We start from the raw sequence: 57,671 nt of genomic DNA, 5'->3' as shown, positions 1-57,671 counted from the left end.
GGGTTAATAGACGATTTATAGTCTTGAAATACAGCACTGATCGCCCCTCTTCTCACCCTTCTATCATTTACATCCTTTCCGTGAAATAAGACAGTTCCACGGTCAGGCTTTTCAATTCCAACTAATAAACGCCCTAATGTCGACTTACCACTACCACTTTCGCCAATGATTCCTAAACACTCTCCATCCATACATTCAAAGCTAATCCCCTTTAGCACATGTTGCTTTCCCTTTGAAAACAAGCCGCCATTTTTATAGAATTTCTCAACATGGTCAACTTTCAGCAACTTTAGCCTCTCCTCCCATAATTTGCTCGAAGTGTTTGCTTAATGCTAATCTAGTTCCTATTAAATGTTTCGTATAATCATGCTGCGGCTCAGAGAAGATCGCTTCTGTTTTCCCTTTTTCAATAACTCTTCCATCCTTCATAACGAGAACATCATCCGCTATTTTTCGAACAATACCTAAATCATGAGAGACAAAGATCATAGACGTACGCATTCTCTTCCGTAATTGAATGAGTTGCTCTACCACTTCAAATTGTGAGATCGTATCTAATGCTGTCGTCGGTTCATCAGCAATAATGATGTCCGGTTCTAACACAATAGCAAGAGCAATCATGATTCGCTGTAGCATCCCTCCTGATAATTGATGAGGATATTTGTTCAAGATTTCAATTGGATGCTTCAATCTCACACTTTCCATTGCCTTCTGCATCTTGCCTATCATCTCATCGTTAGACATATTAAAGTGCTCAGTCAATGTTTCCTTTATATGAACACCAATCGTACACGTTGGGTCAAAAGCACTCATCCCATTTTGTAAAATCATGCAAATGCTTTTACCTCTTATCTTTCTCATGTCTCTTTCAGCAAGGTCGTTTAGTTGCCTTCCTTTATACTTAATCTGACCTGAATGAAATAGCGAAGCTTTATTCAATTTCATTATCGCTCTACAAGTGACTGACTTTCCACTTCCACTTTCACCGACAATAGCTAGACATTTCCCTTCCTTTAAATGAAAGGAACTATTATGCACAATGACCTTTCCCGTATGGGCATCCCATACCTTAAGGTTCGAAACATCTAATAGATTACCCATTTAGTTAGCCACCCCTTTCCCTTGAACATTTATTTCTGAGAGTGCTTCCTTCTTGTGCTGATGATCGTTTGATTTCATCAGCTTAGGATCTAATGCAACTTGCAGAGCATCGGACAAGAAATTGAAAGCTGATACAACAAGCATGATCGCCAGCCCAGGTGCTATCATTAACTCTGGCCTTGTGAACATGACGTCCCTTGCCTCATTTAACATCATGCCCCATTCAGCGTTCGGCGCTTGTATCCCTAATCCTAAAAAAGAAAAACCTGATATTTGTAAGATCATCGAGCCAATCGCACCACTAGAAATAACCGCAATGTCTGCAAAGCTAACCGGTAGTGTATGCTTATACATAATTCTGATAGGACTCATCCCGACTGCCTTCGAGTATTTTACATAGTCTAAATCAACATATTGCATAACCGATGTACGGATAATTCGCGCAAACCACGCCCACTTAATGAGTACAAAGGCAATTAATATGTTCTCTAGACCGACTCCTAGAATTCCGATAATCGCTAGAGCCATAACATATCCAGGAAATGAAAGCATCGTGTCACACAATCTCATAATAATTGCATCGACTTTCCCTTTAAAATAGCCTGCTATAAAGCCTAACACCATGCCTATCAAGACAGAAATCACTAATGCAGCTAAGACTGCTAACACACTCGGACGTATCCCATAAATCAACCTAGATAACACGCACCTACCTAAATGGTCATTTCCTAATAAGTACGTCCATGACATTGGAGCGTATCGAAGGCTCATATTGACTTCATTCGGGTCATGCGGCGCAACAATTGGCGCCAATATTCCTGCACCAATCACACCTACAAGTAAAATAAGAGATATTGTCGCTATCCTATCTTTACTAATATTCTTCAGCACATTCATTTAAAGATCATTCCTTAGCTTCGGATTCATTGCGGCATTAATAATGTCAGACAACGTATTAAACAAAACAAAAGCAACCGCTAATATAAGGACATATGCTTGAATAATAGGAAGATCTCTACTCAAAATCGAACGAACACTAAGACTCCCTAATCCAGGCCAAGCAAAAACATTTTCAATTACGACCGTGCTCCCTAAAATAATGGGGATCGCCATACAGAAAATAGAGACTGCAACTTGTAATGAATTTCGTACGATATGCTTAATGACCTTCCTCTCCGTCCATCCGCATGCCCTACCGTATAACACGTAATCTTCATTTAAGTTAGCGAGCATCGAGCTTCGTACTACGCGAAAATAAATACCCGCATAGCTAATCACGATAATGACAACAGGTAGAATATAGCTTTTGAACGATTCCATTCCGTAGGTCGGCAATAAATCTAGCTTTACGGAGAAATACCATATCATCAGTGAAGCCAACCAATAAGAAGGCATCGCCGTTAGAAGAAAGGAAAGCCCTCGTACTGATTTATCTACTGCTTTCCCTTCCTGTAAGGCACATATCACACCTACTACAATCGAAATGAAGATAATTGCAACTGAGGAGACAAGGGTGAGCTTGAATGTATTAAGAAACGCCGGACCAATTAAAGGCCAAACAGACTGGCCTGTTACATAGGAATAACCAAAATCAAGCTTTAAACAAGCGATGACCCAATCGATATAACGTATAAAAAATGGTTGATCCATCCCTAATTCTTCCTTTGTCTGGGCAATTAACTCCTCGGTTATCTTCGGAACCCCTTGAGCCTGTAACACTACTTCAGCTGGATCTAAGGGTGAGAGGTTAATTAAAATAAACGTTAAAAATGAAATAACGAGCAGTAACGGAATCGTCATCACAATTTTCTTAATGATGTAGCTCCCCATTTAAATTCTCCTTTTCATCAATCACTCAAACCTCATTTGCTCAAACGGCAGTTCAAATTGTGTTTGTCTAAATGAAATATCTACCAGTTCGTTCGGCGCAACTACTGTCATACTTCCATTTGAAATCGGGATAAAGACTGCTTCTTCATGAACAATTGTTAAAATGTCTGCATATAAGGCACTTCTCTCATCCTCATCCATCGTAACCATTACTTCGTCAATCTTCTCGTATAGCTCATCTACTTGCTCAATTCCACTTGTCGTGTGCATATACGCGTTTTCGGATTTAAAAGCAGATATTGTACTTTGCGGATCATAGGCTAATCCCCATGTTTGGTTGAATAATAAGTCATAATCACCCGTTGTTCGTCTGTTTGCAATAGACGTTGATTCCTCACCTAAGATGTCTAATTGAATGCCTACGTCCTTTAACGTACTCTGAATAAATTCAGCTTGTGTTTTTTGCGACGGCGAATTGACATCATAATACAACAGCATCTCTAATTCCTGTCCATCCTTCGTTCTAACGTCAGCGTTACCATCCAATAACCAACCTGCGTCCTCTAGAATTTCCTTTGCTCTTTCAACATCGTAGCCTCGCTCTTTCAATTCAACATCTGCGTAATGAATATTAGAAGAAAACAATGTATGAGCTACCGTTTCCGTATCGCTAAAAATATCCTTAGCAATGGTTTCGCGATCAATCGCATACCAAATCGCTTCCCGAACGGCCGATTCGCTAACAGGATTATCAACTCTACTACTATTAGCGACAATCATTTTCGTATTCATCGGTTTACTTCTAGTAAGCTGATAATCTCCTGCTGCCACTAATTGCTCCATTGCTTCTACATCAATACTGTCTGCACCACGATCATCTGTAAAAACGAAATTAACCTCTCCTTTTTGTAATGCTAAAAAGGTTGTCTCACCGGCAGGTAGAACTTGTGAGGTAATCGTCTGAATATGCGGTGCACCTCCCCAATAATTCTCATTCGCCTCAAAAATGGCATACTCATCCGTTTTATGCCCTGAAAGCATATAAGGCCCTGTCCCATTGTAGCCATCTACACCATCCTTCGTTCCACCATTAATAAAGTCATTAGGTGACGTAAAGACATAAGGTCTTGTCATCGATAATTCAACGAGAGTCGGATAATACGCTTCTGATAATGTTATTTCAATCGTATATTCGTCTATCACTTCACATTGTTCGATCTTTGTCGATAATTGAATCCAAGAATGGGTCTCGGCATTTTCCTGTATCGCTTCAATGTTCTGTTTAACAGCCTCAGCATTAAATGGCTCGCCATCGTGGAACGTCACATCCTCTCTTAAATGGAACGTATACACCGTTCCATCATCAGAAATATGCCATGACTCAGCAAGCAATGGTTTAATCCCCTCTTCCGTATTTTCAACTAATGACTCAAAGATTTTCCCTTGGGCAGGCATAGAACCTGCATATAAATGAGGATTCAAGTCATTAATATCATTAGCTGCTGCATAAACTAATTCCTGTTCCTGTTCCGTTTCCTCTCCACTCGTGTTTTCTGATGCCTCTGAGCAAGCAACAAGCACCGAAACAATCATGACCATAAACAAAGCTACCTTTAATCTTTTTACTAACACGTACAATCTCCCCTTTTCATTTTAACGATCATATTATTAATCATAATGATTACGATTTAATTTACGTACTGTTCTATTTCTTGACAAATCATTTGCACATCATCACGAAATTCTTGGATAACAAATGCATTCGACAACTTTTGCTCACTATCAGCATTCGTTACTTCTTTTAGCTTAGTCTCATACGTTTCAACAAACTTATCGATGGTTGGACTACTTAACCCTAAGTATTGCGCAATGCCTTGTATGATCTTAATTCGATAGTAATCTTCCTTTGGCATTCTTGGAATATCTAGTTCCCCTTCTCGATTAACAAACATTTGGCGAATTGGAACAGCGGAAAAATCAAAATACTTTCCCTCCTTACTTGGTTTGGAAAACGGATCGATTAATAACGCCGTATACCGAATGTACAATAAATATTCCTGATGAATGACTTGTAGTTGTGGGAAGCTCTCAATATCATGTCTTGATATACTTTCTAATCTTACTGGGTAGTTATCATCAATCATAAATTTAAGGAGGTTTATTTCTTCTATTCCAATTTTGTTTAAGATATTCATAATTTCTTGCCAATGCGTGCGTAAATCGCTAATTAACTTTTGTGTGATCGGACCTTCAGGAAACAGTTTATACACATATTTCGTTACATCACTCTCTCCAAAAATAGCCTTTAGCGAAAATGGATTCATAAACAATGGTGGGTGAACGTACAAAGAAATATTTCGTGTTTCCGCCTCAATGGGTGACCCCATCTTCTCTAACGTAATCCCTACCTGCTGACATAACCGATCTAATCTATCAATCGTTTTCGTCGAGTTAGACGTTGAACCGATAAATACCTTCTTTTTTATTGCTGTTGTTAATACATGATTAGATGGATTGTCCGTCATCCAGCGGGTATCGCCAATATATGTAGAAAAACTAATCACTTCTACATTTAATTGCAAACGATGAAAAAAGCTCTTCACTAAAAAGTTCGATCCAAAGGTTGGAGAAATTAAGACGATGCATTTAACGTTCCTTACTATTTCAGTACTTATCTGCTGCAACACGTCCATATATGCATCTGTCGTGACAGCAAGAATAAGTGTATCCCATGTACCTTTAATCGTTTCATACCCACAAAATACTTGATCAATCGAACATTCACCTTGCATGTTCTCGTCTTTTTGATTTTGTATATGAGCCTGAATACGATTTTCGTTCCTTTCAAGAGCTGAAAAAAAACCTTCAGAACGGACAGAAGCTCTCCCGACAATTCCAACTTCGTCACAATAAGCATATTTTTTTAATATAACAGCTAGTTGAACCGAGGTAGGACCTGTTCCTAATAGTAAAACTCGCTCCATAATGGCCTCCTTCCTTATAAATCAAACGATTGATTACCTTTTTGATATAAGGCAATATCGAATACTTGTGTCGGTTGCAAAATTTGTTCAACCATTCTCCACTTGTTCGTGTTGACCTTTTGTAAAGGATAATTAAAAATTGACTTCAATTGATTACCAAATCTCATAGCAACAACGACATGTTCTTCCGTTAAATCATACAATTGCTCCAATATATCGTATTTGCTTGCTACAGTTGAACTGAAAATGATATGAGTTAACTCTTTTGTACAATCAAGGTTCTCAACGAACGTATTTTCCAAACGAATGCTTAAGTCAGGACCAAGCTTACTTATCACTTTTCTACCGAGATCAATCGCCTCTTCATCGATATCAATTCCAACAACCTCTGCCCCCGTCTTTTTTGCAATGAGAAGTGGAGTCATAGGAAACGCACCTGACCCAACTAACAATACTTTTGAATCAGCTGTCACTTGAAAATGACCAAATTCTTTTTCAATACAAGATTCAATATTTTTAAAGTAGTCAGCTATATCAATCTCTCCATTTTCTAATAGTCTTAATGCTCGGTATTTTTCTAGTACAGCCACACAGCGAGCTGATTGCTCCCTCAATTCATCAACAAGGGGATCTAACTCACTCCATTCTCGCTGTTCTAGCTGTTCCCATCTTTTCTTGTTGTCTTCATCGATGATAAACGAAGAATAAGTATCCAGTAAAAGCTCTAATTCTGAACTATTAAGTAACGTACGGTCATACAGACTTGCAAATTCACCAAATTTCTCTCTAAATGGTTTCAAATCATCTTGAATTTGTCCAATGGCATTCATGATTCTCACCCCTAATAAATTATGATGTTACAAATCAATAAAGGCTTTACCTTCTGCTACTATTCCAACTGAACCTTTAATGCTAAGTCCCGTGATCTTATCGTTATCAGCCGTTGCCCACACTTCCATAACCCCTCCTGGCTGCTTAACCTTCGCTTGAACTTCATCCTTTGCTTTCCACGCAAGATAAGCACCTATTGAGGCTGTCCCAGAACCACACCCCCTTTCCCATATCATGCTATCTATTTGAGGAACATAAATAAGCGGATACATTTCTTTAGTCGATGCTTGATAGAATAAAATGCCAATAACCTTTGCCCCTCCTGCTATTGCTAGCAATCTTGCAAATGATTCCGCCTTCTTTTTCATAGATTCATTGTATTCATGCAGCTCCATAACAATATGTATAAATTCGTGGTACCTCACTATCACTATCTCGCGTTGCTCTCCATCATACTCAATCGTTTTTTGTTCTATCTTTTGAGGGAGTGGCATTGTCACTTGGCAATCGTATTGATCGGCTTTTTTACGAACATGACACTTTATTAATTCCTTCGTACCGGATGCGTTTAGTACGATATCTGTCAAACCTTGTTCGTCTATGGTTTGGGTTGATGCCACGAGCGCTGCCAATGCCATACATGCATTCCCACAAAATTCACCTCCGGCCATGCTTAATGTGGCAACCGCTTCATTACTAGCTGCTTGTTCAATAAACCCTACTTGTTCAGCGTATACGCTATCGTATGCCATCATTTTTGCAGCAATAAGAGGGTGTAATTCTTTTGGATGACTCGTTTTCACTAAAATCGTCATATTTTGTGTTGGATTACATTTAAAAAATTCAACTTCCCGTCTCATCACATCCCTCTTTCCATTAATTAAATAATAATGATTACGATTATCATTAAAATTATAGCATAAAATTTGGTAGTGTCAATATATGGTGATTGGTCTTTACAACAGAGAACGACGAAACGCAAACTTTGACTCTAATGAAAATGGATGCTACACATTGCACATTTGACTCATTAACGAGCTTTTAAAATAATCAAAAAAGGCGCCCCAGACTTTATATCCTGAGACACCCTTTTCTGTGACAGATCTCTTATTATTTCTCTAAGAAATCGATGTACCGTTTTTAACAGCTTCATCTGGACGAAGAAGAACGACATCTCCTTCCTCGGGAACACCTCCAACAACTAGTACCTCCGATTTATACCCAGCAATCCGCATAGGAGGAAAGTTAACGACTGCTACTACTTGTCGTCCAACTAGTTGTTCTGGTTCGTACCTTCTTGTAATCTGAGCCGATGACTGTTTAATGCCTAGCTCTCCAAAATCAATTTCTAATTTAATCGCAGGCTTACGCGCCTCCGGGAATGGCTCAGCTCTTACAACTGTTCCAATTCTCATATCAAGCTTGTTAAAATCTTCAATTGTAATCATCTTATTCCTCCATTTTCTTTTTAAAAAAATAATTAATTTAACTAACTAAACAGTCATTAATTGAAAAATACCACTAAGCAGTGCCAAAATTCCCAGTCCCAAACAAATTGCCCCTATTATTATCATTCGTCTGCTTTTTTTCTCTGACTTTCGTATAACTACGTACAAACCAAAAAGGGAAAGCAAAATCCCGACAATTACACTTCCTATATATAGCTGTGAACTTAAACTTTCAAGTACACGGTCGATGTTTTGTTCTACCCTTTTTTCCACACTACTCTACCTCCATATGTTCAATTTTATTCATAAGTAACACTGCTACAACTGCTCCAATAATGACTACTATCATTACAGATACAAGTACGAACGTTACACTTACTGAACTAGCAACAATATTACAGAATAGAGAGGATAGAATAATAGCCGAGATCATAGTCGTTGGTATTGATTTTTTAATAAATCCTATTCCTGCCGCTATAATACTTATTGATGTAGCTAATATAGCCATGGTAACAGTATCATCAATGCCTGAAATAAGTACTCTAATGTCAGCGTTTCTTCTACCAAAGGATGGATTAACTCGGTGACGCCGAAAATAGTAAATACGATAAGATTACAAAGAACCATTGATACAATGGTAAATAGTGAAACAACTAATAGTTTAACGATAACGATTTTTTTTCGGTTAATCGGATAAGAAAAAGTTAAAATTAAGCGTTTCCCCGTATATTCATCAATCATAAAACGTGAATACATAACGGAGGCTAATATACTAAAAGCTGTCATACACACCACCCCGTACAGTGCTACAATATTACGATAACCAGCAAAAATCATTAAATCAGGGTCATTTGGTTCAATGTGTGGTGCATATGCAAACAGATAAATAAAACCTAGCATTGCAATCGAAATTAAGATACTAGCAATGATAAAGGTACGAATTTTATTTTTTCTCACTTCTAATCTCATTAAATTGATCATACACGTATCCCCTTTTTCAAAACGTTAAAGAAATACTTCTCTAATCCATCAGGGTAATGCATTTTTATCGATTTAAGATCTACCTCTTCGATTAAATGCCCCTTTTCAATGACACCAATCGTATCGGCGATATGTTCTATTTCATTTAAAATATGGCTAGACAACAAAATGGTCATATCATATTTCTGTATAAGAGCCGGAAGCAACATTCTCATATCACGAATTCCCATAGGGTCTAATCCATTAATTGGCTCATCTAACACTAAAAGCTTCGGCTTGTGTACAATCGCTCTCGCAATTCCTAAACGTTGCCTCATTCCAAAGGAAAACTGTGAAACAGGTTGGTGATTTGTATCATACAACCCGACATCTTCAAGCGCTGAAGAAATATCACCATCTTGAATACCCATATAGGATAAATGAATGCGTAAATTTGATTCAGCTGATAAATGTTCATAAAATATAGGTGTTTCAATCATACTTCCTATGTTTCTTAGTATGTTCCCTCTCTGTTTGCTACCTTCCATCCCGCAAACTTCAATCTTGCCCGTCGTAGGTGAAAGCAACCCTGTTATCATTTTGAAAACAGTTGTTTTCCCCGCCCCATTTGCGCCTAAGAAGCCATAAATAGCATTTTTTTTAACGAACATATTGCAAGATTGGATGATCCCCTTACCATTAAACGTTTTAGTCAAATTTTCAATTTTAACAGCCGCTTGGTTACTCAAGCTTCCCCACCACCTGAATACAACTTCTTCAAAAACTTCTCAGTATCTTGGACAATTGAATCGCTCATAATATCTACTCCCATTCTTTTCATCAGTAATTGTAAGAATGTCAATCGGCGATGTAATTGCTCCTCATTGCAGTCAATAATTTGAGGATCACACCAAATATTTAATAATAAAAAGAACACTTCTGCACATTCATGTGGATAATCAGTTGTTATTGACCCATCTTTATTTCCTTCCTCTATAATTTTTGCGAAAATAGGCGCACTTTTACTCACAGAATCCTTCATCATCGAGACAATAAAATCACTACTTTTTATTTGTGTACTTAGAGCTTCATCAAGAGAATGTGCTTCTTGGTCTTTTATGTCCTTTTCTAAGATGCCTGTTAATTTTTCTTTTGCTGATTGTGCGTCGATTTCATTGATCCAATCATTTACTGTTTGTTCGACATTGCTATATTTATTTTCTTTAACAGCCTCAATAATTTCTGCCTTTGATTTAAAATGATGATAAATCGCCCCCTTAGACATTCCAATGGCTTCACATATATCTCTTATACTTGTTTTTTCAAAACCTTTTTCAATAAATAGCTTAGTCGAAATAGCAATAATCTTTTCCTTTGTTTCCTCAGATTTATACTTTTGCGTCATTTTACCCCTCCTACATACCGACTGTCCGGTATTTATACTATTTCATATTTAGCTAATTATGTCAATTTTTTCTTTCATTACTTCAATAAGTTTTTGTAGAAAGATATCGATAGAGCTCAAAACAAAATAAAATTTAAAAGGGCTTATTCCGACAAGTCAAACTTACTTGTAAGAAGAAGCCCTATTACTATTTATCTAAATTATTTTTTATGCGGTTATATCACGTTTATAAAATATACACCATGCTATACTTATAAAGATACAAAAATAAATGATAATCGTTATGATCGAAAATGTCATCGTTGTTCCTTCAATATAGGAAGCACCGCCAATATACTGGCGTAGATTTAAATGAGCAAACAGAATATATTTAGCCCAATCATACTGTTGGACAGCTAGTACAACATTCGGACCGGCAAACCGTACAAAAATGGTAAGTCCAATCGCTAATGCACTACTAGTAAAAACCGTAGCGATCATAAAAGCAATTGTAATCATCATGATCATATCAACATAGACAAATGCCACGCTCGTCAACAAATGCAGAACAACACTTTCTATTATGCTACCATCCATAGCTGAGATATTTGCTTGCATAGGTGACTCAAATCCAAAAAATAACCCGCCAACTAACAGCGCAAAACCAAATGTCACCACAAGCATACTTAGAGCAAATAAAAGGGAAGAGATATATTTTGACATTAATATTTTCGTCCGACCAACTGGACGAATAAGTAGCATCTTAATCGTCCCTTTAGAAAATTCCCCAGCAATAGCCCCCGCAGCAATGATAATGGCAAATAAAACCATAATAGAAATAAAGAACTCAACATTCATATATACAAACTCCCACATTGAGGTAGGTGCTATAGCTAAGAAATGTTGTATAGTTGCCGTAACGACTACTAGGACAAGCAACAACCCTATCATAACCCGAGAACCTATACGACTATAGATCTTCATGTTTTCATTTTGTATACAAGACAATAATTTAATCAATTTGTGGACCTCCTGTTACCTCGATAAATTTATCCTCAAGCGTTTTCGACTTAACGTCTACTCCATAGATACTGATTCCACTCTCAACAAAGGATTTTACCACTTGAGGAATTTGCTGATGATCCACGTTCATTTCAATCGTATGATCACCGATGTTTTGAACTTTCCCCGCAAATAACTCCTTCAGCATTTTGATTGCTTTAGAAATTGGATTGACTGTAAAAGTAACTTGAGTATCGCCTGTTGCTTCGACTAGCTCATGAACATCTTGAATCTTAATGAGCTTACCGTGCTGAATAATGCCAATACGATCACACATTAATTCCATTTCCGCAAGCAAATGACTGGATACGAGGATCGCCAGCCCTTCTTCTTTCGTTAATTTCTTTAAATAGTGACGAAATTCTCTAATCCCTGCTGGGTCTAATCCGTTTGTTGGTTCATCCAGAATGAGTACTGACGGAGCATGCATTAAGGCTTGAGCTAACCCTAACCGTTGACGCATCCCTAATGAGTATATTTTCACTTTGTCATAGATCGCATTTTCCAAACCAACTAATTCAATCATATCCATTATCCGTTCTTCCGTAATATTGCCACTCATACGAGCAAAGTGAATTAAATTTTGATAACCCGTTAAATAATCATAAAATTCTGGGTTTTCGACAATTGCACCAACTTGAGATATCGCTTGCTCAAAATGACTAGAAACATCCCTTCCTTTTATCAATACACAGCCTTCTGTCATCGACACTAGCCCTACAAGCATACGAATTGTAGTCGTTTTCCCCGCACCATTTGGACCCAAGAAACCAAAGATTTCACCTGGATAGATGTCCAAACTAATATCGTTAACGATCCTTTTATTTCCAATCTCTTTACACAGATTTTCAATTTGTACGACTGGTTTGTTCTTATTCAATTTACGCCCTCCTCTATTTCTCTGATTAAGATCTTAATTGCTTGACTCCTTGCATCACATTCCAAACAACAATACTTACAACAATCAGAATGATAGTAACGATACCACTAGTAACTATGAAAGAATGTGGCTCATTTACTCCTGCTATATAGGCGGTTAAAGAAAAGACACTCATCATAAGTACATAAGCAACCGCCGGAATCAATTGCGAGATGAGAGCTCTTTTTCCGTGCTTCTTTATGTCCTTAGAGCCCACAATCAAAGTAATGAGAGGAAAGATTAATGGAGCAAAGAACAAACTAAAATAATTCAAGGATGATAAGAGACTACGATTAGAAAACATCCCCGTCCCTCCCTTCACTTTAATGTTACGTTGATAGAACCTATCTCCCTTTATTAATTCATCAATACTTACTTCAAATAATTCACTCAACATAATTAAATTTTGAATATCGGGATATCCTTTTCCACTCTCCCACTTATAAATCGCTTGACGAGTCACATTTAACTTTTGTCCTAATTGATCCTGTGTTAAATTTTCACTTTTTCTTAGTGCTCTAATCTGTTCACCAATCTTCATCATCAATGACCTCCTTCACTTTTTAGTTTATACGACTAAATGAAATGGTTCTATAAACGCTTCATATACATCTGACAACTAGCGGTTTACATTGAGCTAAAACCCACTCGTATCAAGCTTTTCAAAATAGGCAACGGTTACGCACATTACTTAAAGGACACCGGAAAAGTTAAAAACCAAACTTTTTCAGTGCCCTTTCATATCAAGGCTTTCAAAATCGGGCAACGGCTACGCACATTACTTAAAGGCCACTAAAAAAGTGAAAATCGCACTTTTTCAGTGGCCTCATAAAATGAAGGGAGCTTCAGACAATACTATAACGAAAATAAAATCTTCTACTACTAAAATATGAACCTCATAGCATTTTTTTACTTTTTATTACGGTAAAAATACATGGTCAGTGGCGCAAAAATAACGATGATCATTCCCGAAGCGATCCATGCCCAAATGATTTGATTGAATGTCGCACTTCCTTCCATCAACGCGCGGACAGCGGTCACGACAATCGAAACAGGATTCACTTCTACAATGACTTGTAAGAACGAGGGCATAGACTCTGGATCAACAAAGATATTACTTATAAACGTTCCAGGGAACAAAATCATCATGCTAAAATTCATTAGAGCCTTTTCCGTTCTCATAATCAATCCGAGCGTCGTCCAAATCCAAGAAAGGCTAAATGCAAAGAAGAGCAGAACGAAAATGGCTAACACGACTCCTATTAAGCCCCCTTCTGGTCTAAAGCCAAGAATGAAGCCGAGAGTCATAATGACAATCGATGCGACACTATAACGAAGAATATCGATGACTAACGCTCCTGTTAGAACAGATGGGTTCCATATTGGCAATGCGCGAAATCGATCAAATATTCCTTTTGAGACATCTTTATTTAAATCGACCCCTGTATACATCGTAATCATAACGACTGTTAAAACAAGAATGCCAGGGAGAAGAAATTGCAAATATTGCTCAGTCGATCCAGCAATCGCCCCTCCAAACAAATACGTGAACATGAGCAAATAAATGATCGGAAAACCTGTAATATCAAAGAGCTGCTCAGGTACATACTTGATTTTAAGTAGTGCCCTCCAGGCAAATGTTACTGTTGCTGAAATAGCACTTGGGCGCTTTGGGCGCTGACGTTTTGTAATGGCCGATTGTAACTGTCGACCTGTATTTTCCTTTGATTGCAAAGTTGACGTTCTCATCATGAGGCCTCCTCCCCGCCCTTGTCATGCTGTTTTCCTGTGAGAGCCAAAAACACTTCATCAAGACTTGGTTGCCCGAATGAGAAATCAGCAAGCTCAATCTCTTCAGCTTCTAATACCTTCAACACTCCTGATGCTTGTTCAGTGTCTAATAGATGAACAGATAATAGCTTTGAATCTGTTGAAAGTTGGACATTTGTATGAAATTTAGTCGCAAGCAATTGTTCAGCACGTGATCGATCCTCTGAATGAACAAGCCTAATAGAGAATACCCCTGATCCTACTGATGCTTTTAATTCACTGCTCGTGCCTTCTGCAATGACCTTCCCGTCCTCAATGACAGCAATCCGATCTGCTAATTGATCCGCCTCCTCCAAATATTGAGTTGTCAGTAACACCGTCGTCCCTGCATTTGCGAGCATTTTGACGACTTCCCACACTTGATTTCTACTTCGTGGATCAAGACCGGTTGTCGGTTCATCAAGAAATAGGACGTCTGGGGAAATGATCGTACTCGCTGCGATATCGATGCGTCGACGCATTCCTCCTGAATATTTCCCAACTTGACGTAGTGCCGCCTCCTCTAGATCATATGCCTTAAGCAGCTCCTTCGCCCTTGCTTTTGCTTCCCGCCAACTATAACCAATTAATCGAGCAATCAATATCAAATTTTCTAACCCTGATAATTCTTCATCCACAGAAGCGAACTGTCCTGTCATGCTCACCTTACTCCGAACGTCCACGGCTTCCTTTACTAAATCGTGTCCCATCACTTCAGCATGACCTCCGTCAGGCTTCAATAACGTTGCCAACATGCGAACGGTTGTTGTTTTTCCAGCACCGTTTGGGCCAAGCACTCCATAAATGGTCCCTTTCTTTACTTGAAGATCCACACCATTTACGGCACGAGTTTGTCCAAAGGTTTTAACGAGTCCTTTGGCGTTAATCGCCCACTCCTCCTTATGTTCCATGCTCATGTTTGTTCCCTCCACTCTTTTTATTCATATCAAAAGCCGGCTGCCACTTCTTCAACTTGCTGAAGACCTTCGCGAATAATTTTTTCCCCACTATCCGGAAACTCGTGATGTCCTTCAATGACACATGTCGTAATATCTGTGATTCCAAAAAAGGATAAATGGTTGATTACGAAGTTTACTGCCATTTCAAAACGATCATCCTCTGCATATACGCCCCCTCTTGCATTTAGTAACGCTACTTTCTTATCTGTCAGTAATCCAGTAGCTCCTTCCTCTGAATAGGAAAATGTTTTTCCCGGATGGTGCATATAATCGAGATAGGAGTGAAGGACAGCAGGAGCACTTAAGTTCCACAGCGGAAAAGCAAACACAACCTTATCAGCCGAAATAAATTGTTCCAATTTACTTGAGACAAATCGCTGTAACGTTCGCTCTTCTGTCGTCATAGGCAGTCCTTTCGCTGCTTTATTACCTGCATCGATAACCTTGTTCCCTAAATAAGGCAAGGGCACTTCATACAAGTCAATTTCAGTGATCGTATCATGAGGATGTGACTCTTTATAGCTCCTTAAAAATTGCTCATACATTTTCACACTGACTGACCTTTCCATCGGACGGTCGTTCGCTTTTACAAATAAAACAGTATTCATTGTTCATTTCCTCCTTATGTTTAATCTACATTTAGCTTACTCATTTTTGTCCTTGAAAACGCCCGTCATATGGTTGATATTCCCATACAAAAAAAGCCTTACATCTATGTAAGACCTTCCTATACGACCTTTGTCTGAGATCGATTATTTACTTAAACCAGCCATTTTTCATCGCATACATCGCTGCCTGTGTCCGGTCTTGAACCTCCATTTTCGCAAAAATATGTGTAATATGGGTTTTTACTGTCTTTTCTGTTATATGTAGTATGGAGGCAATCTCTTTATTACTACGTCCTAATGTAATTTGTTCAAGCACATCCTTTTCCCTCGGTGTTAGCATTGAGACGTTTTTACTGTCATCTGTTGTCATTTGATTGATTAATTGGTTAGTCACTTGTGGGTGAAGAGTCTTGTTTCCGGCCATCGCAGCTGTAATCGTATCTATTAGTACACTCGGTTCAACATCTTTCAACTGATAGCCAATCGCCCCCGCCTTTATAGCTGGTAGAATGGAGTCTTTATCTGAAAAACTCGTTAGCATGATCACCTTAATGTGCGGGTATTTTGCGACAATTCTTTTTGTTGCTTCAATTCCATCCATTTCTGGCATGATCAAATCCATTAAGACTACGTCTGGTTTGAGTTCTTCTACCTTCTCGATCGCTTCCTTGCCATTTTTCGCTTGACCGACAATATTCAATTCAGGTTGAGTCTGAAGAAAAAACGTTAACCCTTTGAGAACGACAAGATGATCATCAACTAGTAATAGATTAATTTTCATATTCTCCCCCCTCTTTCTGAGACGCGGCAGGTACAGAAACGATTATAATCGTCCCAATTCCTTCCTCACTACTGATCGTTAACAGCCCGTTCATTTCAGCAGCTCTTTCTCTCATACTCGAAATCCCGATTGACTGAGTACACTTCTCTAGCCGTTCTGGTACGAACCCACGACCTTGATCGGATATTTTCATTCGTAGCTCATTGGAATCTTTTTCAATTCGAATCCATGCGCGGTTCGTCTCAGCATGCTTTTTCACATTATTCAAAGCCTCTTGACCAATTCGCCAAAATGCTTTTTCAATTTCCGTAGGGAGCGGGACGGTCTTTTTCATATAAATAGTCAAATGAATCCCTATTTGTTCAGCATAATCCTGTAATGCTCCAAGAATTCCTTTCACTTCACCTTGAGAGCGCATTTGTAAAATAAGTGAGCGCATTTCATTCAATGATTCTTGTGCAAGTTGACCGATATCATGTGATACTTCAGCTATTTCAGGTTGGCTATCCTTCATCAATTCCTTCAACCCTCTTGCCATGAGAGAGAGCGAGAACAGCTTCTGATTGACGGAATCATGCAAATCACGAGCAAGACGATTTCGTTCCTCAGCTATCAGCCATCCTTGCCACTCATCATAGAGCCGTATTTTCTCCATCGCTAATGAAATATGATCCGTCAGCAGCTCCAGAATCTCCATTTCTAACCCTCTAAATGTTTCTGTTTCTCGTCCTAAATAAAGGACACCGATCGGTTCAACATTCATACGAATCTCATGAACCTTTAAGGGAATCGCCACTGTAAATTGATTTGAAGGTAATTGCGGTAAATGCTCTTTCTGTTCATCACTAATGCAATAAGTGTGCTCACGGAAGACCCGATGAATCATATCGTGATGATGCGCTATAGGAATATGGCTCAACTCGCTTTTTCCATTAGAATAAATCGATTTAACGATTTTTTGATCTCCCTCTTTTAACACAATTGCTACTGTCGGCCACTTAAAAGATTGAGCAATCTCTCTCACAACCGTTTCAAGTAATTTATTCATATCATTGATCTTCCATATATAACGAGTGACGTGATTCACATTTGCATAATAATTAACGATGTACTGCGCTATTTTATCGACAGCTTGCTTCTCTCTTTGTTCCATTAATCTCGTTCGTTCAATAGCCGTCCCAATTTGATAAGCAACCGATTCCAAAAATGTTAACTCTTCCTCACTAAAGCTTTCCTTTCCCGGTGAACCGACATTTAGTAGTCCGAGCCGCTCCCCACGAACCGTTAACGGAATCGTAGCATGGTGTGTCAAATTCGCCGTATCTCCCCATGAATATTTCTTCGCATTGTATAGCCGTTCGCATTCAATCATATTAACAGCTGAATTTAAACCTCCAGCCCAATATAGCCCTAGGCATAAACAAACATCACAACGCATAGCCTCTTTATCTTCCTTCGCCAAGGCTTGCGGAAGGTTATGATCTGCTACGTGCTCATAATCCGGCTCATCATCAATAAGAAAGATCCAGCCTGTTTTTAAGTTCGTCAAATCTAATAATTTTTCAAGCGTCGTTTGTAGCATTTCCTTCATATTGGTATTTTGGTTTAACGTCTCCGCTATCGTTTTTAGAATCGTCAATTCCTTGTAATGCTTTTCCTTATCAAACATTGTCTCACCTCTTTCCTTCATTTTCTATTAACGATCATTATTCTGTAATGTTAATTTACTTCTTCCCAATCGATAAATAATATTGCTTTGTTTCATTATCAAATTTCTCAACTGCCATACGCAAGGTCATTCTCGACATCTTATGAGCATGCTGATCAAGAAAGGCTTTTAGCTTCTCGAATCCAGCTTCCAACAGCCTTCTGAATAAGTTCTTCTTCATCAGCAATTAATAGTTCCGCAATCCGAAACGTGTCATCTAACTCATCTTGTTTAATAAAGGCGTACGTACTAACAATCGCCGTTCTTCGCTCCCACTTATTATTAGAACGAGCGAGACGATAGAGAGTATCTCTTGGATGATCTAATAAGTACTCCCCAATCACTGAAGGTGCACTGCGATCAACAAAATCCCAGTTGTTAATGCGATCATGCCTGCGAATATACAAGTCAAATAAAGCCTTTCTCGTATCCTCCGAGAGCTTGTTCTGCTTCGCTTGGAAATCCATAATGCTAACAGCACCCATTCTCACTTCATAATAAGGACTTTCAAGAAGCTTTTCAATTTCTGACAACGGCATCTTAATAAACCGCTTAGCCGTTTGAAACACGGTTTTCATGTGTAACCCCAAACATAATGTATGAGGATCAGAGTCTTTGAAAAACCGCTTCATTCTTTCCACATCATTTTCATTTTGGTGTTGTTCTAACTCATTCATAAAAACCTCAGCTTGATAGTCTCCCATTCTTGTCCCCACCTCTCCCCCTTTCTATCATATATCGATCAAACCGAAAATACATCATATCCTTTCCTTAATGCCAACTTTTTTTGAAAATCATCATATCCCCATTGACCTTTACGTAACGTAAAGGTGTATGATCAACTTCAAGGAGGGTTCACGATGGAATATACCGTTCAAAAACTAGCGCAATTGTCTGGTATTAGTGGGCGTACACTTCGCTATTACGATCAAATTGGGTTATTAAAGCCTGCAAGAGTCAATTCATCTGGCTATCGAATATATGGCAGAAAAGAGGTTGATTTACTGCAGCACATTTTATTTTATCGCGAGTTAGATCTTCATTTAGATGTCATTAAGCAGCTGATTCATCAGCCTGATGTTGATCAAACAGAAGCGCTAAAACATCATTACAAGCAATTAATGAGAAAACGTGACCGCCTTGATCAGATTCTCAAGACTATGAGAAAAACGATTAATAGCTATGAGGGAGGCTTTAACATGACGGACAAAGAGAAATTTGAAGCTTAAAAGATCAATTAATCGCCGAAAATGAAGCAAAATACGGCAGCGAAATCCGTAACAAGTATGGGAATACAGCAATTGATGCGAGTAACGCCAAATTAAAAGGGATGTCTGAAGAGGATTACAAAGCGATGCAAGCAGTAGAAAATGAGATATTTACATTACTTGAAAAGGCACATGCAGTAGGTGATCCTGCTGCCAGTGTTGCACAACAGCTTGCTCGAAAACATAAAGAGTGGCTGATGTATACTTGGACCAATTACTCGAGTGAAGCACATGCTGGACTGGTTGAGATGTATGTGCAAGATGAACGGTTTAAGGACTATTATGATCAAAGGGTGAAGGGCGGTGCTAGCTTTTTGCGTGATGCGGTGTTGACCTATATTGGTAAGATATGATCGTAATTGATCGTTATGAGCGACTTCTCATGCAGGCTACCTACATCGATCATTTTCCCGACAAGCTCATTGACAAAATCAAGAGACATGTATACACTTTGAGTAATTACACAGCCTTTACATTGATTGCTCCATTAGGACGGAGCATAAAGGAGTTTGTTTTATGAGTGTGAGTGTTCTTAACTAATCCGTAATTGGATACGTACGAATCGGTCAAAAAAATCGACAACTCGTCGGTTTATTTGTAATACCTTTTCGTACAGGTTAAGAACCGAGCAATTTTAGACACCCGTCTGACAGTTTTGGGGTCTATTCAACGTAAAGGGCGAACGAACGCCTCAAGCGATTGCTTGAGGCGTTTTTTGTGTACATTTTTAAACAGAAAGGATAATTCTTATTATGAACAATAGATCGCTTCAACAACTTGATTACCTGCACATTTTAAAAACCGTAGCTTCATTTGCTTATACAGAACGGGCAAAGGAAACAATTAAGAAGAGCAAACCAGAGCTTGTCAAAAAGCGAATTGAGCACATGCTAAATGAGGTATACGAGGCCTCCAAAATTCTCGAAATCAACTCGAGTGTCCCGATTCATTCGCTTGACGATATGTCCTCCTATTTAGAACAAGCGAAAAAGGGGTTATTTTTACAACCCAGTCAGTTACAACGTGTCCTTTCCTTTCTCGAGCATTGCCGCAAGCTTAAAGTGTTTATGCGTGATAAAGAAATAGCCGCTCCTAACGTCGCGACGTATGTACAATCGATCGAAAACATGGCTAATATTGAAAACGAAATCGCACGCAACCTTCGTAATGGCCAAATTGATGATCATGCCACACCAGATCTGGCAACCATCCGCCGACACCTCCGGATAAAACGAGCAGAGGTAAGGGAAAAGGCAGAAACTATGTGTCGCTCAAAAAAGCTTGCTTCGTATCTTCAAGAGAGCATCATCGTAGAAAAGAATGGACGTTTCACTATTCCAATCAAAAAGCAATTTCGTTCTAAAGTCTCCGGCGTTATAATTGACACGTCCTCTTCAGGAGCGACCGTGTTTATGGAGCCGAAAGAAGTGACAGCACTATACGATGAATTGAATGACCTGTTTGCCGCTGAGAGCTATGAGGTGGAAACCATCCTTTATACGTTAACCTCAAGTGTTTTAGATATTGAAAAAGAGTTGAGCATGGCAATAGACATTATGCACTACTATGATGTCCTATTTGCTAAAGCGAAATACGGCCAATCCATCGACGGCTCAATACCCGCTTTAAATGAAGAATTCTTGATCCACCTCGATGAAGCGCGTCATCCTCTATTAGGAGAGCAAGCCGTGCCCCTCTCCCTAACGTTAGGGATTCACGAACGAGCACTTATCATCATGGGTCCAAATACAGGTGGAAAAACAGTGACATTAAAAACGGTTGGGCTCCTTACCTTAATGGCTCAGACAGGTTTGATGATCCCTGCTGGATCTAAGACTTCTCTTCACGTGTTTCAGAAGCTATTCGTTGACATCGGTGATGGTCAAAGTATCGAACAAAATTTAAGCACGTTCAGTTCAAGATTAACTAACATTATTCACATTCTTGAAACCGCCGATGATCAAACATTAGTGCTAGTGGATGAGCTCGGATCAGGAACTGACCCAAACGAAGGAATGGCTCTTGCACAAGTTCTTTTGGAACAACTTTTTGCGAAAGGCGCAACGATTTTAGCGACAACCCATTATCGAGAGTTAAAAGCCCTCTCTAAGACACACGATGGCTTTTTGAATGGATCGATGGAATTTGATGTAAATACACTCCAGCCAACCTATCGCCTCTTATTAGGGGAAATGGGTAATAGTCAAGCTTTTGATATTGCCTTCAAGCTTGGTCTCCACCCAACTCTCATTAATAAGGCTCGACAGCTAACAAGTAGTCCATTTGATGAAACTCGATATTCCATAACAGATATCGATCAAAATCAAAAGCACCGTTACGAAAATCAATTACGTACGACAAGCTATATACGCACAGAACGGAAAGCAAAAAAATCACCAGTCCCCTTATTCAAACAAGGAGACAACGTGACCGTTTCCCCGTATGGCACAGTTGGTATCGTCTATAAAGGGCCTGATGAGAAAGGAAACTATGTTGTGCAAATCAAAGGAGAAAAGCAGCGCATTAACCATAAACGTTTAACTCTTCATATCCGTGCGTGCGAGCTCTACCCACCAAACTATGATTTTGATATTATCTTCAAATCAGTAGACTACCGTAAAACGAAGCACAAACTTGAACGAAAACACATCGAAGGACAAATTCTTAGAGAAGAAGAGTAACTAAGAAAAAGCAAAGGCTACAGCCTTGGATGAAGCCGAACACCTAAGACATTCAGATATAAACAAAGAGATCTACGCAAAACGTAAAGAAACGATTGAACGTGTCTTTGTAGATCTGAAGTAGAGACGCCTCTGAGAATCATTTCTCAAAGGCGTTTTGCCTACGATCTGAAGAGACTGGGACAAAACAAAAGTGTTTAGCTGAGAATCCCAGCCTCTTTAACATTTGTCTCAAGATTTTAAATCCACGCACTCATTTAAAGCAATCACGCGCCAATACACACTTGTGGCAATCTCAAAAAAGTAACTCATTATTGGCTTAGCTTATTTCAGCTTTTGTTGTCTCGCTTCTCCTTTTGATTTTATTGAAATGGAAAGAAAACGTGATGAATAAGAGAGCTAGTATAACAAATATCCCACTTATCCAACTTAAATGTAAAATTGAAGTATATTGTATCATTACCCCACCTAAAGCTGCCCCAAGAGTCATTCCTACATTCATTAATGCTGTATTAAAGCTTAATATCGTTTCTGAGGAGTCTGGCCTTAGCGAGATAAGGTAAAATTGCTTTGCAGGGGTTGTTGTCCAAGTTGCAGCTCCCCAAACCATAATTGTAATAAAAATCCCTATTAAAGAACCCATGGTAAACGTTAGAACAAACAAAGCAACAGCATGAACGAGTAAACTAATCGATATCGTACGATTGGGTCCCCATTTATCAACAGCATATCCACCAAACCGTGAGCCCATAAAAGCAAAAACACCTAAAACAAACAAAACGATACTAATCATTTCTAACGATAAATGAGCAGATGTACTTAAAAATGGAGCAATGTAGGCAAATACCATTGTATATCCTAAAATCCAAAAGACCGTTGTTAATAACCCAGTAACAAGACGTTTATCTTGGATCACTCGTAACTGCTGCTTCAAAGGAAGTGGCGTGCTTCCTTTAATGGCAGGTAATACTTTATAAAGTACAGCAACGATAAGGATTGTCACAAATGCAATCATTAAAAAGACATAGCGCCAATCAATATAAGCTGCTAAAAATGTTCCTATTGGCACCCCTAACACTAAAGAGACCGTAAACCCTGTAATAACAGTCGCCATTGCACTACCACGTTTTTTTGCAGATGAGATCTGAGCAGCATAATTTGTGGCAACAACAATATACAGTCCTCCACTCATCGCCATAACAATACGTGATAGCATAAGCAATAGATAGTTATAACTTACAAACGCAATAAGATTCCCTAATATAAAAATAACGATAGAAGCCATTAGAACGTTTCTACGTTCAAATTTCGCCGTTAGCATAACCAAAACAAGTGCCCCCATGGCATATGATAAGGAATAAATCGTAATCAATTGACCTGCTAATGAAATCGATACATTTAAATCTTCTGATATGATTTCTAGAATTCCAGAAACAACAAATTCTGCAGTTCCTGTCACAAACGCACCAAGAGCTAATAAATAGATCGTTAAATGATTCACTTTCTTTTTCAATTTTTACATCTCCTATTATTTTAAGTTGATTTCATTTTATCTGCCGTGATAACATAAGTAAAATTGATATTTTTCATATAGGAGATGAGTAAATACTCATGAGTATCGTTCGCTTTGAAATTATAACTAAAGTTATTGAATTAGGCAGCTTCACAAAAGCAGCTAAACAATTAAACATGACTCAATCTGCTGTTAGCCATGCTATTGCTAGCCTTGAATCAGAATGGGGAGTGACATTACTCATACGAGATCGTAAAAAGGGGATAACAGTTACAGAAGTAGGGAGAAACATCCTTATTCACATGAGAGAAATATTAAATCGCATAGAGAATATAAACCAAGAAATAGCCCTAGCAAATAACCTAGAACTTGGTACAATTCGTATTGGTACTTTTACAAGTGCTTCATCCTGCTTATTGCCAAAAATACTTTCAATATTTCAGAAAAAGTATCCAAAAATAGAGTTTACATTTTTTGAGGGTACGTATGAAGAAATTAATGAATGGTTGCATACAGGAATAATAGACATTGGATTCGTTGTACAAGTTAAAGCCACAACTAATTTTGATATGATTCCACTCGTAAAAGATAAAATGGTTGTAGCCTTTCATCCTGACCACAAATTTGCTATGAAAAAAACCGTCCATATTCAAGATTTAAAGAACGAGCCTTTTATTATGCCAACTGGAATGTACCAAACACATATCGAAGAGCTCTTTAAACAAGCCAATATCGAACCAGCTATTCGTTTTGAAGTGCATGACTGCAATACAATTGCTAATATGGTTCAGGAAGATCTTGGTGTTACTATTGGCCCTGAACTATTCTTAAAATCACAGCATCAAATTCAAACAGGAAACTTAAATATAACGTATGACCGAGAGATCTCATTGGCTTGTCCTTCTATCTCTAATGCTTCACCTGCTGTTCAAGAGTTCCTCGCATTGGCCAAAAATACTTTCTGCCATGTATAAACTACTCCGTCATAATATAAAAATTCCCTTTAGATACGATGTCTAAAGGGTAAACAAAGCGATGCGTTTTCTAATGTTACGGGCGCCCGATCCTCTCAAGTGCTATTTACTCCATCGTTAATCTTTTCTTGAAAGACTCTCATTCATCGATTTCTCGATTCTTTTGTAGTACAAATAATAGCCAGTCCACATGATTGCATAAAAGATGATAAAAACAAGGCAGGTCCACAGAATAGCTAGAATGGTTAGAGGCACCCAACCAACAATCAAAGCTATAATGAGGTAAAAGCTAATCGACATGATCAAATGAATAATTGTTTGTTTTAATAAACTCCAATCATTCGTTTCAAAAATAAAGGAAGACAAACCAAAATAAATACCGATAATAAAGGAGCAAAGCATTGAAGCCCAAACGTAGAAAATAGTGGTTTCTATTTCATTAAAGTATATGATCGTTAGTACGATGAATGTGATCAACCCACCAAAAGCGATTCCTGTCATCATTCGTTTTATCGCTTCTACTATCATAGTTCCCCTCCTATCGTTAATCTCTTTTTGATAGGATTCACAAAACTCCTAGAAATATATTCCTTGTTGCCCGATTGAAAATAAACACAAAGATTCCCGTTGAAAGATAACTCAAAACGGTCAATATGATTGAGATTACCAATAACAGACTTAGAAAAGCGCATATAATGAAAGGGGGCTAAAATTTCTTCAATTTCATAAAGCTTCATTCTTAACTCGACACGACGACTCTCCATACACGCAAAAACTTTTCTATTTTCTGCGTAGATAAAATCAATATCATTAGGGTCAAGCAGTACGGTCTGATCGGACTCAAACCCAAACAGTCGTCTCCGGTTTTTCCCTTTAATCATATTTACTAGTTCCTCTAGCTCCTCCGTCCACTCATTCGTCTTAATGGTTATGGATGGTTCAGAGTGTTGATCATCAATATCGATATTTACCTTCACCATTAAGCCCCCTTTGCAACTATCCCTTTGCTCGCTTTAAGAAGTATGGATAACAGGCTAACGCTATTACAAATGCTACAATACCAAAGCTAAAAAGAATAACGATTGTCCGAACGAACTCTCCTGTATGAAGTGTGCCTATCATGGCCTCCTGAACAGCTTGATGTCCCCAATATTGTGGCAAGAACACACTTATAGTTTGAATCACATTGGGCATCATATCAATCGGCATCCATAGCCCTCCAAGCACTGCACCTCCCAAAGCGATAATCTGTGTCAAAGCAACTCCCATATTATTTGTCTTAACAATTAAAGCAAGAGCCAATCCTAGACCTGTCACTGTGAACGTCAAAGCTATGAAAATAACGAGTAAAAAGACAGGCTGTTCTAATGGTACATCATATACAAGCTTTCCAAACATCAACAATATTATGACTTGTAACATAACGATATACATGTAAGATACCCATTTCCCTAATAAATAACTATGCGATGACAATGGAGTACTTGCCATTCTAGCAACCATACCAATATTTCGATCCTTAATAAATGATTCTGTCATTGCTATCATAATAAAGAAAAGAAACATAATTGTATACCCTGGTACCATTGACACGATCACTTGTTTACTCTCTTCTTCACTAGCACCAGAAGTAAATACAGCTATAAATAATACGGTAAAAGCAATAGGCAACATAATCGTCCAGAATATTAGGCCACGATCTTGAAGGTTTTTCTTCAACTCTAGTTTCATAATCGCATTCATTTGTTATCACCTTCCTCCTATTTTCACTAATCTCTTAATTTACTTCCGGTTAAGGAAAAGAAAATGTCCTCTAACCTTGGTTGAACAAGTTCTAAACGTTCAATCCGTCCATTTTCCTTTTTACAGAAGTGGATCACTTCCTCCATTGTACTAAGTGGATGTTCAGTCGTTATCACACATCCTTCATCCTTGTCCGTTACTATATGATTCTGATTTAGTTGACTAGGAATACAGTTTTCCCCTTTCACATAAATAGAAGGAGTTGCATGTTTAGAAAGCAATTGACTAATTTCCCCACATTCTATAATCTGACCGTTGTCAATAAATGCTGCCTCATCACATATTTGTTCAATCTCCTCCATATAGTGACTTGCATATATAATCGTGCTTCCTTGCTTCTTTAATTGATCCACCATCTCAAAAATGTATCGGCGCGATTGAGGATCGACACCGACAGTCGGCTCATCCATAATAATAAGATCTGGTTTGTGCAAAAGCGCACACCCAATATTTAAGCGACGCTTCATCCCCCCAGAAAAGGTCATCACCTTATCCTTCCCACGCTCTTTCAGTCCAATTTTAAATAAGACTTCATCCACACGTTTTAATAACTCTTTCCCGCGCAACCCATATATATTTCCGAAAAACCGCAAATTATCATAAGCCGTCACCGTTTCCTCTAATGCAATATCCTGCGGGACATAACCGATCTTAAGTTGATTTTTAGGAAGCTGAATCTTCCCTTTGTAATCTTTAATGACCGAAGCGATCACCTTAATCAAGGTTGACTTACCTGCCCCATTAGGACCCACTAATCCAAAACAAATTCCCTTCGAAATAGTCAATGTCACATTAGATAATGCATTTTTACTAGCATAACTCTTATGGATGTTCGTCAAAGTTATCAACCTTAACATCCTCCTTCCTTTGCTCATATATTATGACTAAAAACACCCCTCTTTGTTTTAAATGGGATAAGACGCTTTTTCTGCTGAATGAAATACAAGAAATCATGTATGTGCAAAAAAAGGTTACCCTAAAGGCCTAGAATGACCTATTAAGATAACCTCAATTTCATTATTCAATTGTAGTAGGTCGAGCAGCCATTAGCTCATAAATCTTGCGAACAGTATTAACATTCCTTACTGTCACTTGTTTGTATAGCTTAGATCCTACGATTCTTGACATACCACTTTTTGTTACATTTTCTTTATCAACCGACCAGAGGATTGCACCAGGTACATATTTTACTGTATCAATGTTTGGTTTAATGACCAACTTTCCAAGTACAGATTCATCATCAACTTCATCCCATAAGAACATAACATCACTTTTCATGTCTTTGTCGTTTTTCCATGTTTCAGGAATGGCATTGATCGTTTCTCTGAATTCAGAAAAACTTCGTAAGACGACTTTAATTGGCAATTCAAAATCATGATGTATTGCTTCTTCTAATAAACGTGATAACTCTCTTTTTGATCGATCATCATACGTAAAAATAATATTACCTGTATTTATGTATGTTACGACATGATTCATCCCAGCTTGTTCAAACGTTTGTTTAAGCAATTTCATGTCTACTTTGTTTTTTCCACCCACATTAATCCCACGAAGAAGGGCGACATAGACCATCATCATCATCCTTTTAAATTTTTTAACTACATAGCATACTAACTTCGACAGACATAGTGATATCCCTTCTTAATAGCGTTGTGTGGAGCCGTTACAAAGGGATTAAGTTTTTATGAAAGTCGGGTTCTTTCATAAAACGCGTAATGAGTGAAGCCAAGTCTCTTCATTAAATGATCCCGCTAGCTTCTACGGCTCTTCTCACACTTCCTTCGATGAATTTTTTATAAATCCAAAGTAAAACACCATGGGAGATTACCCATGGCGTTTCAAACTACTAACTCCTTCGTTCAATCAAATTAATCCCAATCCCCATCGCGACCACACCTATTAACAGCATAATCACGAGCGACATCATGACCTCCTGCAACCCTGCACCATAGAAAGCAACTGACATCACTGCATCCATCGCATGTGAAAATGGAAATAGATCGGCAACAAACACTAACACCGGGTGTGTAATCGTTTCTGGTGGCATATAAGCTCCACTAATGAGCGGAAGAAGCGGTATGACTGATGGATAGATCGCAAAAAATTGCTCTGGCGATTTGGCAAAGCCTGTGATTAGCATAGCTATGCTAATCATACTAAAAATAAAGAATGTAGCTATCACTATAATTAACCAAAGGTTGTCACCAACTTCGTAATTCATCATATATTTAAACACGAGCAACACGACAATCACTTGGAATAATGCAATAAGAAAACTATAGATAATATAACCGCAATACATATTCGTTTTACTTAAAGGAGATAAAATCATCCGATCCCAAACTCCAGAAACTCTATCGTTTGTCACATTGTTTACTCTTAAACCGAGAATAAACATCGAGACAAAAAAAGTAAACGCAAATAATAACTGCGTACTCATATTAAATTGCGGGACTTCTTCACTATCAAGCCCCTGAGCCTCTAACTGAAACGGGGCATTAGCCAAGTAGCTCTCAATTTCTTCTCGAACCTGATCATCACTAGTGCTAGCAATCGCACTTATTTGCGCCTCTCGTTGAAATACCTTATCTACATGCTGTTGTACATAAGACATCGTTGGAAGCTCACTCGCAATCAACAAGCGATAGTCCTGTTCCATTAGCTTCACTGCTACATCAACTTTGCCACTTTGTACATCATCACGAGCTTGGTCTGAATCGACGATGACAAATTGAAACGAATCATCCACATTCAGTAATGCCTCCCATTTCGTCTCGATCTCAGAGGCATTCTCTTCTTCACTAAATAGATAAACGGTTGTCGGCGAATATACACCACCAGCAAATAAGATAGTCATGAGAATACTACCAGCAATAAATAATAATATAACTAAAGGGTTACGTCTATCTTTGGCAAATTGTGCCCAAATCACTGAATTCAATTCGTCCTCCCCCTTTTCGGATATAGAGCTAATGCAATGGTCGTAAATAGTAGAAAGTGTCCTATTAATAACAGGATTGGTGTTAAAATCGTGGAGAGCTGTTCAGATTGAACCCACTCCGTTAAGATGACTAAAGCTTGCCCATTCGGTGTCCATTCGCCCAGTTCTTGCAACCAGCTTGGTAAAATAAAGACGGGGACAAAATTCCCACCACTGATACCGAATAGTAATAAAACGAGCATAAATATTCCACTTGCTGCATTAAGATCTTTTACTCTAAGCGAAATACTCGTAAACATGGCAGCTAAGCCTGCAATCGCTAATGACAAAACCATCACGATTCCCGCAACACCGAACCAAAAGGCCATCGCACGATCAGGGAAAACATCTAAAATAAAATGAGACAGAATAAAAACAAACATAATCTGTAACCAAACTAAGCAAAACGTTGAGACGATCTTCCCAAGCAAAAATTGTAGTGGGTGACAATTCGTCAACAGAATTCGATTAACCACTTGTTGCCTGAGCTCCTCCCCTGTTTTCGTTGCAACTGTTACAGATACAAATAAAGAGAACAAAATCCCCATCGTTATCGTAAAATATTGTGATACCGTAAAACGTTCTCCTGCTCCTACTGCTTCAAAGCCTCCTTCTGGCAATAGAACTTCCGCCTCTGAATCCTCGCCTATTTCCTGTAAAGCAAACTCAACATTCATATGTTCAATAAAACCTTGAACGATTTGATAGATCGTACCACTGTTGATGGTTTCCCTTTCCATCTTGTAAATGAGTGACGTCGTCGACGGTTCACCTACAAATACGGCATATAAGCTGTCTACAGTGAAACCATTTGGTATAACGAGGATCCCATCTAAATCTCCTTCTTCGACTTTAGCTACGGCTTCGGATTCCTCTAGCTCATAGACAGTTAACCACTCGGACAACTCATCGCTATTGAAATAATCAAAAAGTAGTGACACTGGACGTACATAGCTAGCATATTCGACAAATTGCCTCACATCGTCTTCACTGGATGAGACTGCCATCAACTTTTCCTCTAAGGTATCGAGACCTTCTATTTCATTATCTTCATTAACAATAGCCAACTGTAAGTCTAGTTGCTCTTCGTCATTACTACCAAACATTCCAGAAAAAGCAAAATTCATGACTAATACTAGAACAATCGGTAATGTCACTATCGTAACAAGCTCCTTACGATCACGCCAAAACAGCAACAAATCTTTTTTGATAAAGCTCCACATGACGACACCTCCTTAATCCCTTAATGTCCGACCAGTCAAATGAAGAAAGACATCCTCCAAGCTAGGAGTCTCTCGATGAAAATTAATCATTTGGATTTGATATTGATCAGTAAGATGGACAAGATCTCTAATTAAATCATTGCCTTTTTTTGCAATGATCTTCATTTGTACATTGGTAATCTCCACTTTGCGAACACCTTCAATTGTCTTCACACGCTCACCGAAGACTTCGTCCATTTTACTTAGCTCTACTTTTATCGTATCTTCTGTCGATAAAATGCTAAGCAGCTCCTCTTTCGTTCCTGCAGCAATAATTTCACCGTGATCCATAATGTACAACCGATCACAAAGCTGCTCCACTTCCTCCATGTAGTGACTTGTATATAGAACCGTTGTACCTTCTTTCTCATTTAACATACGAACCATTTCCAAAATGTGATTTCTCGATTGTGGATCAATTCCAACAGTCGGCTCATCTAGAATAAGTATTTTCGGTTGATGTAACAAGGCGGCTGCAATGTTAATCCTTCGTTTCATCCCTCCAGAAAATGTCTTCACCAAATCCTTTTGTCGATCCTTTAAACCAACAATTTCTAAAGCATTCTCAATACTCTTCTCTAATTCCTTTCCTTTTAGCTTATAGATCGATCCGAAAAACTTCAGATTCTCATAGGCTGACAGCTCCCCATAAATCGCAAGCTCCTGTGGTACAACACCTAACACCTTTCTAATCTCACCTGGCTTCTGAATAATGTTCGTACCATTGAGCTTAATTTCACCACTAGTAGGCTTAATCAAACTAGACATCATTGAAATGGTCGTTGATTTCCCAGCGCCATTTGGACCTAATAGCCCGACTGATTCCCCTTGATTCAAATATAAATTGACATCCTGTACAGCTTTTTTCCCTTTGAATGATTTACTTAAATGAATGGTCTCAAGCATTTCGCATTGCCTCCTTAAGATTTCTCAACACTCTTATTTGCATAATAAAACAAAAAAACCAAAGTCACTACTGACTCTGGTAACGTCGCTTTCCAACTCTTATGACTTTAGTCACTTTATTGTCGTCATACGAGTCGATGTTTAATCGCATAAATCGCCAATTGGGTTCGATCTCTTAATTCTAATTTATCAAAAATATGACTCGTTTGATTTTTAACAGTTCCCACGGACAAGCCTAACCGCTCTGCTACTTCTTTATTATTGAGTCCTTCACCAATACACGTTAAAATCGCCCTTTCTCTTGGCGTTAACGATGGATCAACAGTCTCCTCCTCTTGGCTTTGAAGTAATATAGGCATTACCTTAGCAGCCACTTTATCTTCTAAGGAGAGACCACCACTCATCGCACTTTTTATTGAACGAATCAATGATTGTGTATCACCATTTTTCAGCATATACCCACTTGCCCCTAATTTTAAGGCTTCGACAACTAGTTCATTATCATCGAACGTCGTGAGCATAAGAATTTTTATATGAGGAAAACGAGTACGTATGATCTTCGCCGCTTTCAGCCCATCCATTTCAGGCATCCGTATGTCTAAAATAGCTACATCAAAAAAATGCTTTTCACATAGGCGGACGGCCTCCTTACCATTATCGGCTTCACCCATTACACGAATCTCTTCGTCAGTTTCTACCATAGCTTTTAAGCCTTGACGCACCATCACTTGATCTTCAGCTAACAATACGTTGATCATGCTACCCTCTCCGTTCTATTAACCGTATACTTCCTCTTACTATGAATTGACGTTGATCATGGATAATGTCTAATGAACCACCCACTTGCTCTAATCGCTCCCGCATAGCGTTCAATCCGTACCCCTCTTGAAAAAAAGAATTAGGAGGAGCTAGGTTGACCACTTCAAAGCGGAAAATGCTCCCACCAGGCGATTCAAACATGACCTGTGCTTCTCTGGTCGAAGTGTGCTTCATAATATTCGTCAGCGCCTCCTGTACAGCTCGATACACCGCAAATGACTGCTCTCCTGTTAACGGTGCAGCAAACGCCCCGTGCTTAACAGAAAAATTAATTTTCATGAAGCTCTCCATTTCTAACTTACGAATTAATTGGATAACTCCTTGAAGCCCTCCAACCTCTCTTTGTTTAAAGGATTTCACAGCTCGCCTTGTCTCCTCTAAACTTTGTTCAGCAAGCCCTTTAAGCTTTTCGATTTTTTCTTTTTCTTGTTCCGGTGCACTCAAGCGAAAAGCCTCGAATTGCATAAGAAGTGCCGTCAGTTTATGTCCAACAGAATCATGAATTTCATGCCCGATCATCATACGCTCATCTTGCCTAACTTGCTCCTCCTCTGTCATAAGCTGCCTTTTCATCTTTCGGTATTCGTCGAATAAGGCATCATTTTTCTTTTGTACGGCTTCTGCCTGCTTATGTATCGTCTGAAAGTAAATTAAGGCAAGAACTGCTAGCAAATAGAGTGTACTCCCCCATACTAATTCGGAAGTAGAGATGTCTGCTGCACGAACTAGCCACAGCAAACTGCCTAGCTGGATCACCATGACCGTTATACTACGTAAACGAGTTAAATAATAGACGGCCTCAGCAATCAATAACAAATGAATAAGTAAAACAAATGAATTCAGATCATTGTCTATAGGAAAAAAGATCATAATGGTTGCTAAGGCTTGCAGACAGAATAATGCCGTTTGCACGCGTGGCTTTTCCGAAAAGAGAGGAACAATAAATAATAGAATGAAATAGATGCTAACACTTACTAATTGGCTCACATCAAAAATAAAGATCGATTCTGTCAAAATGAACGTCCACATAATCAAATGAATCAATAGCCAAATAAAATATTTATTCTTCATCATCATACCTCGCCTACAGTATCAGGATACCCCAACAAGCTTTTGCTAAATTATACTATGGTTTACGACACGGTGCACCTTGCTTCTTGCATACACTTCTAGATCGTCATTGAGTTCCTTCACTTTGTACCATTTATAAGTAAAAGAAACCACGGAATCATCTCATTGAGACAGTTCCATGGTTTGGATGAAGTGTGTGGACTATTAAACGCTAGCTGCCCAAATTTCGATTTCCACTTTAATTTCAGGCAAGCCTAGCTCAGAAAGATATCCGACAGTCATAGCAGGGTAATCATGACCGAATAATTGACCCCACTCAGAATACATATAATCCCAATCGATTTTTTCCGTGGCCCAAATATTTACTTTTATAATAGTAGTTGCTTCTAATTGTTCAGATGCTAACACACTTCTAATATTAGTAAACGTATTAGAAATTTGCTCATTCATACATTCTGGAATTTGACCATTTGAATCAATTCCTATTTGACCAGACGTCACAAATAAATCTGCATTTCTAGGGATTTTCGTTATATGTGTGTAATGCCCGACTGGCTTAGGCATATTTGTTGGGTTTTTTCTCGTTATTTTATTAGTTTGCATCCTATCTACCTCATTATATTTATATTCCTACCTTTTTTTCTCGTCCATCATTTTTAGACACACTTCACCCTTTAAAATGATTCTAGAAAAAAACGGCAGTCGAGTATCCATAACCAACAGATAAAAATAATAGGGATCGTTTTTTCATGTCTAGGATACTCCTTTCTTAAATATAATAAGATAGTAAAATTGATTTATGATGTCGTCATTATTAATGCTAATGATAACATGCTTAACGTATACTTTCTACTTCCGTATCAATTAAAAAGGTTACACCGAATTTATCTGTCAAGCTACCGTAACCAGGACTGAATGACGTTGCTTGAAATGGCATCTTTACTTGTCCTTCCGGCTGCAAAGCATCAAAAAACCGTTTTGACTTTTCCACTTCAGTCGTAGAAATACAAATCGTCACTTGATTCCCCTGCTGAACAGGCATCGTACTAGGACTATCGGAGAGCATAATTTCTGCTCCTCCAATATTTAGTTTCGCATGCGCCACAAGACCTTTCAAATCCTCAGAAGGCGGATCAGGCATGTCCCCATAGGTAATGAACTCCACCACATCTGCACCTAACGTTTTTTCATAATAGTGTACCGCTTCCTTACCATTACCATTCATCATTAAATAAGGGCGTATTTTAACAGACATTTTTTGTACCTCCTTGTATTTGAAGCCACTGAAAAAGTACAAAGCAACTTTTTCAGTGGCTTTCCTATGGTTAGCAATGGCTTCACTCGTTGCTTAAAGGGCACCAAAAAGTTAAAAATCAAACTTCTTCAGTGTCTTTTTCCATCATGTGAACAAAGCAATGTTATGACCACCTTTAAATTGCAGCGCTTTCTTTTCCAATCATACATCTCCTTTCCATCTGAATTTTCTATAGTTTCATCATACTATTTTCCATTAGGTTACATTTCTTATCGATTGCTCATTTTAGTAAGATGGTTTTCTCGCGCCACTGTTTAGGCTTAGACATTACTTTTTTATAATCCGTTATAGTTCAGATAATATGAGAACGTTGTTTTAGAACTAAAACACTAACTATTTTATATCCCACTATGTTCATATAAAACCGAATTAAGGAGGTTTTGGTTTTATGGAAAAAGATTACTTTATATCCCACTACGTTCATATAAAACCCTAATAATTAGATTGCCAAATCCCTTACTGTATAAGGGATTCAAAACCTCTTTTACCATCAATAACTGCCATTTTTGCAGTAGATCATCAGTTGTGTTTTTACCTCAACTGTAAAATCATAGTTCTTCCCTTTCATACCAAGAGATTTGTCCATTTTTTCTAAAAATCAATCTACGGCAATATTGATTCACCTACCTTAATTGTATAATAAAATCCATTAATTCACAAAATATATTAAATGGAGTTTTCTCTTAACTATGATCGTGTAACTTGCGGAGCCTGCGCTCTTCTTTGAATATCCTACACCTTCACAGACTAACCAAAAGCGCTCCGCCGTTTATACTTTCTGATTCGATAAAAAAGCTGAACCTCTAGTAGATTCAGCTTTTTTCTTGACTGTGATGGACAAAGAATTAAAAAAGCTCACGTTTCGGCTATTTTAATTCTAGTTGATCTAACATTTGTTGAATGGACACCATTTTTAACCTTTGCTCCATTGCTTCCTTTGCTTGTTTTATCTCATCCCATAAAGCCGTCTCGGTAACCCTTCCTATCGCGCATTCTACTCTCGGGTTATGGAAGCTAAACAATTGAAAATAGCCGCTTTCTTTTCAAAATTATAAGCCCTGCTCCTTCACTAACTCTGCAAAAGCTTTATATGCTCGACTTGTATATTTTTCCTTTTCCCTAATCAACCTGTCTCAATCGAACGGTATTGTTCAGGGATAGCCGTAACATGTAGATATTCATAAGAACCTGTTAATACTGATTTGGGCAAAATGGTAGCTGCAATCCCTTCCTTTACACTACTTAAAATCGTTTCAAGTGAACTAATTTCCATAAAAGCATTCAAAGGGATCGAATCATCTCGAAACCACTGCTCTAATTTCCTTCTGAAGGGACATCCTTTTGGTGACAATGCCCATTTTCGCTCTGATAATGACGATACATCCATTGCCGTTTTCGATAAGAGCACCATTTCGTCCGTTTGTACGTAATCAAGAGTGAAATTTGTTGATGTTAGATCACCTGTTACAAAAGCAGCGTCTAATTCATAATTCTTCACCTTCTCCATTAGTTCAAAAGAATTTCCCGTTTCGATACGAAGCGCTACTTGTTCATTTAACGTTTGATAAGAAGAGATAAGGTTCATGAAATTTCCACATGTGACCGTTTCAACGACCCCTATCCGCAGAGTCCCAGATGGCATTTCCTGATCTTGTAAAACAGTGATAGCTTCTTCAGTCAATTGTAAAATGGTATCAGCATATTGCCTAAATTGCTTACCTTTTTCTGTAATCGTAATCCCTTTTACACTTCTATGAAAGAGGAGTACGCCTAATTCTTCTTCTAGCTTACGTAACCTTGTCGTGACATTAGACTGAACATAATCCAAACGTTTTGCTGCACCTGAAATACTGGTTTCTTCTGCAATCGCTTGAAATACTTTTAAATCCCTCAGCTCCATACCTACTATCTACACCACCTTATGAATCATCATTTATTTTGATAGCTTAATCACTAATAATCATTATACATAATACAACTTCCTATCTATACTAAAAGAGACTTTACAAAGGAGGCGGTTTAATTGGTTTACCTTTTTTTAGTATTAACTATATTGGCTGAACTGACTGGAGCCATTTCTAGCCGATATTCAAACGGATTTAAAAAAATGATCCCTAGCAGTATAACCATTGTTGCTATTATTGCTGCGTATTTTTTCTTTGCGGTTAGTCTTCAGTTCGGATTAAATATTGGTATCGGGTATGCCATATGGTCTGGTGTTGGGGTTACACTCATTGCCATTTGGGGTTGGATTTTCTTCAAAGAAACGTTAACAAGAGTACAAATTCTTGGTATATTCCTCATCATAGTAGGGGTTACCTTACTAGAGATTGGTGTCTTGGAGGTGGTTTAATATGGCACATTTCTATTTGTTAACAGCTATTTTCTTAGAGATTGCCGCAGCTATTGCGTCTCGTTATACAGAAGGATTTACAGCCCCTTTACCAACAACGGTTACGATTGTCTTCGCTGTAACCTCTTATTATATTTTTTCTCTTAGTCTCAAACACGGAATGAGTATTGGAATTGGTTATGCGATATGGTCTGGAGTTGGGGTTTTAACCATTGCTATCATTGGGGCAGCATTGCTTGGAGACACTCTTACGAATATCCAAATTATCGGAATAATCTTGATTGTCATTGGGCTTTTTTGTGTCCAGCTTGCAGGGAAAGCAGATGATCCTACTAAAGCCGTACAGCCTAATTGAAGTCTATGTTGAAAACTTTCTCGGTCATCAAGTTGGAGGTTAAATCTTTTACTTGATGACCATTTGAACTATTTTGACTATAATTGCTTTGCAAAGGTATCAATTAGTTTCCTTAACGATTCAACTACTTCTTCTCTTACATACTCGCCATTCTCATTTTGTTTACTATTTGCACCAGAAATGAGCAACGTCCACTCATTAGACACATGTGCTTGAAGCATACTTAGATTCATCTGTAATGCTTGATGAGCATGCTCTCCTCCTCCAGAAGATGTAATGACAGCTACTGGTTTTTCGTATAACGTAGCTGATGATACTAGCCATTCCAAGGCATTCTTTAAAACTCCTGGTACTCCTTTTATATATTCTGGAGTACAAATAATGACGCCGTCAGCTTGATCCAATAGAGATCGAAATGATTGGACATCAGCTGGAGGTGTTTCTCCATCTTCATCTGGATTAAAGTGAGGTAGTTTGTGTAGCCCGTTATAAATAGTGTACTCACATTTAGCTGGAATGTACATTTGAAGACTGTTCAGTGTTCTTTGAGTAGCGGAATGTCCACGTATACTACCAGAAAGAGCGACAATCAATTTACTGCCTTCCATGTTTTTCACCTTCTTTATTTGTGCTACACTAACTATCTCACTTAAGTAATGTTTCTACCATTTTACTGCTCATGGTCACAATGGATTATGAGCGCAAAGCCTTAACTATCACGTACTGCATTATACTTCTTAACTTTGGATATTTGTCTCTCCAATCCTTGCTTAAGATTGAATAAACTATCCATGTGCTCGTTGACCTCGCTTAATTTTTGTTCGTATATTTTTATCATGTCTTCACATAGAAATTCCTGGTTCAATTGATAATCTGGATTGTTATCCATGCAAATCAATATATTTTCAATCTGTTCAGTCGTCAAACCTAACCCTAAATACAGCTGAATCGTTTTTATACGCTCTATCGATGATTCATCAAAAACACGATATCCGTTATGAAGCCGTTTTGAAGAGAGTAGCTGTTTTTTTTCATAATACCGAATGGACCGAACACTAGCACCCGTTTTGTTAGATAATTGACTAATTTTCATCTACAGTCCTCCCAACAAATTCTTGCTTTCTTCAAAGTATAGCATGCAAATTCATAGATATTCGTTGTATTCGATTATAGGGGCAAACCAACTAATTTATCATTTCTTTTGAGAAATGTTTGTACCGAATTCTTTCAAACGTTGCATCATATATGAAGGTTCTATCAAAACTTCTGGGAAGTATAATCCTGCTTTAATAGAGGATCCACCAACAAGACCAAGTAAATGTTCCAGCCCGACCGCAACACCCAAGGCTGTCATTGGTACTTGCCCTTTTGGATGAACCATTTCGTACCGAAAGTTTCCGAACGATCCGGTTTGTTGCTTACCACTTATTTCAATAATCGTTTCAATTGAAAATGACTCACCTCGTCGTCGTGAAGCAGTTTCCCCCAAGGTAAAATCAAATCGAATAGAATTGGCATTTGTTGCTGCAGCTAAACCTGCGACGTCCAAAGGAGCCGAATAGGCTTCTCCATGAAACACCTTACCGTCCACACTTTCAAATTGACTCATCCTATCATCATCAATGGCCCAGTTCCATTTTCTATCTTTTAACATTAATGCGTAAGGACCCGCTTTCGATAATCTCTTAAAATCATCATATGCTGCCGGACCACCTATATCCTGTTCATCTAACAAAGCGGCGATATTAATTGAATTGACCGAAGAAAATTCCCGAGCAATAGAAAGGATCGCAAGCGTCACCGTTCCAGCAAGCCAATAGCTATTCATTAAAATGGGAGCACTTGTAGGACGATGGACAAAATAGGCGATTTCCGGACTTAGTTCAAAGGCAGCTCCCGAAATGTTTTGGTAAGGAATGCCCTCATTTTGAGCATACTTTAACGAGTAGAGTGACTTATCTTTCATAAACATCGCTACTGCACTAAACTTTTTTTCACCTGACAATCCTAAATCCGGCTTCTCAAGATCAATCTGCACTACATCGGCACGTCCTATTTGATCAGCTATGACTCCAGCTTTACGTACATTACGGGCACCAATCGTTATCGGTAGTTCTGGCTGAAGCTGACGCAATGTTTTTGCGGTTTCTGCACCCACGACACCTGATCCTCCGATTAACAACACTGGTTGTCTCGGTACATTTGACATTTTTGATTGCTCATTCATATGACTCATCCTTTCAGACTTGTAATATAAGCATACTTCAGAAACATGCTTCTATTAACCACCTTAAAGGATGACACTAGTGTCAATGTCAAGGGATCTCTTCCATTAAATTCATCACTACAAGAAGTAAATCGCTACCCATCATTATGTAAAAAAAAGCAGAAAATAATCCTGCTTCACAACTTACAATTAGTTGTATTTAGTTTTCCATACAATTCTAAAGGGAAAAACCTAAAGTATGCCTAGTAATTCTCGATTTACCATTTCGAGAGTTGGCTCAGTGCGTGCGTTTAATGAATACGTATACTTTGGTGTTGGATCTACCATTAGTATTTTATCCACTAATGACCCTTCATGAAGTTCACTGAGTCGTGTTGAGAGAATACGCGGTGTCGCCGTTTGCAATAATTGACGGATGGAATTGAACTCATGGTAGCTATGGTAAAGTGCCATTAGCACTGGCCAATTCCACGCTTTTGCAGCGAGAAACCCCACTCCAAGCTGGCTTTCAGAGTGTGAAATGATCAGAGCCGCTTCTTTCATAAAGCGTCCTTTTTCGGTAAGCTCGTATTCAGGAAGTAATGGGTGATTCCGCTCAAAAGGAGATATTTGTTGGACAAGCCCAGACTCTGTCATCGTCTTCAAGTTGCTGCTTAACCTAGAGGGAGCGATTTGTAGAGTGTTCTTTAACGGTGTGAATCGACCTCCTGATTTTTCAAGTGTCACAAGAATCGGAATCGTCCACCTTCCAGAAAGCTCTTTCGTGATGTGCACCATTTGAGCGACTTGACTCATTACGACACCATCAATACTTGCGATAACTCGAAGTTATGCCCATCTGGATCTTTGAATGTAATTAATTTCGCATAACCCGGAATCGTAGTCACTTCCCCATTGAACGTAATTCCTTTCTCCCTAAGTTCTTTAACTGCGACATCAATGTCCTCTACCTCGATCACTGCTGCGGCTGTGGAAGGTACGACTTGCTCAGATTCTGAGAATCCAATAAAGCAATCCTTTGTATTCGTATGAACACTTGCCATACCATTTTCTTTGTCATAAGAATCGACCTCAAAACCTAACTGATCCGTATAAAACGATAACGTGCGCTCAAGATCACTCACACTGTACCATAATGTAAAGCCTGGTTTGTACATACAAAACACTCCTTTGTTTTTAGTACCTAAAATATACCTGATATAAATTCGGTTGTCAATGACTTATTTATTCTTAAACTCATACTAGGGGCCCAAGCCTCAATGATCCGGAATACATGTAAAGGGTAAATAAAATAACCATCCATTTATAAAAAATAACGGATGGTTATTTTATGTCTATTCCAAAGAGATATAGGACAGGCTGACATCCACTGGCGTAGGCAATTCGTTCAGCGATCGCCTGCAAGAAAGCGTCTAGCAACGGTTTTCCTCTTTCTCTTTAAAAACGTTTATTTTATATTTTGGGCTTACGAAAATCGTAATTACAGCTAAACAGCCTACCTTACCCCGTAAACACTTCGCCATCTGGATAACGAATACTAGACTTCTGCGCGACAGCTAAAGAGAATGCTAATGTCAATGGACCAATTCTCCCGATAAACATTAATACGACGATAACTAATTTCCCCACATCTGATAGATCTCCAGTTAGCCCCATAGATAACCCTACTGTACCAAATGCCGAAAATGCCTCGAATACAATCATCAAAAATGGTGCACTCTCAGTAATGGATAGGATTAATATCGTTATAAATACTGCGATTAAACTAATCACTACGATTGCTAATGAGCGGATAATAATTTGATGTCTGATCGTTCGATTGAAAACGACCGTTTCATTTCTCCCTCTTAAAAATGTTAGGACTACCATCATAATAATTAAAAAAGTTGTCAGCTTAATACCACTACCTGTAGATGCACTACCTGCTCCAATAAACATTAACAATAAAATAAACACAATTGTTCCAGCATTTAAATCCCCAATATCAATTGAATTGAAACCAGCCGTTCGCGGAGTCACAGCTTGAAAATAAGAAGCCCAAAGCTTTTCTCCTAAATTTAATGTCCCTATAGTTGCTGGGTTCTGGTATTCCAGTACAAAGATAAATAACATCGCCACAACATTAATGACTAAAGTCCCAACTATCATTAACTTTGAATGTAATGACAATTGTTGAAATGTCTTCGTACGCCATAAATCAGATAAAACAGTAAAGCCAATTCCACCTGTCATAAATAATACCGTAATTAAAATATTAACAGCAGGATCACCGACATAGCCCATCAGACTATCAGACCATAAAGAAAATCCAGCATTATTAAAAGCAGAAATAGTATGAAAGACACTAGTGTAGATGCCAAATCCCCAGCCGTACTCTGGTACCCATCGCAGCGAAAGCAATACGATCGCTAATAATTCTATTGTAATTGCAAATGCAAATACAATTTTAACAAGACGAACTACTCCACCCATTGAGGTTTGATTAAAGGCTTCTTGTACGAGTATTCTTTCTTTCAATCCGATTCTCTTTCCTAACATAACAACAATCAAAACAGCAAATGTCATCAATCCTAAACCACCAATTTGGATAAGGATCATGATGACAATTTGACCGAATACGGTGAAGTCAAGTCCAGTATCTAACACGACTAAGCCAGTTACCGTCGTTGCAGAAGTAGCAGTGAACAAAGCGTCTAGCCACCTAATTGGCTCTGTTGTTGCAATGGGTAGCTTTAATAACAAAGTGCCGAGCACAATGGCTACCAAAAAGCTCAATGCTAATATTTGCGGTGGTGACATTTGAATGTTACGGTGTAAAACTCCTTTTTTATTCAACATTTTACATACCTTCTTCTTCAAATCGTTTTAAATCCAATTTATGGCCAATCACAATCAAAATATCCTTTTCACGAATAACATCTTCTGGTAGCGGAGAGACATTTAAATCTTCCTCACGCTTAATAGCTAAAATCGTACACCCATATTTAGCACGTATGTGTAAATCAATGAGCGAACGATTATGTATTTTCTTTGTAGCTAGTAGCTCAACAATACTGTAATCATCCGACAACTCTATATAATCAACGATTTTTTCAGAAGTGATATGCTGTGCAATTCTAATTCCCATATCTTGTTCGGGATGAATAATACGATCTGCTCCAATCTTATCGAGGACCTTATGATGATAGTTATTCTGTGCTTTCACCCATACATTTTCTACTCCCATTTCTTTTAACACTAAGGTTGTCAATATACTTGATTGAATATTGTCACCAATTGCAACGATTACGTATTCAAAATTACGTATTCCAAGAGATTTTAACGCTTTTTCGTCTGTCGAATTAGCGATGACCGAATGTGTTGAAAATGGGGCAAATTCATTTACTTTCACATCGTTGTTGTCGATCGCCAATACTTGATGCCCCATTCTATACAATTCTTTACAAACACTACCTCCAAAACGACCTAAGCCTATGACAGCAAACTGTTTCTTTTTCTCTGCCATCGTTCTCACTCCTTATCCACGCAAAAAAGACCATCACAAAGAATGGTCTCCATTTAAGACCTTTCTCTCCAAAATAATAACGCTGACGAGGTTAGCTGACGGATTAGGGACTGAGAGTATCCCCTCTTACTTAGTAAGATTCACCCCAAAGGTGGCATTCACCACCTAACAATGGTTCCCCCGCTCTAAAACAGATTAAGCGATTAAAAGGCAAGCGTGTGTTTTGATTTTTACACAAATTAAATTACTCCTCCTTTCATTTTTTGTCAATCATTTTTTATAAATTCAACTAAAACCTGTTTTGATTCTAAGAATGATTGATTAATAAGATTGACAATCTATTCATAACCCTAAAAAAAATTTCATATTACTCTCATCGATCTTATTTAACTTATAAATTTATTAAAATCGATCTAGCTTACCATCCATAATTATGTTAACATGAACATATGATCATATTTATAAGGAGTTGCAACAATGCCACATCAAATTGACCTTGATGAAGAAACACTATTTATCGTCTCACAAACGTTTAAGGCTCTCGGAGACCCTACTCGTATAAGAATTTTGCATTTATTATCTGTAAAGGAATGCTCAGTTGGAGAAATTGTAGAACAGTTATCTCTAGGACAATCGACCGTTTCACATCAGCTACGGTTTCTTAAGAATTTACGGCTTGTTAAGTCTCGACGTGTCGGAACATCTATTTACTATTCTCCCGAAGATGAGCATGTCATGGAAATCCTCGAAAAGACCATCGAACACTCCAATCACGATTAAAAAGGGGTCATTCCTTTATGAAATAGTGCTTTTTAGGACAATCAATCATTGATACCTATTATATGAATATATGTTCATATATAGATAATAAAAATAAGGAGAGATAATAATGGGACATCACCATCACCACCATCATACTGGACATATGAATAAAAGAAATTTAAAGGTCGCAATGGCGATCATCGGTAGTTGGATGTTTATTCAATTTATCGGTGGTCTTTGGACAGGGAGCTTAGCGCTTTTAGCTGATGCTGTTCATATGTTTAATGACTTCTCTAATTTGTTGATCAGCTTAGTAGCTATTATTCTTGCTGCAAAAGCGGCAACTCGAAAACGTACGTTTGGAAACCACCGATATGAAGTCTTAGCTGCTCTATTGAACAGTGTCGCTTTATTAATCATTTCCGTATTTATTATACGAGAAGCGATTGACAGGTTCATGGCGCCTCAAGAAGTAATGGGAGGAGCGATGATCGTCATTGCATTCATTGGCCTTATAGCTAATATCGGAGCTATGCTTGCTCTAATGCGAGGGGATGTGAAAGATAACCTTAATATGCGAGGTGCCTATTTGCATGTACTAAGTGATGCCTTAGGCTCTGTTGCTGCCATCGTTGCAGGTGTCATTATTTACTTTACTGGATGGTATATAGCCGATCCAATACTAAGCATCATCATTGCCATCATGATTTTTTTGACAGCCATTTCCTTATTAAAAGAAACGATTCATGTCCTACTGGAGGGCACACCGACAAATATCCATTTAGAAGAGGTTGAGAATGCCTTACTTCAAATAGAAGGTGTCATCAATATCCATGATCTACACGTATGGACGATCACATCTGGCATCAATAGCTTAACAGCACACCTGATCATTGAGCCTTCCTATTCAGAAAAGCATCATGACATCTTGTTACAAGCGAACGATTATATAAGGACGAAGCTTCACATTGAACATAGTACGATTCAAATCGAAAAGGAGGACTTGAGAGAGCAGGAGCATCCGAGTATTTAATAATAGCACTCTTTCTTATTGGCATTGTGTAGAGCCGTTACAACAGGGATAAGCATTTTGAAAGTGGGGTTCTTTCAGAAAAACGAGTGACGAGCGAATCCAATGCTCCACGTTGAAAAAGAAGCGTCGATCGTACGAAGTCGACGCTCTACGTTTAATACCTTCTACATTTAGCGTACAACAATGTCTACGCTTCTTATTTCCCCTTTCTTTTAATCACCTCAACAGTAAATCCACCTGGAGCTCTAACGTAAAACGTGTACCCATGAGATTCTATTGGAGAACCGACTTGATAACCATCCTCTTTCAAGCGCTGATTAATGTAATCTACGTCTTCTCTACTCTCTTGAGGGAATCCGATATGAAAGGTTTTAGGATACTGAACATCTTTCCCCTGCATTAAAGTCAAGACAAACTGATCGTCGTCATACATGACGGCAAATCCTTTTCCAGAAGGACTAACGCACTTCATATGAAAATAAGTTTCCAAAAACGCTCTTGTCGTATCCACATCATTAACCGTTAAATTCAAATGGCTTAGTTTCATATAATCACCTCCTTTCACCATTGAATACAAAGCTATCAACTGTTAACCTTCAAATTCATGTAAACTTTTTTTAGGAATACTTCGCAAACGAAAGTAGTAGACCATAAATACCGTTACACATAAAATAGCCAAAGTAAGATAGAGATTACTGAAAACAGAACCTGACAAATGAGGTGACAATGGATTCCATGAACGGCTCGTTTCAAGATCAATGACCCTACTATAAATCCCAATTGCAATCGAACCAACAATAAAGTTTTGCATCATTAACAACCCCATACCAATGCCGGAGTGCTTTGCAGGTAATGTCAACGAAATCCCCCTTGACATTACAATCGCCATGAACGATTGACCTAAATACCCAAATATAAGAACACCAGCGATCATCCAAACACTTGCGCCAATAAAGGTGGACAATAATAAAAAGCACAAACACATTAAACTCGTAGCAGTAAAAAATAGAACGGTTGGACCCTTTTTATCCGCTAACTTACCACCTTGCCGATTAAGCAGAGCCGTAACTGCTGCAGCAGGCACCATAACCAAACCAATAATGCTCGCTTGAAGAGTGTGTACCTCTGCCAGAAATAAAGGAATTGTAAAAATTAACGAATAACCAATTCCTGTTACAATAAAAGCTAGAATAAGATAAAACCGATACTCCCGATTTTGGAAAAGCTTCGGTTGTACGAATGGATCTTTAGCATGACGTATCCGAGCGATAAAAAGGATGAGCGCAACCGCCCCTCCGATCAACCACATGATATGGATCGTGGCCGCTAGTAAGATTTGCGCTACGCCTAATGCCAACAATGCACCGCCTAACCAATCAATCCTTGTTTTCACCACCTGCTCATCTCCAAGAAGCTTCAAATAAATTGGTAAGGTAAACACTAATAACATCGGAATAACAAACAACCAGCGCCAATCCAATACACTAACAACGAGCGCTGAAGTGATCGGACCGAGTACACTTCCTAATGAAAGACCAGTAAATACAGTTGCCATTGCTTTTCCTCGTTCTTCCACTGGGTAATAGCGAATCGGAATAAGTGTTGCTGCTGCAGGAATAGACGCTGCTCCGATAGCCTGCATGCACCTTGCAACAAGTAGCAACCAATAGGAAGTTGAAAAGAAGCCAAGTAAAGAAGCTAAACTAAATATTACTAATCCAAATGTCAACAAATACTTTAATTGATATCGATCGGCCAATTTCCCATAAATCGCTGTGCCAATTCCATATATTAGCGTATATGAAGTAGTAACCCAACTCACCTGAGAGCTCGTAAGTTGAAATTCTTCCCGAATTAATGGAAGAACGAAATTAAAAAGCAAAATACTCATAGAAGACAGGGTTAACGTTAACATCACGACAATTAACAATGTACCATTACGTTTTTTCAATGTAGTTTCCATTTCATCTCTCCTTATTGAAAGTCTGTACTGACTGACATTTATTAATAAAAAAATAGAGTTGCTAACTTAGAAACAAGAGACAAAAGACATGATTTGTTTTTTATAAGCTAACGCTCTCGTCTCTAAATCATCCACTCCCTTTAATAATTAGGGAGTGATTCCCCTAGTAAAAAGATCCACACTCTCTTTTAATAACTCTTTAAACTCTTCATCAGAAAAGTCAGAATCCTCATTCATTCTTCCATGTGCTAAGCCAAAATTCATATACAAAAAAGTAATCGAAACCTTTTCTGGATCGAAGGCATATAATTTTTGTTGATTTTTCATTTCTATAAAATAGTCAGTTAAGAATTCCTGTAAAGCTTTCGGATGCCGGTGAGCATACTGATGCAGTTCGGGAAGATTTTTTCCAACCTTCATAATGACACGTAGCATCTTACGGTTACGGTACATAATTCTATGGTAATTCTCACAAATCAACCATAAATCATCCTCTATATTCCAGCTTAACTCATGATTAAAAATCTTGCGCATTTCATCAGCATAATGGTAGCGGTCAATGGCCTGCTCCAATAAATTTTGCTTACTTTTGAAATGACGAAACAACGTTTTTTCACTAAAACCAGCTTCGGTTGCAATTGCTTCTGTCGTAACACCATCAAATCCATTATTCGAGAATAGTTCAATTGCTGCATCCATTATCTTTTCAGAAGTTGCCTTTTTTCTACTCGAAACCATACACTACCATCCTTTTATTAATGTCAGTACTGACTTACCATTATCATATGCATCACCAACTCAGTTGTCAAGGATTAAATTCCCCAATTTTCTTACCACCAGTTACTTTTATCATTTGCATGGTTAAGAGAATTTCTATTATGACCTTGATTACCATGCTTTAGATTGACAAAGTAACAAAAGTAGAGAATAATATTACGTGATAAATCGTAATAGTTACGTTTTATCGAGGAGGGGGATTACATTGAATCGTAAACTTTATTATGACGTTATCATCGTTGGAGCTGGACCTGCTGGGATAGGATTAGGGGCACTATTTAAACAAATGGGACTGAAAAATTTCCTCATTTTAGAACGTGATGCAGTTGGGAGCTCATTCAGGAGGTGGCCAGAGGAAACACGATTATTAACTCCCTCATTCCCAGGACATGGATTTGGGCTTCTTGATTTAAATGCAATTGTACCCTCGACTTCACCTGGCTACACGTTTCAAACCGAGCATTTAAACGGTGAAGAATATGCCGATTATTTAGAGGCTGTTGCACAACATTTTGAACTCCCGATAAAATTTGGAGTCGATGTAACAGGAGTAAATAAGCTAGAGGACGGCTTTTCAATTGAAACGCACAATGGCGACTATAAAGCAAAATTTGTCGTATGGGCTTGTGGAGAGTTTCAATACCCTCATAACAATGGATTCCCTGGTGGAAAACTGTGCCTACATACTAGTAGCGTTGCTTCATGGGGCGATATTGAAGACGATGAGGTGATCGTTATCGGTGGTTATGAAAGTGCTATCGATGCCGCCATCAACCTCATTCATTATGGAAAGAAGGTAACCGTCTTATCTAAAGGGACCGTATGGGAAGATGATAACCCCGACCCAAGCATTGCATTATCACCATTCACCTTTGATCGTCTGAATGAAGTAATAGATGATGAAGCACTAACCTTAAAAGGGAACTGTACCGTCAATCGTGTTGAACAAACCGAAGAAGGCTACCTCATTTCTTTGGAAAGCGGTGAAGTCATATTTAGCTCTTCACGTCCTATATTGGCAACCGGCTTTAGAAGTAGCCTATCTTTAATTATTGAGCACTTCTATTATGATGAAAACAACATGATTGAATTAACGGAAGCAGACGAATCAACAGTTTCCGAAGGACTATTTCTAATCGGTCCACAAGTACGACATAAAGACGTGATCTTTTGCTTCATTTATAAATTTCGCCAACGCTTTGCGGTTGTAGCGAGAGAAATCGGTAAACAGCTCGGCATGGAATTAAATGAAAAGGTATTTGAGGAATACCGTCGATCAAATATGCTACTTGATGATCTTTCTTGCTGCGACAATTCATGTCAATGCTAGGTTACTTTTTCTCTCTTTCATTTAATTTTAGTATGAAGTAAGGAGACAGTGGTGCTATGAGCGAAACAAGAAAAGAAACGTCTTCGTATTCTTTCAATAAAAGAACAATGAAACTTCCAAAGCTTCCGTTTAATAATGGAAGAGCAATGCTTTCTTTACTTTTAGTCATGAGCATTTACGGATTTCCGGTCTATGCTGCTTACTTACTCGCAAGTTCAGTAGAGCCAATGTTCGAACGAGTCGTCATTGAACGCTTTGAACAATTATTCTCTCAGGTGCCGTATCTCATCGCTCAAGTGGTAGTAGGGGACTTCGGCTTACTGACTCTAGGACTGTATTCGTTCTTATGGGCATTTCCTGTCGTTTTATTCGTTGGAGCAAGTATCGCTTTCACTGAAGAAATGGGCTTAAAGGATACCATTACAAGTGACATGACCCCGATCTTGCGAAAAATCGGATTGAGCGGAAGAGATTTCATCCTATATTAACGGGATATGGTTGTAATGTTGTCGCTGTGCTTCAAACGAAATCCTGTCATGCTTGTTCAAGAAAACAGTGCATATCGATGATATCCTTTGGATCAGCATGTAGCTATCAAATTGGGGCGACTCTTTCGATTTTTAGTGTCGGGGGGAAACCTTGGCTTTTTATTCCGTACTTGTTCGTTTTACTAATCGTAGGTGCATTACATACGAGAATTTGGTACCCATCTTCTAATGAATACGAGGATTACTTCATACCTACATCACAACTAAACAGAGGGAGCTTAAAGCAATTCTTTCATAAAATAAAAGGAGCAGCATCTCAATTTTTCCTTCAAGCTATGCCAGTCTTTTTCATTATATGTATCATCGCTTCGATCTTAAATGGGTTAGGAATTATTGCTAAATTATTATTATGGGTAGAGCCGGTCTTATCCTTCTTATCTATTCCTGTTGATGCTAGTGTGGGGTTGCTGTTCTCCATCATTCGAAAAGATGGTATTCTTTTATTTAATCAAGGTGGCGGTGAATTCGTTTCAGCGATTTCAACGGTTGAATTATTTATCATTGTGTATTTAGCTTCGACATTATCAGCATGTTTAGTCACAATATGGACGATCGGAAAAGAAATGGGTACTACATTTGCAATCAAGCAAGCTTCTAAACAAGCGACAACATCAATTATTTCGACATTTGTTATATTATTTCTGTATAAAATGATTGTTTTCTTTTTATAAACAGGTGTTCTTATTCACCAAAGACACTGAAAAAGTTTGGTTTATAACTTTTTCAGCGTCTTTAAGCAATGTGAGAAACCGTTGCCTCTTAATTTAAAAACTATACTAGCATCATTATCTCAATCATGATACATAAAGCTCCTAATATAAACAAAAGTATAGCGATCCAGTCAAGTTGATACGTCCACACGAATAATGCAACACAAAGCACAGCAACAAGGATGAGCAAGAAAAGAAAAAAGTTTTTCTATGTTGAAAAATGATTTTCTATTTATGCGAATCTCTCTCCTCTGAAAACCTATTTAACAGCTACTAATACCCATAAAAAGTATCCTTTTTAATATGTCGCTTACGTATATTCTTTTTCTGTAAGTAAGTCGTTGTCGCTGCTACCATTGATTTCGGTCCGGCAACGAAGAAATGTCCATTATTCGAATATTCGCTTATACACATGTCCAATGCCTTGTTTAAATCATCTCTTTGATCAAGATAGGTTACTTGAACGGATGTTTTTTTAGCAAGATCATCTAATTCCTCTTGAAAGAGATGGGCTTTAGTGCTTTCCAAATACAGCAATTGAATTTGTGTACGACTACGATTATCTGCTTCAATTTGTTTGATCATCGAACGAAATGGGGTAATACCAATTCCTCCAGCTATGAGAACTGTAGGCGTATCCTCTTTAAGATAAAAGGAACCAACAGGACCAGCCATTTTAATCGTATCTCCATTTTCTAATGACAGCATCGCTTTCTTAAATTCACTCGGTTGATCGCTCACATTCATCGTCAGTTGAATCATATTCTCCTTAGGGATCGATGCGATTGTAAAAGGGCGCGTGTGATCTTTGATTTTCTGATGTGTGATCGTAAATAAGCCATGTTGCCCTGCCTTCCAAGTGACATCCTCTTTCTTTTTAAAACGAAACGTATAAACACCTTCTGTTTCTTGAACACTTTCGATAAAAGGCAGCTCTCTTTTTTTAAAGATAGATACCATATCTTGAAAAAACGCCATCTCATTCACTCCTTTTCAATAAGTCAATAAGGTTCATTTACTTCCTCCAAAATGTCGTACAATTTGCTTTGTCCCAAATATTAAAATCAATTATTTTGTCCAATAGATCATAATCAACTTCACGATTCCAAGGAATTCGAATCAGCTCTTTTGTATATTCATACCCCGCTTTTCGTATGTCCTCTTCGACATGTTGAATCGCTACCTGTTCAGGAGCAACAGCTAAATGCTTTTTTGACACACTAAATCCAATAATAAACGTACTATGATCCGTAAACATCGGTTGATTCCATTTGGTCACTGTTTCTAATTTCGGATATTTTTCCGTAATCCAACTAAATAATTGTTCCGTTCTTTCCCTATGCGCCCCATGATCAATGCCTTGTAGAAATTCTGTGAAATCTGTTAGACTATGTCCTCCCTCGTCAGGAGTTGATTTTTCTCCTAACACCTTTTGAAGCTCTTCTACTTTGTAAGACCAGCCGTATTTCGCACCGTTATACGCTTGGCCTTTTTCATCAAATCCAGTATGGTCAAGGTGCACATACGTAGTGTCACCGTCTTCTGTTAAGGTCCACGTTACGACAGTATCGATTGAGCCTCCTATCCACGTATAAGATAAGGTATGGGGCTCATCAACAGCTAACACTTCACAATCCACGACTAAATCAATTTCCTTATTCCAAAACTGACACTTATATCCGACGATCGGTTTAAAATTGTTTTCCATCACCCATTGTGCAAGTGTTGTAGATTGCGTTAATGCTTTCCACACTTTGTTAATCGGACTTTTAAATTGAAAATTTAACGATATCTCTGCCATTCCTCATTCCTCCAACATATTTTTAAGTATTGCAGCTCGTTCACGCCAAAATTGTTCATAAAAGGACAACCAGTCTCGCACTTCTTGCAAAGGCTCTGGATTCAATCGATACTTCGTTTCTCTACCTGCTTTGCGATTTGTTACTAAATTGGCTTCTCTTAGGATCATTAAATGCTTTGAGACGGCTGTACGCCCCATCTGAAAGTGAGGAGTCAGTTCATGTAAAGGTAGCTCATCGGTATTTGCCAATATCCGTATTAATTTACGCCTTGTCGGATCTGCAATCGCTACAAATACATCTCGTTTTTCATTTGTTTTGTTCAAAGCGCTCCCTCCTGATACGATACCAAATGGTGTCTGATTTATTATATGACACCAAATAGTGTCTAGTCAACTTAATGATAGAAATGCGTACCCATTATGTGTAATCGTCAAGTAGCCTTTAAATAAGAAGAACTTTTATAACTATTCTTATCCACTTCTTCTGCCTAATTCTAAAAGTAAAAACATTGCTTTCTCATCTTTACTACGAGATTCAAGACTTTATATTAACTTATCTCGAAAGCTTTCACGTGTGTATTAGCTTTATCATAAATCACTAATAAATAGCTAATACTACTCAAAAAAGTTTTATAACTCACTTAATGAGGGATCTAATGTGAATAATTTCAAACCAACAAATCATGATCGAAGATATAAAGCATATGTAAATGTATTTGGAACAACACAGTTGCATTTACGCAACCCTTATATTATAGCTTGGTGGTCAGCAGCCTTTCCAGGTTTCGGTCACCTCCTTTTATCAAAATATATTAGAGGGTATACTTTATTTATCTGGGAAATTCTCATTAATAACATGACCAACTTAAACCTTTCTATCGTCTATTCATTTAACGGAAACATTGATATGGCAAAAGAGGTTCTTGATCCAAAATGGTTTTTGTTCTATATTCCTGTTTACTTATTCGCCATTTGGGATAGCTACCGAACGACCGTTGATATGAATAAGGTATTTATACTAGCTGAACGAGAAAACGCTAATTTTAGTACCTACAGTATAGGGGCTTTGGAAGTTAATTACTTAGACAAAAGGAGACCCCTAATGGCTATACTATGGTCACTATTTACACCTGGACTCGGACAACTTTATATTCATCGGGTGATAACAGCTTTATTTACAACTAGTTTTACGATAGTTTTTGTTTATTTTTCGAACCTTCTCGTTGCTGTTCACCACCTTTTCCTAGGAGAAATAGCTCATGCCACACAAGTTCTTGATCCTCAGTGGTTACTGTTTATTCCTTCCCACATAGGATTTTCTATCTATGATTCCTATGTAAATACGGTTGAAAATAACAAACTGTTTGAAAGTGAGCAACGAAAATATTTAAAATTGAATTATCAACAATTCCGAGTGAAAATGGCTAAGGGAACGTGAGGTGTATAGTTTTGCAAGTATTTTCAACATATGAGCATTCTACTTATTTAGAATTATGCATAACGGAATTAGAGCAGATGGGGATTGATAAAGAATCCATATTAGCTGTACCTCTTGATAATCGTGTGGAGCAACGGAAATTATTGGATACTCTACATCGCGCCGATGGTGTCAGCCTTTTTGATAAGGGAGCAGCTATCGGTACTGCTTTTTCTGTTATAGGAGCGAGTATCGGCTTTACCCTTGAGTGGGGACCCATTTATTGGGGCTTAATTGGTGCGGCAAGCGGATTTATTCTTGGCTTTATAATTGACTACATCCTTTTTAAAGTGGTCCATAAAAGGAAAAGACAAATTAGGGGGAAAACATCTGAAGTCATTCTAGTTGTCAACTGTAGTAAGGATCAAATTGAAAAGGTAGAAAAAATCCTTTGGGCCAATTTAGCACTTGGAGTGGCAACATTAGAAAACTCATGATATTCAACGACAAAATTATTAACATACTTGGATTAATTATGAACACTATCACCCTAGGGTTCGATCTTTTGGGTTTTACACATATGGAATTTGTATTTTCCACAAAAAAAGAGCTATACCGCACATTGTGCAGTATGCCCTTAATCAATCTTATTTAATTCCTCATTCCTTTAGCCCTATAACGCCGGTACGATAAGAGCATGATCATACCTGCTATCAACAGCATAACGCCCATCATCATTTTGTTGTATGACGGTGTAGCCGTTGTCGGTAAAGATTCACCTTCATCGTTTTCTTCTAGCATCTGATCTTCTTCTATGACTTCTTCATCATCAGGTTTCACGTCTCGTACGATCTCTTTAGGCTCATCTTCACTTATAAACTCTTCAAAATCACTTAAGTGAAAAACAGCAAATGTACTGAAATGATTTGTATTTGCTTGAATGTAACCATTGCTGTAACTTCCACCAATCAATTCCCATTCCTGAATATCAGGATTATAGTAATATACTTGAAGTTCCTCTCGGTTCATTCCATCGCTATTCACTGCAAAGGATAATTCTATCTCGTGATCAAATACACTAATCCATTCCCCATCCTGAAAAATATTAAATTGATAAATCGAACTGGCTGCTCGGGCAGCATGAACGAATTCATCTAGCTTTTGATCCTTTTTTTGTAAAGTTAGATTTAAATCTTTCTCTTGATCAAAATTCACAAATGGAATTTGCAGAGATACATCTTCCTTAACGACTTGAACAAACACTGCTTTTTCCTGCAACTGCTGTACTTGACTTTGAGTAAATCTTACTTCAATTACATCATCTAGCTCATCTTTCAAGGTAACAATGAGAATTCCATCATTATCGAGCATTCGAATGGACTCATCATCCATTATAACGTAATCAATTGTTCTAGTCAGTTGGGCGGTTTCGATCGGCACTCTTCTTAGCACATCGACTGTGTACGCCATTGTTGAGCCATCCTCAGACGTGATTTCAATTAATATAGTATTCATTCTTTCATCTAATGAGAAATGACTTGATGGTTGCCCGCTCACTATCTCGTTTCCATTTATTTCTATTGTTGAACGTTCATCTTGAAGACTCGGTGTAAAGGTGATCGATTCCACGTGATGTCCAACCTCCACCGTATAATGAGTCCGTTCAGCTTCAAATACAGGGCTTAATAACCCATCACTAATGACTAACTCGCTTAATAAAGCATTGTTGCTTCCCCATTGCGCATGCAAGGTAATAGATTCGCCCTCCATACGAAAGGTATCACCAGGATTAAAAGTAGTACCACTTCCGTCAGCTTCTGTGTTCCAGCCAACGAAGGTATAGCCCATTCGGCTTAACGTATGTGAATCAGCTACCGTAGTTTCACTTCCATACGTCACTTCTTTCGTTGCTGGGGCACTTCCTTCATCTTGTCCGTTCCCTTCATATCGCAACTTATACTGGATTACTGACCACTGCGCATAGAACGTCAGATCCCCTGCACCTAGGGTAAATGTATCGCCCTCACTATAGAATTCGCCACTTCCGTCGGCTTCCGTGTTCCAGCCAACAAAGGTGTAACCCGTTCGGCTTAATGTATGACGATCAGCTACCTCAACTTCACTTCCATACACAACAGATTCCGCTTCCGGCACACTTCCTCCATCCTTACCGTTTCCTTCATAACGCAATTCATATTGATTAACCGACCACTGTGCATAGAACGTCACATCCCCTGCATCTTGGGTAAATGCATCTCCCTCACTATAGAATTCGCCACTCCCGTCGGCTTCCGTATTCCAGCCGACAAACGTATAGCCCGTTCGACTTAATGTATGAGAATCCGATACCGTTACTTCACTTCCATACGCAACGGATTCCGCTTCTGGCGCATTTCCTCCATCCTCACCGTTTCCTTCATAACGCAATTCATATTGATTAACCGACCACTGTGCATAGAACGTCACATCCCCTGCATCTTGAGTAAATGCATCTCCCTCACTATAGAATTCGCCACTTCCGTCGCTTCCATATTCCAGCCGACAAACGTATAACCCGTTCGACTTAATGTATGAGAATCCGATACCACTACTTCACTTCCATACGCAATAGATTCCGCTTCTGGCGCATTTCCTCCATCTTGCCCATTGCCATCATATCGCAGCTCATAGTCATTTACAGACCACTGCGCATAGAACGTCACATCTCCTATTCCTTGAGTAAACGTGTCACCCTCGTTATAGACTTCACCACTTCCATCGGCTTCCGTGTTCCAGCCAACAAACGTATAACCGGTCCGGCTTAACGTTTGAGAATCCGATACCTCCACTTCACTTCCATACGCAACAGATACCGCTTCTGGCGCACTTCCCCCATCTTGCCCGTTCCCGTCATATCGCAGCTCGTAGTGATTTACAGACCACTGCGCATAGAACGTCACATTTCCTATTCCTTGAGTATACGTGTCACCCTCGTTATAGACTTCACCACTTCCATCAGCTTCCGTGTTCCAGCCAACAAACGTATAACCGGTCCGACTTAACGTTTGAGAATTCGATACCTCCACTTCACTTCCATACGCAACAAATTCCGCTTCTGGAGCACTTCCCCCCTCTTGTCCGTTCCCGTCATAACGCAACTCGTAGTGATTTACAGACCACTGCGCATAGAACGTCACATTTCCTGCACCTTGGATGAACGTGTCACCCTCTCTATACGTTTCACCACTCCCCTCCGCTTCGGTGTTCCAACCAACAAACGTATAGCCCGTTCGGCTCAACGTATGAGGATCAGCTACCACCACTGCGCTTCCATACGTCACTTCTTCCGTTTCCGGCGCACTTCCTTCATCATGCCCGTTCCCATCATAACGCAACTCATATTGGTTAACAGACCACTGCGCGTATAACGTCACACCTTCTATCCCGAGGCTAAATGTATCACCCTCTCTATACGTTTCACCGCTTCCATCCGCTTCGGTGTTCCAGCCGACAAACGTATAGCCTCTCTTAGTCAAACCATCTTCGCCTTGTACGGTTATATCTTTGTATTTAGGATACGTATACTCTTGCGTATCTGCTAACCAGCCATCCTCCGCACCGTTGGCATCATAAGTTAAATCTAGCGTTGTAAGAATATACGGATACCCATCATTCACTGTCGAATCGATATTCCAAATCAAATCAAAATCCCACGGTTCATCAAGTCCTTCAACATCAACATCGGTATAAGTCAGAATATCTTGCAATTCACTCATTGATTTTAATGTGCCAATACCATTGTCAGCCTCTTCATCCGAGTAAAAGCTGTTCTCGATGTTCACAAAATTATTTCCTGTGTTAACGACCCCACCAACTCTACTGCTTCCCGCCACTTGACCTATTGAATATGCTTTGTTTACAACTCCTGAACTAGA

63 protein-coding genes, 2 pseudogenes and 1 riboswitch (1 of these 66 running past the window's edge) are annotated in these 57,671 nt (G+C 38.5%); of the genes and pseudogenes, 12 read left to right on the top strand and 53 right to left on the bottom strand.

Annotation, left to right across the window (positions count from 1 at the left end; genetic code table 11):
* The 23 genes from JCM9152_RS00320 to JCM9152_RS00215 all read right to left on the bottom strand — a co-directional run.
* Window positions 1-287, bottom strand: the 5' portion of a protein-coding gene (locus JCM9152_RS00320; protein ID WP_035339680.1) for an ABC transporter ATP-binding protein. The gene continues 460 nt to the left of window position 1, outside the view; 287 of the gene's 747 nt are visible here — the first part of the coding sequence; the start codon lies at window positions 285-287; its stop codon lies beyond the left edge, outside the window.
* On the bottom strand, window positions 274-1,101 hold the full coding sequence (gene cntD / locus JCM9152_RS00315; RefSeq protein ID WP_035339678.1) for a staphylopine uptake ABC transporter ATP-binding protein CntD: 828 nt from the start codon (window positions 1,099-1,101) through the stop codon (window positions 274-276). Before cntD ends, JCM9152_RS00320 begins: the two co-directional genes overlap by 14 nt.
* The gene (cntC, locus tag JCM9152_RS00310; RefSeq protein WP_035339676.1) at window positions 1,102-1,998 is read right to left on the bottom strand and encodes a staphylopine uptake ABC transporter permease subunit CntC; all 897 of its coding nucleotides are present in this window, start codon (window positions 1,996-1,998) and stop codon (window positions 1,102-1,104) included. It lies immediately after the preceding gene.
* Window positions 1,999-2,931 (bottom strand): nickel/cobalt ABC transporter permease, encoded by a 933-nt coding sequence (opp1B, locus tag JCM9152_RS00305; RefSeq protein WP_035339674.1) that lies wholly within the window; start codon window positions 2,929-2,931, stop codon window positions 1,999-2,001.
* Window positions 2,932-2,952: 21 nt separating this feature from the next.
* Window positions 2,953-4,563 carry a staphylopine-dependent metal ABC transporter substrate-binding lipoprotein gene (gene cntA / locus JCM9152_RS00300; protein WP_439644185.1) on the bottom strand — a complete coding sequence of 537 codons (1,611 nt, stop codon included), beginning with the start codon at window positions 4,561-4,563 and terminating at the stop codon, window positions 2,953-2,955.
* A 56-nt stretch (window positions 4,564-4,619) separates the two neighbouring features.
* Window positions 4,620-5,915: an opine metallophore biosynthesis dehydrogenase gene (locus JCM9152_RS00295; RefSeq protein WP_035339671.1), complete on the bottom strand. Its 1,296-nt coding sequence runs from the start codon at window positions 5,913-5,915 to the stop codon at window positions 4,620-4,622.
* A gap of 14 nt (window positions 5,916-5,929) precedes the next feature.
* Window positions 5,930-6,745 carry a class I SAM-dependent methyltransferase gene (locus tag JCM9152_RS00290; RefSeq protein WP_035339670.1) on the bottom strand — a complete coding sequence of 272 codons (816 nt, stop codon included), beginning with the start codon at window positions 6,743-6,745 and terminating at the stop codon, window positions 5,930-5,932.
* Between the two features lie 27 nt (window positions 6,746-6,772).
* Window positions 6,773-7,606, bottom strand: a complete 834-nt coding sequence (locus tag JCM9152_RS00285) for a histidine racemase CntK family protein (protein ID WP_035339668.1) — start codon at window positions 7,604-7,606, stop codon at window positions 6,773-6,775.
* A 258-nt stretch (window positions 7,607-7,864) separates the two neighbouring features.
* On the bottom strand, window positions 7,865-8,194 hold the full coding sequence (gene csaA / locus JCM9152_RS00280; RefSeq protein ID WP_035339666.1) for a chaperone CsaA: 330 nt from the start codon (window positions 8,192-8,194) through the stop codon (window positions 7,865-7,867).
* A 45-nt stretch (window positions 8,195-8,239) separates the two neighbouring features.
* A complete protein-coding gene (locus JCM9152_RS00275) occupies window positions 8,240-8,467 on the bottom strand; it encodes a hypothetical protein (RefSeq protein ID WP_035339664.1) in 228 nt (75 codons plus the stop codon).
* Window position 8,468: 1 nt separating this feature from the next.
* Complete coding sequence (locus tag JCM9152_RS22925) at window positions 8,469-8,702, bottom strand: hypothetical protein (protein ID WP_201768780.1); 234 nt, start codon at window positions 8,700-8,702, stop codon at window positions 8,469-8,471.
* Window positions 8,690-9,175 carry an ABC transporter permease gene (locus JCM9152_RS00270; protein ID WP_201768779.1) on the bottom strand — a complete coding sequence of 162 codons (486 nt, stop codon included), beginning with the start codon at window positions 9,173-9,175 and terminating at the stop codon, window positions 8,690-8,692. Before JCM9152_RS00270 ends, JCM9152_RS22925 begins: the two co-directional genes overlap by 13 nt.
* Entirely contained in the window at window positions 9,172-9,903 is a 732-nt protein-coding gene (locus JCM9152_RS00265) for an ATP-binding cassette domain-containing protein (RefSeq protein WP_035339662.1), read from the bottom strand. Before JCM9152_RS00265 ends, JCM9152_RS00270 begins: the two co-directional genes overlap by 4 nt.
* A complete protein-coding gene (locus JCM9152_RS00260) occupies window positions 9,900-10,559 on the bottom strand; it encodes a TetR/AcrR family transcriptional regulator (protein ID WP_035339660.1) in 660 nt (219 codons plus the stop codon). The genes JCM9152_RS00265 and JCM9152_RS00260 overlap by 4 nt, the downstream gene beginning before the upstream one ends.
* A 207-nt stretch (window positions 10,560-10,766) precedes the next feature.
* Window positions 10,767-11,558, bottom strand: coding sequence for an ABC transporter permease (locus JCM9152_RS00255; protein WP_035339658.1), 792 nt, complete (start codon window positions 11,556-11,558; stop codon window positions 10,767-10,769).
* On the bottom strand, window positions 11,551-12,480 hold the full coding sequence (locus tag JCM9152_RS00250) for an ABC transporter ATP-binding protein (protein ID WP_035339657.1): 930 nt from the start codon (window positions 12,478-12,480) through the stop codon (window positions 11,551-11,553). The genes JCM9152_RS00255 and JCM9152_RS00250 overlap by 8 nt, the downstream gene beginning before the upstream one ends.
* Window positions 12,481-12,505: 25 nt before the next feature.
* Complete coding sequence (locus JCM9152_RS21150) at window positions 12,506-13,063, bottom strand: helix-turn-helix domain-containing protein (protein ID WP_052015412.1); 558 nt, start codon at window positions 13,061-13,063, stop codon at window positions 12,506-12,508.
* Between the two features lie 365 nt (window positions 13,064-13,428).
* Window positions 13,429-14,268: an ABC transporter permease gene (locus JCM9152_RS00240; protein ID WP_035339655.1), complete on the bottom strand. Its 840-nt coding sequence runs from the start codon at window positions 14,266-14,268 to the stop codon at window positions 13,429-13,431.
* Window positions 14,268-15,245, bottom strand: coding sequence for a daunorubicin resistance protein DrrA family ABC transporter ATP-binding protein (locus JCM9152_RS00235; protein WP_035339653.1), 978 nt, complete (start codon window positions 15,243-15,245; stop codon window positions 14,268-14,270). Before JCM9152_RS00235 ends, JCM9152_RS00240 begins: the two co-directional genes overlap by 1 nt.
* A 29-nt stretch (window positions 15,246-15,274) precedes the next feature.
* On the bottom strand, window positions 15,275-15,895 hold the full coding sequence (locus JCM9152_RS00230; protein ID WP_035339651.1) for an FMN-dependent NADH-azoreductase: 621 nt from the start codon (window positions 15,893-15,895) through the stop codon (window positions 15,275-15,277).
* A gap of 148 nt (window positions 15,896-16,043) precedes the next feature.
* Window positions 16,044-16,676: a response regulator gene (locus JCM9152_RS00225; protein WP_035339649.1), complete on the bottom strand. Its 633-nt coding sequence runs from the start codon at window positions 16,674-16,676 to the stop codon at window positions 16,044-16,046.
* A complete protein-coding gene (locus JCM9152_RS00220; RefSeq protein ID WP_035339647.1) occupies window positions 16,666-18,345 on the bottom strand; it encodes a GAF domain-containing sensor histidine kinase in 1,680 nt (559 codons plus the stop codon). Before JCM9152_RS00220 ends, JCM9152_RS00225 begins: the two co-directional genes overlap by 11 nt.
* Window positions 18,346-18,500: 155 nt before the next feature.
* Window positions 18,501-19,088, bottom strand: a complete 588-nt coding sequence (locus JCM9152_RS00215) for a DNA alkylation repair protein (RefSeq protein WP_235715580.1) — start codon at window positions 19,086-19,088, stop codon at window positions 18,501-18,503.
* A 156-nt stretch (window positions 19,089-19,244) separates the two neighbouring features.
* On the opposite strand from JCM9152_RS00215, the pseudogene JCM9152_RS00210 reads away from it, so the two are divergent.
* Window positions 19,245-20,005: pseudogene (locus tag JCM9152_RS00210) on the top strand (MerR family transcriptional regulator).
* A gap of 399 nt (window positions 20,006-20,404) precedes the next feature.
* Complete coding sequence (locus JCM9152_RS00205) at window positions 20,405-22,333, top strand: endonuclease MutS2 (RefSeq protein WP_035339645.1); 1,929 nt, start codon at window positions 20,405-20,407, stop codon at window positions 22,331-22,333.
* Between the two features lie 319 nt (window positions 22,334-22,652).
* On the opposite strand, the gene JCM9152_RS00200 is transcribed toward JCM9152_RS00205, so the two are convergent.
* Window positions 22,653-23,846 carry an MFS transporter gene (locus JCM9152_RS00200; protein ID WP_035339643.1) on the bottom strand — a complete coding sequence of 398 codons (1,194 nt, stop codon included), beginning with the start codon at window positions 23,844-23,846 and terminating at the stop codon, window positions 22,653-22,655.
* Between the two features lie 98 nt (window positions 23,847-23,944).
* On the opposite strand from JCM9152_RS00200, the gene JCM9152_RS00195 reads away from it, so the two are divergent.
* Window positions 23,945-24,820, top strand: coding sequence for a LysR family transcriptional regulator (locus JCM9152_RS00195; RefSeq protein ID WP_035339641.1), 876 nt, complete (start codon window positions 23,945-23,947; stop codon window positions 24,818-24,820).
* Between the two features lie 117 nt (window positions 24,821-24,937).
* Here the strand turns inward: JCM9152_RS00195 and JCM9152_RS00190 are convergent, their stop codons facing one another.
* The 13 genes from JCM9152_RS00190 to JCM9152_RS00125 all read right to left on the bottom strand — a co-directional run bounded on the left by JCM9152_RS00190 (window position 24,938) and on the right by JCM9152_RS00125 (window position 36,876).
* Window positions 24,938-25,348, bottom strand: coding sequence for a DUF3021 domain-containing protein (locus JCM9152_RS00190; protein ID WP_035339639.1), 411 nt, complete (start codon window positions 25,346-25,348; stop codon window positions 24,938-24,940).
* Window positions 25,345-25,797 (bottom strand): LytTR family DNA-binding domain-containing protein, encoded by a 453-nt coding sequence (locus tag JCM9152_RS00185; protein ID WP_035339924.1) that lies wholly within the window; start codon window positions 25,795-25,797, stop codon window positions 25,345-25,347. Before JCM9152_RS00185 ends, JCM9152_RS00190 begins: the two co-directional genes overlap by 4 nt.
* A 19-nt stretch (window positions 25,798-25,816) precedes the next feature.
* Entirely contained in the window at window positions 25,817-26,563 is a 747-nt protein-coding gene (locus JCM9152_RS00180; RefSeq protein ID WP_035339638.1) for an ABC transporter permease, read from the bottom strand.
* Window positions 26,564-26,589: 26 nt separating this feature from the next.
* Window positions 26,590-27,471, bottom strand: coding sequence for an ABC transporter ATP-binding protein (locus tag JCM9152_RS00175; protein ID WP_035339636.1), 882 nt, complete (start codon window positions 27,469-27,471; stop codon window positions 26,590-26,592).
* Window positions 27,472-27,640: 169 nt separating this feature from the next.
* Window positions 27,641-28,195: a DUF1697 domain-containing protein gene (locus JCM9152_RS00170; protein ID WP_035339634.1), complete on the bottom strand. Its 555-nt coding sequence runs from the start codon at window positions 28,193-28,195 to the stop codon at window positions 27,641-27,643.
* A 274-nt stretch (window positions 28,196-28,469) separates the two neighbouring features.
* A complete protein-coding gene (locus JCM9152_RS00165) occupies window positions 28,470-29,555 on the bottom strand; it encodes an ABC transporter permease (protein WP_369384504.1) in 1,086 nt (361 codons plus the stop codon).
* A 5-nt stretch (window positions 29,556-29,560) separates the two neighbouring features.
* Complete coding sequence (locus JCM9152_RS00160; protein ID WP_035339630.1) at window positions 29,561-30,826, bottom strand: ABC transporter permease; 1,266 nt, start codon at window positions 30,824-30,826, stop codon at window positions 29,561-29,563.
* 12 nt (window positions 30,827-30,838) lie between these two features.
* Window positions 30,839-31,771, bottom strand: a complete 933-nt coding sequence (locus JCM9152_RS00155; protein ID WP_035339628.1) for an ABC transporter ATP-binding protein — start codon at window positions 31,769-31,771, stop codon at window positions 30,839-30,841.
* A gap of 125 nt (window positions 31,772-31,896) precedes the next feature.
* Window positions 31,897-32,529: a response regulator gene (locus JCM9152_RS00150; RefSeq protein ID WP_035339626.1), complete on the bottom strand. Its 633-nt coding sequence runs from the start codon at window positions 32,527-32,529 to the stop codon at window positions 31,897-31,899.
* 1 nt (window position 32,530) lies between these two features.
* Entirely contained in the window at window positions 32,531-33,664 is a 1,134-nt protein-coding gene (locus JCM9152_RS00145) for a sensor histidine kinase (RefSeq protein ID WP_235715579.1), read from the bottom strand.
* Window positions 33,665-33,865: 201 nt separating this feature from the next.
* Complete coding sequence (locus tag JCM9152_RS00140; protein ID WP_035339625.1) at window positions 33,866-34,264, bottom strand: RidA family protein; 399 nt, start codon at window positions 34,262-34,264, stop codon at window positions 33,866-33,868.
* A gap of 232 nt (window positions 34,265-34,496) precedes the next feature.
* Window positions 34,497-34,916, bottom strand: a complete 420-nt coding sequence (locus JCM9152_RS00135; RefSeq protein ID WP_035339622.1) for a VOC family protein — start codon at window positions 34,914-34,916, stop codon at window positions 34,497-34,499.
* Window positions 34,917-36,099: 1,183 nt separating this feature from the next.
* On the bottom strand, window positions 36,100-36,876 hold the full coding sequence (locus JCM9152_RS00125) for a LysR family transcriptional regulator (RefSeq protein ID WP_369384499.1): 777 nt from the start codon (window positions 36,874-36,876) through the stop codon (window positions 36,100-36,102).
* 123 nt (window positions 36,877-36,999) lie between these two features.
* Between JCM9152_RS00125 and JCM9152_RS00120 the strand changes: the two genes are divergently transcribed.
* Window positions 37,000-37,329, top strand: a complete 330-nt coding sequence (locus tag JCM9152_RS00120; RefSeq protein WP_035339620.1) for a DMT family transporter — start codon at window positions 37,000-37,002, stop codon at window positions 37,327-37,329.
* A gap of 1 nt (window position 37,330) precedes the next feature.
* Entirely contained in the window at window positions 37,331-37,684 is a 354-nt protein-coding gene (locus JCM9152_RS00115; RefSeq protein ID WP_035339617.1) for a DMT family transporter, read from the top strand.
* 77 nt (window positions 37,685-37,761) lie between these two features.
* Here the strand turns inward: JCM9152_RS00115 and JCM9152_RS00110 are convergent, their stop codons facing one another.
* From JCM9152_RS00110 to JCM9152_RS00080, 7 genes are all read right to left on the bottom strand, one after another.
* Window positions 37,762-38,292: an NADPH-dependent FMN reductase gene (locus JCM9152_RS00110; RefSeq protein WP_035339616.1), complete on the bottom strand. Its 531-nt coding sequence runs from the start codon at window positions 38,290-38,292 to the stop codon at window positions 37,762-37,764.
* Window positions 38,293-38,393: 101 nt separating this feature from the next.
* Window positions 38,394-38,777 (bottom strand): MerR family transcriptional regulator, encoded by a 384-nt coding sequence (locus JCM9152_RS00105; RefSeq protein WP_035339614.1) that lies wholly within the window; start codon window positions 38,775-38,777, stop codon window positions 38,394-38,396.
* Window positions 38,778-38,876: 99 nt separating this feature from the next.
* Window positions 38,877-39,911, bottom strand: a complete 1,035-nt coding sequence (locus JCM9152_RS00100; protein WP_201768778.1) for an SDR family oxidoreductase — start codon at window positions 39,909-39,911, stop codon at window positions 38,877-38,879.
* 231 nt (window positions 39,912-40,142) lie between these two features.
* Window positions 40,143-40,706 (bottom strand): winged helix-turn-helix transcriptional regulator, encoded by a 564-nt coding sequence (locus JCM9152_RS00095; protein WP_035339612.1) that lies wholly within the window; start codon window positions 40,704-40,706, stop codon window positions 40,143-40,145.
* Entirely contained in the window at window positions 40,706-41,068 is a 363-nt protein-coding gene (locus JCM9152_RS00090) for a VOC family protein (RefSeq protein ID WP_035339610.1), read from the bottom strand. The genes JCM9152_RS00095 and JCM9152_RS00090 overlap by 1 nt, the downstream gene beginning before the upstream one ends.
* A gap of 343 nt (window positions 41,069-41,411) precedes the next feature.
* Window positions 41,412-42,749, bottom strand: a complete 1,338-nt coding sequence (locus tag JCM9152_RS00085; RefSeq protein WP_035339608.1) for a TrkH family potassium uptake protein — start codon at window positions 42,747-42,749, stop codon at window positions 41,412-41,414.
* Window position 42,750: 1 nt separating this feature from the next.
* Window positions 42,751-43,416 (bottom strand): potassium channel family protein, encoded by a 666-nt coding sequence (locus tag JCM9152_RS00080; protein ID WP_035339606.1) that lies wholly within the window; start codon window positions 43,414-43,416, stop codon window positions 42,751-42,753.
* A gap of 64 nt (window positions 43,417-43,480) precedes the next feature.
* Window positions 43,481-43,628, bottom strand: a riboswitch (cyclic di-AMP (ydaO/yuaA leader).
* Between the two features lie 265 nt (window positions 43,629-43,893).
* Here JCM9152_RS00080 and JCM9152_RS00075 point away from each other — a divergent pair.
* Window positions 43,894-44,196, top strand: a complete 303-nt coding sequence (locus tag JCM9152_RS00075) for an ArsR/SmtB family transcription factor (RefSeq protein ID WP_035339604.1) — start codon at window positions 43,894-43,896, stop codon at window positions 44,194-44,196.
* A gap of 109 nt (window positions 44,197-44,305) precedes the next feature.
* The gene (locus JCM9152_RS00070) at window positions 44,306-45,211 is read left to right on the top strand and encodes a cation diffusion facilitator family transporter (RefSeq protein WP_035339602.1); all 906 of its coding nucleotides are present in this window, start codon (window positions 44,306-44,308) and stop codon (window positions 45,209-45,211) included.
* Between the two features lie 196 nt (window positions 45,212-45,407).
* Here JCM9152_RS00070 and JCM9152_RS00065 read toward each other — a convergent pair whose 3' ends face one another.
* From JCM9152_RS00065 to JCM9152_RS00055, 3 genes are all read right to left on the bottom strand, one after another.
* A complete protein-coding gene (locus tag JCM9152_RS00065; protein WP_035339600.1) occupies window positions 45,408-45,758 on the bottom strand; it encodes a VOC family protein in 351 nt (116 codons plus the stop codon).
* Window positions 45,759-45,800: 42 nt separating this feature from the next.
* Window positions 45,801-47,174, bottom strand: coding sequence for an MFS transporter (locus tag JCM9152_RS00060; protein WP_035339598.1), 1,374 nt, complete (start codon window positions 47,172-47,174; stop codon window positions 45,801-45,803).
* Window positions 47,175-47,321: 147 nt separating this feature from the next.
* On the bottom strand, window positions 47,322-47,912 hold the full coding sequence (locus JCM9152_RS00055) for a TetR/AcrR family transcriptional regulator (protein ID WP_035339596.1): 591 nt from the start codon (window positions 47,910-47,912) through the stop codon (window positions 47,322-47,324).
* Between the two features lie 244 nt (window positions 47,913-48,156).
* Here JCM9152_RS00055 and JCM9152_RS00050 point away from each other — a divergent pair, with 244 nt between their 5' ends.
* The 3 genes from JCM9152_RS00050 to JCM9152_RS00045 all read left to right on the top strand — a co-directional run bounded on the left by JCM9152_RS00050 (window position 48,157) and on the right by JCM9152_RS00045 (window position 50,500).
* A complete protein-coding gene (locus JCM9152_RS00050; protein ID WP_035339594.1) occupies window positions 48,157-49,281 on the top strand; it encodes an NAD(P)/FAD-dependent oxidoreductase in 1,125 nt (374 codons plus the stop codon).
* Between the two features lie 56 nt (window positions 49,282-49,337).
* Entirely contained in the window at window positions 49,338-49,769 is a 432-nt protein-coding gene (locus JCM9152_RS21145) for a hypothetical protein (RefSeq protein ID WP_052015410.1), read from the top strand.
* Between the two features lie 77 nt (window positions 49,770-49,846).
* Window positions 49,847-50,500, top strand: a complete 654-nt coding sequence (locus tag JCM9152_RS00045; protein WP_052015408.1) for a hypothetical protein — start codon at window positions 49,847-49,849, stop codon at window positions 50,498-50,500.
* Window positions 50,501-50,812: 312 nt separating this feature from the next.
* Here JCM9152_RS00045 and JCM9152_RS00040 read toward each other — a convergent pair whose 3' ends face one another.
* The 4 genes and pseudogenes from JCM9152_RS00040 to JCM9152_RS00025 form a co-directional block, all read right to left on the bottom strand.
* The gene (locus JCM9152_RS00040; protein ID WP_035339593.1) at window positions 50,813-51,517 is read right to left on the bottom strand and encodes an FAD-dependent oxidoreductase; all 705 of its coding nucleotides are present in this window, start codon (window positions 51,515-51,517) and stop codon (window positions 50,813-50,815) included.
* Between the two features lie 37 nt (window positions 51,518-51,554).
* Entirely contained in the window at window positions 51,555-51,968 is a 414-nt protein-coding gene (locus JCM9152_RS00035; RefSeq protein ID WP_052015442.1) for an iron chaperone, read from the bottom strand.
* A gap of 6 nt (window positions 51,969-51,974) precedes the next feature.
* Window positions 51,975-52,340 (bottom strand): annotated as a pseudogene (locus JCM9152_RS23595) (SRPBCC family protein); the annotation flags it as partial.
* Window positions 52,341-52,343: 3 nt separating this feature from the next.
* Window positions 52,344-52,664: an ArsR/SmtB family transcription factor gene (locus JCM9152_RS00025; protein ID WP_035339592.1), complete on the bottom strand. Its 321-nt coding sequence runs from the start codon at window positions 52,662-52,664 to the stop codon at window positions 52,344-52,346.
* 334 nt (window positions 52,665-52,998) lie between these two features.
* Here JCM9152_RS00025 and JCM9152_RS00020 point away from each other — a divergent pair, with 334 nt between their 5' ends.
* Entirely contained in the window at window positions 52,999-53,778 is a 780-nt protein-coding gene (locus JCM9152_RS00020; protein WP_035339589.1) for a hypothetical protein, read from the top strand.
* An 11-nt stretch (window positions 53,779-53,789) separates the two neighbouring features.
* Complete coding sequence (locus JCM9152_RS00015) at window positions 53,790-54,254, top strand: hypothetical protein (RefSeq protein ID WP_035339587.1); 465 nt, start codon at window positions 53,790-53,792, stop codon at window positions 54,252-54,254.
* A 154-nt stretch (window positions 54,255-54,408) separates the two neighbouring features.
* Here JCM9152_RS00015 and JCM9152_RS21140 read toward each other — a convergent pair whose 3' ends face one another.
* Complete coding sequence (locus JCM9152_RS21140; RefSeq protein WP_052015407.1) at window positions 54,409-56,223, bottom strand: InlB B-repeat-containing protein; 1,815 nt, start codon at window positions 56,221-56,223, stop codon at window positions 54,409-54,411.
* On the bottom strand, window positions 56,220-57,671 hold a 1,452-nt coding region (locus JCM9152_RS00005; RefSeq protein WP_035339585.1), incomplete at its 5' end, for an InlB B-repeat-containing protein. The genes JCM9152_RS00005 and JCM9152_RS21140, both read right to left, overlap by 4 nt.

The organism is Halalkalibacter hemicellulosilyticusJCM 9152, from assembly GCF_000513115.1.
Classification (GTDB): Bacteria; Bacillota; Bacilli; order Bacillales; family Bacillaceae_D; genus Halalkalibacter; species Halalkalibacter hemicellulosilyticus.
The sequence above is the reverse complement of the archived record's forward strand: the minus strand, read 5'-3'. Positions and strand labels throughout refer to the sequence as shown.

Excerpts from the sequence above, each read along its gene's own strand:
- cntD (WP_035339678.1), bottom strand. The coding sequence starts at position 1,101 with ATGGGTAATCTATTAGATGTTTCGAACCTTAAGGTATGGGATGCCCAT.
- cntC (WP_035339676.1), bottom strand. The coding sequence starts at position 1,998 with ATGAATGTGCTGAAGAATATTAGTAAAGATAGGATAGCGACAATATCT.
- opp1B (WP_035339674.1), bottom strand. The coding sequence starts at position 2,931 with ATGGGGAGCTACATCATTAAGAAAATTGTGATGACGATTCCGTTACTG.
- JCM9152_RS00295 (WP_035339671.1), bottom strand. The coding sequence starts at position 5,915 with ATGGAGCGAGTTTTACTATTAGGAACAGGTCCTACCTCGGTTCAACTA.
- JCM9152_RS00290 (WP_035339670.1), bottom strand. The coding sequence starts at position 6,745 with ATGAATGCCATTGGACAAATTCAAGATGATTTGAAACCATTTAGAGAG.
- JCM9152_RS00285 (WP_035339668.1), bottom strand. The coding sequence starts at position 7,606 with ATGAGACGGGAAGTTGAATTTTTTAAATGTAATCCAACACAAAATATG.
- csaA (WP_035339666.1), bottom strand. The coding sequence starts at position 8,194 with ATGATTACAATTGAAGATTTTAACAAGCTTGATATGAGAATTGGAACA.
- JCM9152_RS22925 (WP_201768780.1), bottom strand. The coding sequence starts at position 8,702 with ATGGCTATATTAGCTACATCAATAAGTATTATAGCGGCAGGAATAGGA.
- JCM9152_RS00270 (WP_201768779.1), bottom strand. The coding sequence starts at position 9,175 with ATGATCAATTTAATGAGATTAGAAGTGAGAAAAAATAAAATTCGTACC.
- JCM9152_RS00260 (WP_035339660.1), bottom strand. The coding sequence starts at position 10,559 with ATGACGCAAAAGTATAAATCTGAGGAAACAAAGGAAAAGATTATTGCT.
- JCM9152_RS21150 (WP_052015412.1), bottom strand. The coding sequence starts at position 13,063 with ATGATGAAGATTGGTGAACAGATTAGAGCACTAAGAAAAAGTGAAAAT.
- JCM9152_RS00240 (WP_035339655.1), bottom strand. The coding sequence starts at position 14,268 with ATGAGAACGTCAACTTTGCAATCAAAGGAAAATACAGGTCGACAGTTA.
- JCM9152_RS00235 (WP_035339653.1), bottom strand. The coding sequence starts at position 15,245 with ATGAGCATGGAACATAAGGAGGAGTGGGCGATTAACGCCAAAGGACTC.
- JCM9152_RS00230 (WP_035339651.1), bottom strand. The coding sequence starts at position 15,895 with ATGAATACTGTTTTATTTGTAAAAGCGAACGACCGTCCGATGGAAAGG.
- JCM9152_RS00225 (WP_035339649.1), bottom strand. The coding sequence starts at position 16,676 with ATGAAAATTAATCTATTACTAGTTGATGATCATCTTGTCGTTCTCAAA.
- JCM9152_RS00220 (WP_035339647.1), bottom strand. The coding sequence starts at position 18,345 with ATGTTTGATAAGGAAAAGCATTACAAGGAATTGACGATTCTAAAAACG.
- JCM9152_RS00215 (WP_235715580.1), bottom strand. The coding sequence starts at position 19,088 with ATGGGAGACTATCAAGCTGAGGTTTTTATGAATGAGTTAGAACAACAC.
- JCM9152_RS00205 (WP_035339645.1), top strand. The coding sequence starts at position 20,405 with ATGAACAATAGATCGCTTCAACAACTTGATTACCTGCACATTTTAAAA.
- JCM9152_RS00195 (WP_035339641.1), top strand. The coding sequence starts at position 23,945 with ATGAGTATCGTTCGCTTTGAAATTATAACTAAAGTTATTGAATTAGGC.
- JCM9152_RS00190 (WP_035339639.1), bottom strand. The coding sequence starts at position 25,348 with ATGATAGTAGAAGCGATAAAACGAATGATGACAGGAATCGCTTTTGGT.
- JCM9152_RS00180 (WP_035339638.1), bottom strand. The coding sequence starts at position 26,563 with ATGAATGCGATTATGAAACTAGAGTTGAAGAAAAACCTTCAAGATCGT.
- JCM9152_RS00170 (WP_035339634.1), bottom strand. The coding sequence starts at position 28,195 with ATGGTCTATGTCGCCCTTCTTCGTGGGATTAATGTGGGTGGAAAAAAC.
- JCM9152_RS00160 (WP_035339630.1), bottom strand. The coding sequence starts at position 30,826 with ATGTGGAGCTTTATCAAAAAAGATTTGTTGCTGTTTTGGCGTGATCGT.
- JCM9152_RS00155 (WP_035339628.1), bottom strand. The coding sequence starts at position 31,771 with ATGCTTGAGACCATTCATTTAAGTAAATCATTCAAAGGGAAAAAAGCT.
- JCM9152_RS00150 (WP_035339626.1), bottom strand. The coding sequence starts at position 32,529 with ATGATCAACGTATTGTTAGCTGAAGATCAAGTGATGGTGCGTCAAGGC.
- JCM9152_RS00145 (WP_235715579.1), bottom strand. The coding sequence starts at position 33,664 with ATGATGAAGAATAAATATTTTATTTGGCTATTGATTCATTTGATTATG.
- JCM9152_RS00140 (WP_035339625.1), bottom strand. The coding sequence starts at position 34,264 with ATGCAAACTAATAAAATAACGAGAAAAAACCCAACAAATATGCCTAAG.
- JCM9152_RS00135 (WP_035339622.1), bottom strand. The coding sequence starts at position 34,916 with ATGTCTGTTAAAATACGCCCTTATTTAATGATGAATGGTAATGGTAAG.
- JCM9152_RS00125 (WP_369384499.1), bottom strand. The coding sequence starts at position 36,876 with ATGGAGCTGAGGGATTTAAAAGTATTTCAAGCGATTGCAGAAGAAACC.
- JCM9152_RS00115 (WP_035339617.1), top strand. The coding sequence starts at position 37,331 with ATGGCACATTTCTATTTGTTAACAGCTATTTTCTTAGAGATTGCCGCA.
- JCM9152_RS00110 (WP_035339616.1), bottom strand. The coding sequence starts at position 38,292 with ATGGAAGGCAGTAAATTGATTGTCGCTCTTTCTGGTAGTATACGTGGA.
- JCM9152_RS00105 (WP_035339614.1), bottom strand. The coding sequence starts at position 38,777 with ATGAAAATTAGTCAATTATCTAACAAAACGGGTGCTAGTGTTCGGTCC.
- JCM9152_RS00100 (WP_201768778.1), bottom strand. The coding sequence starts at position 39,911 with ATGAATGAGCAATCAAAAATGTCAAATGTACCGAGACAACCAGTGTTG.
- JCM9152_RS00095 (WP_035339612.1), bottom strand. The coding sequence starts at position 40,706 with ATGAGTCAAGTCGCTCAAATGGTGCACATCACGAAAGAGCTTTCTGGA.
- JCM9152_RS00090 (WP_035339610.1), bottom strand. The coding sequence starts at position 41,068 with ATGTACAAACCAGGCTTTACATTATGGTACAGTGTGAGTGATCTTGAG.
- JCM9152_RS00085 (WP_035339608.1), bottom strand. The coding sequence starts at position 42,749 with ATGTTGAATAAAAAAGGAGTTTTACACCGTAACATTCAAATGTCACCA.
- JCM9152_RS00080 (WP_035339606.1), bottom strand. The coding sequence starts at position 43,416 with ATGGCAGAGAAAAAGAAACAGTTTGCTGTCATAGGCTTAGGTCGTTTT.
- JCM9152_RS00075 (WP_035339604.1), top strand. The coding sequence starts at position 43,894 with ATGCCACATCAAATTGACCTTGATGAAGAAACACTATTTATCGTCTCA.
- JCM9152_RS00070 (WP_035339602.1), top strand. The coding sequence starts at position 44,306 with ATGGGACATCACCATCACCACCATCATACTGGACATATGAATAAAAGA.
- JCM9152_RS00065 (WP_035339600.1), bottom strand. The coding sequence starts at position 45,758 with ATGAAACTAAGCCATTTGAATTTAACGGTTAATGATGTGGATACGACA.
- JCM9152_RS00060 (WP_035339598.1), bottom strand. The coding sequence starts at position 47,174 with ATGGAAACTACATTGAAAAAACGTAATGGTACATTGTTAATTGTCGTG.
- JCM9152_RS00055 (WP_035339596.1), bottom strand. The coding sequence starts at position 47,912 with ATGGTTTCGAGTAGAAAAAAGGCAACTTCTGAAAAGATAATGGATGCA.
- JCM9152_RS21145 (WP_052015410.1), top strand. The coding sequence starts at position 49,338 with ATGAGCGAAACAAGAAAAGAAACGTCTTCGTATTCTTTCAATAAAAGA.
- JCM9152_RS00045 (WP_052015408.1), top strand. The coding sequence starts at position 49,847 with ATGATATCCTTTGGATCAGCATGTAGCTATCAAATTGGGGCGACTCTT.
- JCM9152_RS00040 (WP_035339593.1), bottom strand. The coding sequence starts at position 51,517 with ATGGCGTTTTTTCAAGATATGGTATCTATCTTTAAAAAAAGAGAGCTG.